The organism is Mucilaginibacter humi, from assembly GCF_013087555.1.
Window position 1 is genome coordinate 1 of record NZ_JABFCR010000007.1, and the last position, 55,352, is coordinate 55,352.

The window sequence follows — 55,352 nt, forward strand, 5'->3', positions numbered from 1 at the left end:
AAAAATATTGCCGAGCAGGCTGCTATTGTTAAGCAGGAATTCCTGTCGACCATGAGCCATGAGATCAGGACCCCATTAAATGCGATTATAACTATTGCCGGATTATTGGGCGACAAAGTTGATCTGGAAGAACAAGAACTGGTAACTGCTTTAAGATTTGCATCAAACAGCTTATTGCTGTTAATAAATGATATCCTTGATTTTACCAAGCTCGAGGCAGGGAAGACGAATTTAGAAATGAGGCCCACAAACTTTAAACAACTTCTTAATAACATAAAGAAAACCTATGATAGCCTTGCCCGTGAAAAAGGGATACAGCTTACTCTTACTTTAGACGATGCAATTGCAGAGTCGTACGAAATGGATGAGAATAAAATAGCGCAGATACTGGGTAACCGGTAACTAACGCTATTAAGTTCACCTATTTTGGGGAGGTAAATATTATAGTTGAGAAGTTAAGTTCGACGGGGTTTGAGGATGTGCTCCTGTTTAAGGTCCACGATACCGGTATCGGTATAGCGGCAAGTCATTTGATCGATATTTTTGAAAGCTTTTCGCAGCCTCAATCTATCACTACCCGCAAACAAGGCGGCTCAGGGCTTGGGCTTGCCATTGTTAAAAAGTTAGTGAACCTGCATGACAGCGATATTGAGGTGAAAAGCACCGAGGGGATTGGTTCTACATTTTATTTCGAGTTGAAATTTAACCGTGCCGATAAGTCTTCTGAAGTAATTGCAAAATATTCCGACAATCTGCAGGGCCGAATCGTTTTATTAGCCGAGGATAATGTAATTAATGCCATGGTTATAAGTAAGCTACTATCTAACTGGAAAATAACGGTCGAGCCCGCTAAAAACGGGTTGGAGGCGCTTGAAAAATCTAGGCAAAAAGCATTTGATTTTATTTTGATGGATATTCACATGCCCGAAATGGATGGTTTTGAAGCTGCTAAACTAATTGTTTCGGAAACTGATAACCCTAACCGCAAAACGCCTATATATGCACTCACCGCCGATGTAACGGCCGAGTACCGGGATGAACATCATTCTTACTTCAACGGGTTTTTAAGGAAACCTATCGAGCTTAGTAAATTATACGATGCTTTAATGAGTATTATACCGGCTTAAGCGGTCGCTTTAGCCCGACTGCCTTCTGGTTAAATATAAATAAGCCCAAAACAAATTTATATTTAACCAAATACTTTACAAGTTAGAGGGGTTAAAAAAGGAGAAGTCCGCTAAAACTTCTCCTCTAAAATTAACTGATCTCATTATTCTCATAAAGAACGAATTGGTTTAGTCCGATTGTAACAAGTGTTGCAAAGGTATAAAATTCTATATACTTAGTAGAATAAATTTAAAAATAATTTTTTTTTACTTTTCCCAAATGTTATTCTGTTATAATAACTTACGGCAAATTTATCAGTTGTATACACAACATTAGGATGTTTTGTTAAAAACAAAAAAGCATATGTAGAGGGCAATTGCCTCCACATATGCTTTCCACAAAATATTATTTTGAACAGCTTATTTCAGGCCGTCATGAATTGCATTTATATGTTCTAAATGCGCCTTGATGGTGGGTAATGTTTTATCTGCAAAACCCTTCAAATCTGCATCTTTTGAATTTTTTGATTCGCTTTCAAACAGATCTACAGTTGATTTATGGTCTGATACCATTTTATCCACATAAGCTTTATCAAAATCGGCACCCTTTTTAGCAGATAAATCGGCCATAGCTTTTTTGAATCCTCATTAATCTCGGCAGGCAGTGTGATGTTTTTAGTTGTAGCGATGCCTTTTAGTTCTTCGCCGGCTTTGCTATGGTCCATAACCATCATGTTGGCAAATTCTTTCACTTTAGCATTTGTGGCTTTTTCTAAAGCCAGTTTACTCAGCGCTATTTCAGTCATGCCACCATTGGCTGCGTCAACCGCAAATTTAGCATCATCGGCAACTACTGCAATGCCTGTTTGGCCCGTAGTAGTGGTGTCTTTTACACTGTTTACACTATCAGCAGCGGCGGTGCTGTCTTTCGGAGTGCTGTTACAAGCCTGGAACAATAGTCCGGCTGTAGCGATCATTAAAATTGAACTTAACTTTTTCATAGGTTTACTTTGTTTATTTCTAAGTAAACCACTTGGCTTTAAATAAGTTTCAGGAAATTTATTTAATTATAGCATTAATGGGTTTACCTGCTATAAACGCTTCCAAATTACTCACTACGGTAGCCATCAGTCGGGCGCGGGCCTCTTTAGCTGCCCGGGCAATATGCGGGGTTATAATGCAATTCTTTGCCGTAAAAATCGGGTTATCAGCCGGCGGTGGTTCTTTTGATAATACATCAATGCCCGCCCCGGCAATAATGTCGTTGTTTAACGCCCGGGCCAGGTCGGCATCATTAATAATTGGCCCGCGGGATGTATTGATCAAAAAGGCCGATGGTTTCATCTTCCTCAAATTTTCCGCATTGATCAAGCCACGGGTTTCGGGCGTTAGCGGGCAATGGATACTCACTACGTCCGATTGTTGCAGCAATTCATCCAAACTCACCCATTTAAAGTTTTTACGGTGCGATTGGTCGGTTTGCCGCCTGCCGGTAGCAATAATATTCATATCGAAAGCTGTTGCTATATCCGCTACTTTTTGGCCTATGGTTCCAAATCCAATAATACCCAAAGTCTTGCCGGCAAGTTCAATCAGCGGGTAATCCCAAAAACAAAAATCAACCGATTTAGCCCATCTACCCTCGAAAACCGCATCGCTATGTTTTTGTATGTGCAGGCAAAGTTCAAGCAGTAAAGCAAATACAAACTGTGCTACCGCGCCGGTTCCATAGCCTGGCACATTGGTTACCACTATCCCCTTTTGTTTGCATACATCGGTGTTAATTATGTTATAACCGGTGGCTAATACGCCAATGTATTTAAGATCAGGAAGCTGGTTAAGTATCGCCTCGTCAAGCGGCGCCTTGTTGGTTAGCACTACCTGTGCGTCATTGCAACGGGCAACGGTCTCGGCGTATGGGGTGCGATCATGAATCGTTACGCCGCCTAATTTATTTAGCGCGTCCCAGTTCAGGTCGCCAGGGTTAAGTGTATATCCGTCAAGTACTACTATTTTCATTATTTAAGCTGCTTTTTTGTGCGGTTAATTTAAGTGCCGCTACAAATATAGCTATAACAACAGCAGTTAATATTAGCCAGCTATAGCCCGGCAAACCGGCATCAGCCACACTTAAAGTATGCACCAGCGGCGCACTTTTTGGAATTATACCCGTAAACCAATAGGCCTGCCCCAAAACAAAAAAGCATAAAAACAACAGGATAAAAAAGCTATGCTTTAAAGTAAACCTAAACAGTGCCGCTTCTTTACCTACCAATCCACCCGCCGCGGCAGCTACCGCGATAGATTGCGGCGAGATCATTTTACCAACTACCCCGCCAGAGCAATTTGCAGCAACCGTAACCACCGGCGCAACGCCTATTTGGGTGGCTGTTACATATTGCAGTTTGGCAAATAAGGCTGTTGAAGCCGTGTCCGACCCGGTAATAAATACACCCAGCCAGCCCAGAACCGGCGCAAAAACGGGAACAGCGGGCCGGTATTAGCCAGTAATAAAGCAATAGTTGTAGTAATGCCCGAATCATTAAGCACATAGGCAAAGCTCAAAACCGACATGATGGTAATTATTGGGAACTTAAGCTGTTTCATAGTTTCGCCAAATACAGTTAACGCTTGTCGGTAGCTTAATCCAATTACCGGTGCCGCTATTAAAGCGGATATTAATACAGCCGTCCCTGCTGCTGACAGGTAGTTAAATTTAAAGGTATGCGCAAGGGGCTTGCCAGATAAATCCACAATAGCATTATGTAAGCCGGGGAAGTTAAATTGCAACTGGGTTTTAGCGTTCAAAAACTCCTTTACCGGCGGCAGGCCCCAGGTTAGGATAATTATCGTCAGTAATAAAAACGGCGACCAAGCAGTAATCACCTCGTTACGTGTATAATCTTCCTTTACTACTTTTAGCGGCGATTTTTCATTAGCAAAACGCCAGATGCTTTTGGGCTTCCAGAATTTTAAGAATACAACCAGGCATATTATAGACCCAATGCCCGCTACAATATCCGGTAATGCCGGGCCGAGGAAATTAGAAGTTACAAATTGTAGCAATGCAAACGATCCGCCTGAAACCAATATTGCAGGCAGCACCTCCATCGATTTTTTAAAGCCCGACATGATCATGACCAGGTAAAGCGGTGTGATTAAGGAGAGGACAGGCAGCGTTCGGCCTATCATTTGCGAGATCTCCATCTCAGGTAATCCCGAAACCTGCGAAGCCACCGCAACCGGGATACCTACCGAACCAAAAGCTACCGGAACAGTATTAGCCAATAAACATAATCCGGTGGCATACATGGCATCAAACTCCAACCCTACAAGCATTGCTGCCGATATAGCTACCGGTGCGCCAAATCCCGCAGTACCCTCTAAAAATGCGCCAAATGAAAACGCGATGAGTATGGCCTGTAAACGCCTGTCGGCGGTGATAGATGCCATAGAATGTTTAATAACCTCGAACTGTCCGGCCTTAACAGTAAGGTTAAATAAAAACACGGCACTTATCACAATCCAGCAGATGGGGAAGAAGCCATACAGAGCGCCGTTGGCCACGGATAAAACCGCCAGTTTTACCGGCATTTTATAAATAGTTAAGGCCAAAATAATGGCCACTACGCAAGCCATTAAACTGGCTTTATAGCCCTTGGTTTTTTTAATGATAAGCGCCCAGAAAATAACTAAAACAGGCGCAAGCGCAACAAGTGCAGACAGCGCATGGTTATTAAGGGGATCAACAGGCTGAATCCGGTCATGGTTAATTGGTGAGTTAAATTTAACAATTATTTTAAATTATCACCTATTAACCAAAAGATTACGAATGACCCTATCACCTAACCGGAAGTTTAAACGAAGACTGTTACAAGCGTTACAGGTGGTACACGTGTTTCTGTAACAAGAACACTGCCCCGCGGTGTCCCAGCTGTACCCAGTGGTGTCACCCGTCCCCGGGACAGTACAGAAGTTTAATGTGTATTAAGCAAAAGTTCTTGCCCCAGCGGGGGCTACCTGTTTATAGCCCTAAGTTCCAGAAAGAAATTGCTCCGTAGGTGCAACCCAAATTAGACAGGTTAAAGCCTATCTGGTCAGGGTTGCACCTACGGAGCAAAATGTATGTTGGTTAATATTCTACAAGCAGGTAGCCCCGCTGGGCGAACCGTGATTGTTAATTCGTTTTTATTGACGGATCGGCCGCAACAGACTTTGCCGGGGTGCCCAACTCATCCATAGTAAACACCTTTTGGCGCGATGCCAGTTTGGCACGCAAAGTTTTTACGTCGGACGCGTTAACCTTATCACCTTTATTTTGCCATGAGCGGCGTACAAAGTTCATTACCTGCGCCAGGTCGTCGTCAGTAAAGTCTTTATTATCGGCAAAGCCCGGCATTTCGCCGCTTATCTCTGGTGCTTTGTATACATGGCCGGCAATTTTAACCGGGCCACTTAACCCTTTTAATACTATCGAGATCATGGTGGTCTTATTCCCATTTACAATCTCTGACTTATTGAGCGGAGGTGCCAGCGCGGTTATGCCATTACCATCCTCGCCATGGCAGGTTTTACAAACGGTAGCATAAATAGCCACGCCCCTTGGATAATATTTAGCCATCAGCTTAGGGTCGCTGTTTAATTTGGCGTCTTCAATAGCCACTACCACCTTATTTATCCGTTTATTGACAGCAAGGCCGGTATCGGGCAGGTAAGCCAGCATTTGTTTCTCAAAAGCCTGTTCGCGGCCCTGTAAAGCCGCAACAATAGCATCGCCTACATAATTATTTTTGGGGTGACGTTTTGCAAGGGTGAACAGGATGTTATCAGCCGCTTGTTGATCATACGTTTTTATTGAATTGGTTACAAAGCCCACATAAGGCGCGGCAGTAGTATCATTAACCATAGCCGTTAGCACAGGAACAAACGCTTTATAATTATTTTGTGCAATAACCGTTGGCGATGCCGTTAAAGCCTGCATACGGATATTCCATTGCGGCGATTGCAATAATGCCAAAACCTCATCAGCCTGTAACTCGCCAAAACCTTCCAACGTCCACAAAGCATGGGTAACAAAAAGCGGGTTAGTTGATTTTAACGCCTCTTTTAAGGCCGGGATAGCTTGCTGCGGTTTGCTGTCGACCAAAATCTGCTGGGCTTTATCGCGCACATAACCATTAACGTTACCTAAAAGCGCAACCAGTTTAACCGGATCTTCGGGGAAAGTAACCGGTGTTAACTTTTTACCTGCCGGATATACTTTATATAACCTGCCGCATGATAGTGGCTTGATCAGGCTGCGTTTACCTATCTCGTTTGCCAGGTAAGGCGTTAAATAGGTTTTATGCTGAATAATGCCACGGTACATATCCACAATATACAGCGCTCCATCGGGCCCGTCATATAAACTCACCGGGCGGAAACGTTCATCAACACTTGCCAAAAATTCGCGGCCATGGTAAGCCTCGCGGCCCCTTACAATGTTACCCCTTTCGGTTAGGATGTCCCGCTTAATTAAGTTGGCAGATGGCTCGGCAACAAAAGCGTTAAACTGGTAGGCCGGGCCAAACAATCCACCCCGATAGATGATTGGGCCGCAAGCCGCCGTCATGTTTACCAGGCGCAGACTGTCATCCAAAACACCTTTCATATACCCGCGGTTAACCCCGGTGTTGGCCTAATCGGGAATACCCGATTATCAGACACGGTACGCTCATTAAAGCCGGCCATGCCTTTTTGGTTCTTGTTGGTTAAACCCCAGGCTGGGCGGGAAGAAGTCGCCATATAAATTGGCCGAATTATCGTTAGCATACATCCGGCCCTGGTCGTCCTGACTTATGCCCCACTGGCCCTTTTCATGCGCGGTTTCTATCAACCATTTATCGCCTTTTTACGGTAACGTTTGGCCGAGTTTGCGTTATAGATCCAGTTATCCAACCCACGGTAAAGGCCGTTTGGCTGGTGTTCAACGTTGCCCCCTACGGTATATTTATCATCAATTAACGTACGGTTTACGGGTTTATCGTTAACCAGGTCGTAATAATACAGGCGGGGTGGCTCAGCAACCAATATGCCGTTCTCTATTAAACAAAGCGCGCGCGGCATTACCAGCGAATCAATAACCACTTTGCGCTCATCCATTACGCCGTCATTGTTTTTATCAGTTAGTATAGCGACTTTACCTAATGGCTCATTCTCGCCCTTGCCGGTGGTATCTGGCATGTAGTCTTCCATTTCCAGCACCCATATGCGTCCTTTTTTATCAAATGTCATAGCTACAGGCGTGCTTACCAACGGCTCCGAAGCTATAAGTGATATTGTCATGCCCGGCTCCAGTTTCATTTTGCCTATCGACTCATTAGCCGGCACAACCGGCGATGAATTAATATCAGCCTTAGGCGGATTATTTGTCAGCGGCGATACCAGCAGTTTATGCGTTGTACATTGGTATAAACCAGCGGCTGCCAGTAAAAACAGAAATATATAACCGTACTTTTTCATTCGTATTACTAATTGGGTGTTGTTGTGTGTATCAGTTAATTATACGTGAGTGTTAATCAAGCAAATAAACCCTAATTTTTTAATAAATACTTATCTATTTTACTTATCAGGCAGAAATATAGCCAAGAAAACGACTTCGTAATAATTATTTTACTTAATAGCCTGCTGCTAATGTTAAGAACGCTTATTAATCAGGTAATTTAAAATAATTGATACCTTGCCTTTTATATTACATTCGTTTGGCAATAAACCGCCAATTCGATAAACCAGTTACAATGAAAAGATTAGTCTTGTTTGCTATTGCATCGATATGCGCGGTGCAGGTATCGGCACAAACAAAAACCCCGGCCGATTATGTTGACCCTTTTATTGGTGGCAGTACCAGTGCGGCAAAGGCCGGTGTTTTGCATGGCCTGGGCAAAACCTTCCCGGGGGCAGCTACACCTTTCGGCCTGGTACAGGTAAGCCCCAATACCATAACAGGTGGCGATAACGGCCCGGGCTATAGCTATGAAATGGAATATATGGAAGGCTTTGCATTTACGCAAATGAGCGGCATTGGCTGGTATGGTGATCTGGGCAATTTATTAACCACCCCAACAACCGGCCCCTTACATGTGGTTGCCGGCAGACATAAACAATTACCGGGTTATCGCTCTAAATACAGCAAGGATGATGAAGTTGCTAAAGCTGGTTATTATGCTGCCACGTTAACCGATTATAAGATCCGCGCAGAGGTTACCGCAGCGCCGCATAGCGGGATAATGAAGTTTACCTTTCCACAAAATAAGCAATCGCGTATTCAAATAGACTTGGCGCGCAGGGTTGGCGGCACATCAACCGAGCAGTACGTAGAGATTGTTGACGACCATACCATACAAGGCTGGATGAAATGCCCGCCCGAAGGCGGTGGCTGGGGCAACGGGGACGGCAAAGCAAACTATACCGTTTATTTTTACGCGCAATTTAGCAAGCCGCTAAAAAACTATGGTGTTTGGAGCGCAGAGATCCCTAACGGGATGTCGCGAAAGAGCGAAAGTGTTACCAGTTTAAAGTATGATTCGCTGATAGCAAAAGCGGTTATCACACTAAACATTAAACAGCAACAAGGCAAGCACCTTGGCTTTTATACCGAGTTTGCCACGGGCGATAGAGAGGTGGTAATGATGAAATCGGGTATCTCGTTCTCAAGCATGGCCGGAGCCAAATTGAATTTAACTACCGAAATACCGGCCTGGGATTTTAACAAAACCCGGGCGCAAGCTAAAGCTTTGTGGAACAAAAGCCTGTCGCAAATTAGCGTAGCCGGCGGTACCGAGGACCAAAAAACAGTATTCTACACCGCGCTATACCATACCATGATTGACCCGCGTGCTACCAGCGATGTAGATGGCACCTACATGGGTGCTGATATGCAACCGCACCATACCAACAAGTTTACTAAACGCTCAGTATTTAGTGGTTGGGATGTTTTCAGGAGCCAGTTCCCGCTGCAAACTATTATTAACCCGGCGGTTGTCAGCGACATGGTAAACTCGCTGGTTGAGATGGCCGATCAAAGTGGCAATCATTATTTAGAACGATGGGAACTGCTAAACGCCTATTCGGGTTGTATGGTGGGTAATCCTGCTATCCCGGTAATTGCCGATGCTTACAGTAAAGGCATCCGTAATTTTGATGCGCAGAAGGCTTACAAATATGCGCGCAATACCGTCGAAAAATTTGGCAACCTGCCCGGAGCGCATGAAATGGACATCTCCAAAACATTAGAATATGGCTTTGACGAATGGTGCCAATCACAATTAGCCAAATGGCTGGGGCACCCCGGGGATGTAAAACTTTATGCCGACAGAGGCCAAACCTACAAACAGATCTTCGACCCGGAGAAAGGCTGGTTCCGCCCTAAAAATGCTGACGGTACCGGAAGCCATGGCCAAAGAAAGGCCGCTTACAACAGGATTATTATACCGTAGAGAGCAACCCGTATCAGCAGGGCTGGTTCGTTCCGCATGATATTGATGGCTTGGCAACCTTGATGGGCGGCCGCGAAAAACCATTGCCGACTTAAATTCCTTCTTCGAAAATACACCAGATAATTTTACCGGAACGACTATTATAACCAGGCTAACGAGCCGGTGCATTTAGTACCATTTATGTTTAACCGACTGAGTACTCCATGGCTCACCCAAAAATGGGTTCGTAAAATTTGCGCCAATGCTTACACCACAGGTGTTGAAGGGTTGGTTGGTAATGAGGATGTTGGCCAGATGTCGGCGTGGTATGTGCTGGCGGCAAGCGGCTTGCATCAGGCAACGCCCGGCGACCCGAGGTATGAGCTGTTCAGCCCCACGTTCAACAAAGTGGCTATCCGGGCCGGTGCTACAGGTAAGGTGTTTACTATTGTTGCCAAAGGTAACTCACCCACTAACGTTTATATACAGTCGGCTAAGTTAAATGGTAAGCCTTATAATAAATGTTATATCAGCCATCAGCAAATTTTGGCAGGTGGTACGTTGGAGCTTTTGATGGGAAGTGAACCTAATAAGAAGTGGGGGATATAAATAACCCTCGTGAATGTCATTTCGAAACGAAGTGAGAAATCTTAAACTGCGGACAGGTCGCGCGTATAAGATTTCTCCTCGTACCTCGTTCGAAATGACAAATTGCTTTCGATCTATAATTTAAATATTTGTATATGAAAACTTTAGCCGGGCTATTCATCGTTCTCTGTTTCGCTAGCGCGATAAATGCGCATGTCACCCCTTCCGCAAAAAAACTAAACTACAAATTCAAAAAAACTATCTCGCGCGAAGTGTTGGAAAACTACCTCGATCGCTCCATAACCATGCAAAGCCTGTTAATAGGCCGGGGTAATTTTGACGATAACCTGCGGATGATAAAAAACATTGGCCCCAAGCTGATTGGCAGGGCCGTTTGCCAATGGGGGCAGGAGGCGGATATCCCCAATAATTTAATTAAAGAAAAAGAGTTAGCGGCCAGAGTGCATGCTGTGGACCCGGAAATTATTTTACAGGCTTGCATATTTGAAATTGTAACCCCGCAGGTTAACCAGCTGGACATCCCCGGTTGGGCATTTAAGGCGCTTAACCTGCCTCTTGAACAGCGTAAGTTTAACTATGAAGCCATGCTTTATCCCGATGGTAAATTTAAAGGGCAATGGGGACGCGGCTCGGTGCCCGATGTGAGCCAGAATGAAACCAAGCTGTTCTTTTATTTTCTCGGCGTATCTTATATTGATGCCGGGATAGAGGGGCTGCATTTTGGACAGGTTGAACTGATGAATAAAAACGATAAGAACCACGGATCATTATGCACAAATTTTAACCCTGATCCGTGACTATGCGCATAAACATGCGCGCCGTAAAATGGTTATCTGCGACTCGCATGTGCCAAGCGGGGGTTTGTAAAGGATGGTAAATTATTGATGGACGTACATGCTTTCCCACTGCGGATAAAGGAGATCCCGGACAAACCCGAAGAGGCTGAATTAAAGGTAGGCCATACCGATGCCTTATTTCTGCGCAGTAAAGGCGGTATAACCCCAAGCGGCTGGAGTTGCGAACATCTGCCTTATATTGTTGAATTTGATAATTATGGTGTAAGCAAACAACCCAGCCAACCGCATGCTGCAGGCTTAAGTATCTGGGTTTGGGGTTATGATGAGATCAGCTGGTACGCTCATCAGCCTGCGGCCTATCGCCAAAACTGGTTGCACTATGCTTATGATTGGGTAAAGCAAACCGACCCTAATGGCCATGTGGAGATGCCGGGCTTCCGCCAAACCACATCACCTTTGGATAAAAAACGCTGGTATTATGCCAACAATAAAAGTGATGCTGTCCCGGATGGGCATGGCGATGAAGATACCATCCGTGATATCTGGGCGGCAGGCGAAGGGAAATAATAAATTAAGCCAGTTGATCGCCTATTTCTTTAGCAGTGCTGATCAGGTTTTCCCCGGTGTTTTTTAATGCCGTAGCTAAATCAACAGGATCGCTATTAATAGATAATAGCTGATCAAAATACTGACTAAGCGCCTCACTATGCTTTGCAGGCACTTTTCCGGCTACACCTATCACTTTAAGGTTTTTCTTTTTGGCTGCGGCCGCAACTGCTGCCGGGGCTTTTCCCTGCAGGGTTTGCTCGTCAATACTGCCTTCGCCGGTAATAACTATATCAGCATTTTCTAATATCCTATTAAAATCAGTGAGTTCTAAAAGTGGTTTGCGCCGCTTACCAGCTTCGCATTTAAAAAAGCATACAGCCCGGCTGCTGCTCCACCGGCTGTGCCACTATGCTTAATAACGGTCATATCCCGGCCCGTTTGCTGCAAAGCTATCGCTGCAAACCTGGTAAGCATCTCATTAAGCTGAATAACATTTGCCGTGGTAGCCCCTTTCTGCGGACCAAATACTGCAGCCGCGCCTTCGGCACCCAGTAGCTTATTATCTACATCACAAAGGATAATTATTTCGCAGCCGGATACGCGTTTATCTAAGTTGCTTGTGTTTATGGCAACGATATTAATTAGTTCTGCCGGGGTTGGTTCTAAGGCTTTTCCATCCTCATCCAAAAACTCAATGCCCGGGGCATGCAGTATTCCCATGCCCCCATCAACCGTAGCCGAGCCACCCATACCAATTATAATTTTGGTTACGCCTTTATCAAGGGCAGCTTTCATCAGTTCACCGGTACCAAAGGTATTGGTCAGCATTGGGTTTAGTTCGGTTGTTTTTAATAAGCGAATGCCTGACGCATCAGCCATTTCAATAACAGCGGTACGGCCATCGTCAATCAGCCCGAAAACAGCGGTAATTGGGCGGCCCAGCGCATCATGGATAGGGGTGTTTATTAACGTGCCGTTTAGGTGTTTTATAATCAGGCTTCCTGTCCCGTCGCCGCCATCAGCAACGGGAAAAAGCTGGCACCGGCAATCCAGCTTACTTTGCTGCAGGCCCAATGCAATAGCTTCGGCTACGCTTTGCGCGTCGAGGCTGTTTTTAAAAGCGTTGGGAGCAATCAAAATATTCATAGCACCAAATTAACAGTATTTCTTTGCAATATTTTTTTACCTTTATTTTAACCCATGCCGAATTTGAAAGGAGCGCAGCAAGCCGAATTTAAGGTAAATAATTTTGACCTGTTACGATTAATAGCTGCTACCCGGGTTGTGTTTGATCATTTCTATGAACATATCAGGCCCACAACATTCAGCTCTTATTTAAACGAAACCCTTTATCTTTTTCCTGGCGTACCTGTGTTTTTATAATAAGCGGGTATTTGATCTCGGCTTCGCTTGAGCGTAGTCATAACACGGGCATCTATTTTAAAAACCGCGCGTTAAGGATCTTTCCGGGTTTATGGGGGTGCCTTTTTATTACCGTAATTATATTTTCAATTACCGGTGTAAGCTTTTTAAACCTTGAAGCGCTTAAATGGCTCCCGGCCCAAATGGTGGGTATAATTTACACACACGGTTTTTTACATACCTATGGATTTGGATCGTACAATGGCGCATTATGGTCAATAACTGTCGAACTACAGTTTTACGTGGTATTACCTATATTGTATTTGCTGGTGCCTAAAAGGTCAGCTATATACTGGTTCTCAGGTTTAATAGTTGTATTTGCTGTTGGTTATTACTTGTTTTATACGCAAAACTACCCCTTTAAAAACTTGCTGGGCTTTACATTTGTGCCGCATATCTACCTGTTTTTAGTGGGTGTGGTTTTTCAAAAACTACAGATCTATAAATCGAAATTCATTTTTAACAAAGCGCATTATTGGATCATTGCTTACCTGACGATTGTTTATCTTGTATCGCCTGTATTGGTGCCTGTATCGCCCATTGCTTATATTTTTATTAAACATGGTTTATTAGGATTCACCGTTATTTCCATGGCTTATACCTTGCCGGGCATAGCTAAAAAATTTTTGCGTACCAACGATATCTCTTACGGCATATACATTTATCATGGATTGATAATGACCGTTATTGTGCAGTTAAAGCTTGCGGGGGCTGTAAATTTATTTATGATACTGGTTGCAACATATGCAGCCGCGACATTATCATGGTTATTTATTGAGCGCCCATTCATCAGGCGAAAAAAAAACGATAAAGGAGGTTTTATAGCCGGTTACTTTTTAATGGAGGTAATCTCTCCGTTTCGTTCCATATATATTTTGTCAATAACGCTCATATCCTCGGTTAACACCGATTTACGGACGCCCTGCATAGTGTCCTCTTCGCATAGCAGCGCTCTTTTCATATTTTCACTTATAAAGTGCCCGTCCTTATATATTAAAATTTTATCGCCTTCAATAAAACGCCCGAATGCCTTGTTATTTACCACTAACCAGCTAAACCCACGATGAAGTATAACTATTAAAAAGCAGCAAACTATAATAGGTACAAATGGCGATGCTCCCACAATTGCCCTGCTTAATACTGCGCCTAATGATATACTGATAATATTATCCGGGGGTGCGGATGCCGAACGACCGCCGGCCTGATAAACGAATGAGGGCTAACGCAATTATAAAAACAACAATTCCCCTGCAACTCATTTGCAGGGCACTTAGGTCCTTACCCTCGCCAAAAATCTTCAGTAGTATTTCCATGGTCAGATCGCTATATCAATAGCAATAACAACAAATTGTTAATTTATGTTTAACCTGCAGGTGCAAACCTGATACACATGGGGGCATCAATATTAATTACGCTGGGGGTTAGCGTTAATTTGCCGGTACGTTTATTAATTTTATATACGGCAACATTATTTGAGAATTGGTTTGATACAAATAAATAGTTGCCTGTAGGGTCGATCACAAAATTGCGGGGCGATCTGCCCATGCTGCTGTAGCGCTTTACAAACGTTAGCAGGCCGGTTGCCTTATTCACCGCGAACTGTATAATTTCATTGGCCGATCCGCGATTAGAGGTGTATAAAAACCTGCCATCCGGCGATAAATGAATATCTGCCGCCGGATGTTCCCTCTGAAATTATCAACTACCATCGACTTGATCTGCAGCTCAACAGGCCGCCCCCGGTTAAACCGGTATACCGTAACGGTGCCGGTTAATTCCTGCAGCATGTAGATAAATTTCCCATCTGCCGATATATCAATATGCCGCGGACCATAACCCGGGTTGCCGCTTACAAATGGCACCGGGCCGGGAGTTAATACGGGCGACCCTGCCGGGTTGTACCTGTAAATATTGAGTTTGTCCGTTCCCAGATCGGTAGATAACAGGTACTTTTCATCAGGCGATAAAAATGTGGTATGCACATGCGGGCCTTCCTGTCTTAGCCGGTTTATGCTGCTGCCTATATCCTGGATCACTTGCGAAGCTGTTCCTAAAGATCCATCCGTATTAATAGGATAAACCGATAGCACCCCGCCCCGGTAATTAGCTACAAACAAGTTTTTCTGTGCCTTATCTACCGATACATACAACGGCCCGCCAAAAGCAGGTTGATTATTGATAGAATCCAGCTGGCCGGTAGCGGCGTCAAATTTATAGGCATACACCCCGCCCGATCCGGTGGCTTTATCGCTTACCGCGTAAACAAATTTTTTGTTGTTTGAGATACAGAGAAAAGTAGGGTCGGCTATTCCGCCAACATGATTAAGGTAGATGATCTTGCCGGTTGCTGCATCAAAGCGATAAACGTAGATGCCATCGCTTGCGCCATGGGTGCGTGTGCCGATAACTAAGTCATATAGCTTAGCTGTTTTGTCTTGTGCAAGGCAAAATAGGGGTAGTAACAACAGGGCTATTAGTAGCCGTCTTCTCATGGAACAGATCAGTTAACAGATATTGCTGGATAAACCAATCAATACACCAAATGTTTGCTATCCTACGGGAGAAACGTGGGTATATTGAGGCAATTTACATTATCGCAAATGTAAACACAATGCCTTAAAGCATAATCAACCTTATGTTAGCTAATTGTTACAGTTTTACTGTGTTATTATTGTTTAAACTTAAGCGCATAAAACGCTACCATAGCGGCATCATCTTTCAGCAGACCATTTAAGTGCTCCCGGGTATCTGTTAAATAAAACACATATGAATCGGCCACGCTATTTTTATGAAGCACCAGCATAAGGCACCATTTATAATCAGTACCGAATGACGTGTTTTTAACCGGTATGATAGACGTGCCGCCCCAATCGGCTCCAAATTCGGCCTTAACGTCTTGTGGAGGAAAAGCGTTAAAACCAATAGATTTATCCATTGCGCCGCCGCCAACATTTAACGCAACTACATAAGCCATGCTTTTGGCCAATGTATTTGGATCGGTACGGATCTCGCCCGGCTTTGGGTTCTTTTTCCACTCGTTATATTCGTCAACCCGATCTTTTAGCGATGCTATGGCATATCTTATTTCCAGCGGTTTATCGGCATATTTAACCGCGTATTCGTAATGCATTTGCATATTTTTAACTATCGGGATCTGAATAGTTCCTTCGGGTTTTTTAAACACCATGCCTGTTTCGTCAAGAAGCGCAGAAAACTTTTGTAAAGTACTGTCGGCCGCTGATTGTGCATTTGCTGATGAAACAATAAAGATGGTCAGCAATAAAAGACTTACTTTTTTCATAACAAGGTATTTAGGTTAATGTGAATATACACATTAAATTAATCTAACCAAACCGTTTGTGTAAATGCCCCATTAACTGCCGCATCCCAAACTTCCGGGCGGATCCATTTTTTCCCTTTTAAGTTTACCGGTACATGGAAACTCTTGTCGCCAAAAGCTGTAGTATTGTTCAGGTTGATACGCTGATGATAAACATTTTTGCCATCACCGGTTATTAGTTCGGCAAAATTCAGGGGATAGGTCCATTTCACCGAGAAATCAACCATCGCTTTAGCCGGGTCTTTTACTTTTATTGTCGATCCGGCTTCGGCACCGTTAACTTTAAACGTTGGTAACAACACCTCGCCGCTGGTAGCGAAGAAATTACCGCTTTTTAACACGTCCAATACCGGTTGCCAGCCATTTTTAAACTCGGGCAGCTTATCCATTTTAAGGTAATTAACGTTTACGTGGGCATACATTTCGTTTTCCCGGGTGATGGTAAATATGTCCGACTCGGCCAGCACCTTTTTCTTCAAACCCCAGTTGTTCATATCGTCCATCAACTCAAAAATCCTGCGGCCCATTCTTTCTGTTGACAGATCGCCGGGGATGTTTTTCCGAGCCGCGCCGTTAAAATGAGCTGATTTATAAAACGCCTCATCTTTATACTTATCAGGGTAACCGGTCGATCCTTTAGTACGGGCATGTGCGGTCCAGGCCAGGGCCGTTCTCTGTTTCCAGCAACTTCAGCATATCATCCTTATCGCGGATATGGTATACTTTGCCGTAATGCGCATCATCAGCCACAAAGGGCACACCATCTTTACGTGACATGACCCAATAAACCGGTTTCGGAAAAAACTCCAGCCAGTGGCCGCCAAAAAACTCGTTAGGTTCTTCTCCCGGTAATAGCAGGAAGTTTCCTTTTGACTCTTTTTCGCATTCTTTAAACAGGGTGTTTAGTTCTTTTAACCGCAATTCGTCCGGTCCTTTGGATGGCCCGCGCCATGAAACTCAGCCAGTGCACTATGTTGACGCCTAAGTTTTTAAACACACGCACATACTCCGGCTCATCTTCTACCGGTTTACCTTTTAATAAAACAGCCGTGGTATATTCATTATGAAAATGGCTCGACATGGTTTTATAACCCGGCAAAGGCTGGTATTTATCACTACGGGTAAATTTCTTTACTTCTGATAAAACACCTTCACCATCAGCTACGCTTACCATGCAGAAAAAATTCATCCGTTGTTTAGTTCCCGGCGGCGCGTTGAACCAGGGCACGTATCTACGATCACCATACAGGTCCTGGCGGATACCGATGCCATAACCCGGTATCAGTTTACGGTAATTGTTGCCGTACCGGGTAAATTTTAAATTAAAGGCTTCATCCAGCGGGTAAAAATACTGGTGAGGTGCGGGGAAAACCGCGAGGCTGCCGTTGGTTGTTTGGCCTATTATGGTGCGATATTTTACCATTACGTTTCTGCTGGTATCACTGGCGTTAGCTACGGTATTATTAAACGTATCATCTGTTTTTGCCCAGCCGATTTTGCTCCAGTTGGGATTTTTACTTATCAGGCCGGCATCGTAAACAACAGCGGTAGAATCTATCCCTGTTGACATAACCGCAGCCACATTAAACAACGGGCTGCCGTTGTAGAATGTCATTTCAATATGCCCGCTAAATCTATCGGCCTGAATATTTCCTAAACTGACAATGGTACGCGAGCCCTCTGTTTTCACCGAAGCGTTTTGTTTATCTATCATTTCGGCATGATAGGCCTTAAACGGTTTTGTAGGCACGCGGTCGAAAAAGATGTTCCAGCCGTTTTGCGATACCAGGTCGCGTTTGCCTATGGTAAGGATAAACTCGGGGTTAAGATTAGCTGCTACCTCTTTATAAATGCCCTTATTAGTAGCCTGGATGCTTTTAAATAACGGCGTATTTTTATCAAGATCTAAAACCACGCGGCCATGCTGGTTTGCGCCAGTCGGCCAGCTCAGGTCTATTTTTGATCCGGTAGCTTTTACAATTACGCCGCTGGTTTTATTAAATCCTTTTAGGTTAACAGCGGTTTGGGCAGAGGCGTTATCTACATTTAAAATTGTAGCCGACACTATTAATAAAAAGCTTAGGGCTCTTAGTTTATGGGGAACAGGCATAATAAAATGGTTTAACTTGGTTCATAAAAGTAAAAATTAATTTTAATTAACCCCGTTAAACTCCCCTTATTTCATCCCCCCAAAAATGAAAATAAATTTGCGCAACTGATTGATTGCACATACATTTGCAATCAATCAGTTGCAAATAAAAATGAGAAGAGACATTTATCAGGCCATTGCCGACCCTACCCGCAGAGCGATATTAACCTTACTGGCCATACAGGCCATGACTCCCAACGCCCTTGCCGAGCACTTTAATAGCACCCGTCAGGCGGTATCCAAACATATCCAGATACTGGCCGAATGTGAAGCAGTATCGCAAAAGCAAAGCGGCCGCGAAATATATTACCATGTAAACGCCAATAAAATGAAAGAAATAGACAAATGGCTGGATACCTTCCGCAAGATGTGGGAGGACCGCTTTAACCAATTAGATGACCTATTAGCAGACATTTAAAAACTAAAACAATGACACACGAAACCAAAATTGAAAAAGATGCAAACAACAGGCAATTAAACATAACCCGCGAGTTTAGCGCGCCAGTTGAAAAAGTATGGAAAGCCCGGACATCCGCAGAACAATTAGATAAATGGTGGGCACCAAGGCCCCGGAAAGCGGTAACAAAAAAGTATGGACTTTAAGGTTGGTGGTACCTGGCTCTATTATATGGCCGGCCCGGAAGGCGATAAGCATTATTGCCGTGTAGACTTTACCGAAATAACCCCGGGCAAAAGTTTTAGTGCAACCGCAAGCTTTTGCGATGAAGAGGGTAATATAAATAAAGACTTCGCGCTGATGTATTGGGAGAACAATTTTAGCGCAACTGCTACCGGATCAAAAGCAGATATAAAACTGTCGTTTGATAGCGAAGCTAATATGGCTCAAATAGTTGGCATGGGCTTCAAAGAAGGCTTTACCATGGGCTTGGGCAATTTGGACGAATTGCTTGCCAGTCAATAACCCTATTTTATCCAAATAATTTTCAAGGCCGCTTAAAAGCGGCCTTTTTGTTTACCAGAAGGGCCTGAAGCCCGGCCGGCTAATTAATGGCGAAAACGACCGGGGTATGGAGCTTAGTATAATGAGCAATGCTATGGTATACCAAATAGCCAGATACTTAAACTTCTGCAGGTCGGTAGGTTTCTTTTTGGCTTTCGCCGATACCGTGCTGATAATGCCAATACCTATCAACATCATGGTAACGTGTTCCATCCCGAAGAACCTGATGGACCGCTCGTGCACCGCAGTACTAAAATTATGCAGGAAATAATTTACAATCGGGCTGATAAAATATAAAGTCACCCCCAGCAAAAACTGGATATGCGCCATAGTAGCCGCGAAATGCCGGGCGGTATCATCAAACTTTAACCGGGGCTTTTTTAATAGCCAGCCGCGGTAAGCACGAAAGATGGCAAATAGCAAGCTGCCCAATACCAGCCAGCGGGTTAACGAGTGTAAAGCTAATAACGTTGAGTACATACCTTAACAGACGATTGGCCGCCCAAAATATTTTAAACTTTTTTAAATCAATCTACCACAACCCATTTTAAACAGGTAACCTGCGCCAGATCAATTTTTGTGTCGGTTTTGGTTAGCTTGCCCGTAGGTTTATCTATCTTAAAAAAGTCGATGGTGTTACCATCCCGGCCCGCGCTGATTAAAAAGCTGCCGGTTGGGTCGATAGTGAAGCCGCGCGGCGCTTTACTTACGCTATACTGATCGACATAAGTTAGTTTGCCGTTTTGTTTGTTTATAGCATATAGTATCACCTTATCAGCATCGCCACGTACGGAGGCGTACAGGAAATTACCGTCAGGCGATATATGCAGATCCGCGGCGCCATTTTTATCATAACCTTCGGGCATCATGTTAGTCATTTGCACAAAGGCCAGTTTTCCTTTATCGTATTTATAAACTCTTAAACTGGCGCTTAGTTCCTGTATCACATATAGGAATTTTTCATTGGGCGAGAATTCCATATGGCGCGGCCCATCCGCAGGCGACATCAGTTCAACAGCCGGATCGGCCGGGGTTAAGGGTTGGGCCTTTGTGTTATCGTAATTGTATAGCAAAACTCTGTCAGTCCCTAAATCGGCAACCAACACGGTCTTGCCATCGTCTGAAAATTTTGTCATGTGCACATGCGGGCCTTTCTGGTTACGATGCGGACCAGCGCCGGTATATACTATCCTTTGTGAAATTGTATCCAGCGATCCATCCGCTTTTATAGGAAAAACAGACACGCTACCGCTTGAATAGTAGGATACCAGTACATTTTTGTTCTCCTTGTCTATGCTGATATGCACCGGGTTATTGCCTCGGCCGGGCACCTTGTTTATCAGGGTTAGTTTACCGGTGGCTTTATCAAACTTAAACGCGCTTACCTCGCCTTCAACACTTGTTTTAACGCCTACATTACAGGCATAAACAAACTTATTATCATTGCTTAAAGCTAAAAAGTCGGGGTTTAAAGAGCCTTCTACCTGGCTTAACAATGTTACTTTGCCCGTTTCAGAATCAAAGCGATAAACCGAGATCCCTTTGTCCTGGCCAGCGGGTGTGTACCCCCAAGTAACAGATCATATGTTTTAGACTGTTGTGCAACGCCAAGCAACGGTAATAGCAGCGATACTACAAGTACATATTTCTTCATTGATATAAGCCGGCTAAATTGGTTTATAACTGCAAGATAGCAAAATCAGTTAAACCCCTGCTGTAAATAATGTGATACCTTAACGCGCCCCGTCATCATTATTAATACCTCTTTTTGTTTTCCTGATAGATTCCTTCAGCTTGCCAAAATTATAGTTAAGGCTGAAGTTGAACGTCCTGAAATAGTTTTGATTGGTTATGGTTTGTGTGAAGTTAGCTCCCTTTGTTTCGGTAATAGCATCGCGGTATTTAGTGAACGGATTGCTCACAGATGCTGACAGGGACAGTTTGTTTTTTATCAATTGCTTACTTGCATAAACTGACGGGCTTGCAAAACCGTTGGATGATCCCTGCAAACCGGTAGGATTACGGCCATTAATTGCAACTGATGCACCAACCCGCCAGCTATCATTAATAGTATAGTTAGTAGTCGTCATGCTACTTAATGTCCAGAAGTTGCGCTTGCTTAACGCGCCGTCAACCTGGCCTTCCAGTTCAAAATACATCACGTTGGTGTTAATGCTGATATCCCAGTGTTTAGCTATCGGGTAATTGAAGCTGATCGCGTTGCCTATCCCAAAAACCGACCCGGTGTTTTTATAGGTAGTGTAGGTTATGTTGGTAGCCGGGTCAAGCGTTGCTACCGGCAGATCAAGGTTTTTACCGAAATCATAGAAAACGCTTACGTTTAAATTGGCTTTTTCGACATGCTATAGCCCAGCCGCACGTCGCTTACTACAGATCGGCTTAATTCGGGGTTACCTGACGAGTAAAAGTTAGGGTTAGAGCGATCAACAAACGGATTTAATTTATTGATCCCCGGGCGCTTTAAACGCTGACTGAAACCCGGGTTAAGCCCGCTGGTAACATCCAAAGGCATATTAATGGCGATAGATGGCATAAGGTTCAAATACCGTTGATGCGCAGCCGTTGTTGTCGAAATAAAATCAGCATCGGTAGTGGTATGCTCTAAACGGATACCCGCTTTAACCTCCAGTTTTTTTGAGGAGTACCGCCAGGTATTATAAGCCGCCAATATGTTCTGGGTGCTGCTGTATTGATTAGATAAGCCGGAAATGCGGTCAAAGTTGCCGGTACCGGCGTTAAATACATTCGACTGAAAATCGCTGGAGTTATTCCTGAAAATGCTTTTTATGCCTGCTTCAACGGTCCATTTTTTAAACCCTTGCACCAGGTCTACCTGTCCGGTTTGTTCGGAAGCGCTACCGGCGTTATCCTGGTTATAATCCGGGTCTGTATAGTTAACGCGGTTGCTAAATGCAATGTCATTATGGCTGCTGTTGGTATATTTAAAGTACCGGTAAGAGAATGTCAGCAATCTCGTCTTATCATTTTTAAACCCTAACTGGTAGTTTACGCCGGCATCCAAACCTTTGCCGCGGCCATTATTGTCGTTATCGATATTGTAGGCAATTGGGCCCGCAGTTTGGTTTAATACAGACCGCTGATCGCTAAAACCATTATTGCGGCTGCCGTTTAAATTAAACTGCGCCGATACCAGGTTATAAGGATCTATCTCATAGCTCAGCTCCGTACCCATGTAAGCACTTTTGCTATCAGAGCGGGTACTACCCAGCTGGTTAAGATCTGTTGAGTTAGCGCCTGTTGTTGAGCGGGTGTTTAATGTTGTGGTAGCTGGATTATCGTTTAGATTACCCCCGCCAAATACCGACAGGCCAAGCTTACCAGCCTTTGCCGTAAACGATGTACCTGCACCCGGTCCGCTTGGGGTGCGCTCGCTGATGTTTAGCGTGCCGTTATAACCATCAACCAGTTTTTTATTGGTGATGATATTAATGATGCCGCCCAATCCCTCCGCATCATACTTAGCCGGCGGGGTGGTGTAAACCTCTATTCTTTGAATGGTTGATGCCGGCATGCTGCGCAGTATGGCCTTTGCATCGCGCTCCATCAGGCTTGATGGCTTACCGTTTATCAGTATCTTATAACTGGCGTTGCCTTTAAGCATAATGTTCTCGTTGCCGTCTACCGTAACAAAGGGCACTTTGCGCATCATCTCTAACACGTTGCTAAATTTACTTTGCGGGTCGGCCTGCAGGTCGTAGGTAATGCGGTCAACTTCCTGTTTAATTATGGGCTTGTCGGCCTTTATGGTAACTTCTTTTAAGTCGTTAACCTTAGGTTTGGCCGTGGTGTCGGCGGTTTTGGTTTGCGCAAACAACCTTTGTCCTGACAGAACTAACAGGGCAATTACGGCGGTTTTAAATTTTTGTATAATGTGTTTCATGGTCAAATTTTAGGCAAAGGGCACCCGGTAAGCAGCCAGGGGCGCGCCTTTACTCTTCTTAAGTAAGTATGTTGTTAATTACTCGTTCTGCCGGATTACAGGCGGGTATTGGATTAATTTATCTGTTGATCTTTTTTCTTTTGAACGATAAGATAGCTGGCTATAAGGCTAAGCCCGCCAAATAAGCACACCATTGATACGGAGATAAGGTCGCTGTAAACGCCACATTCCTGTAATATAAATATTATTAAAAATCCAATGGCCAGGCCAACCAGCAGCATCCCGGTTTTTAAGGTCAGATTATTAAAGTTAGTTATCGGGAATGGCGGTACAGTAAGGTTTCGCTCTAACATACTCATCCGCTCGCGGTGGCGGGTTATTAAAAATACGTACACCATGCCAAACACGGCGGCGAATAAAGTTATTGATACGATGGCATCTCGGGTTACTTCTTGCATGATCTTTATTTATTTAAATGTTGTTATCTTAATTACTTACCCCCATATGACAGCAAAACGATTCAACCGGATACAAAATAATTAAAATTTCTTTTTGTAACCACGCCTTGGTTTTTCAAGTCAAATGGGTAATGGCGCATACCGATGACCTGTATTATATAGAGAAAACCCAAAGTGGCGATGCTGCTTCGTTTGCGTTTTTGGTTAACAGGTATAAGGATATGGTTTACAGCATCGCCATAAAAATTTTGCGCGATGCCGATGAAGCAAATGATATTGCCGGGATAGTTTTATAAAAGCTTACCGGCAAATTGATAAATTTGAGGGCAAATCAAAGTTCTCTACCCGGCTGTATACTATAACCTACCGCACGGCAGTAACGCGTTTAAATGATAAACGGGTGGAAACGGTGAATATGGACCAGGAGGTTGATGAGATTGCTAACGGTCTGCCTGATCAGTTTGACCAACTGCAGGCAAAACAGGTAAAACATTATGTTAAAAAGGCGATAGAAAAACTACCGCCAATTGATGCTACGCTGGTTACATTATATTATATAAACGACCTGCCGATTAAAGAGATAGAAGAAATCACGGGGATGTCGAACCCTAATATCAAGATCAAACTTTTTAGGGCACGTAAGGTTTTAGAAAATAAGTTAAAGTTTTTGTTGGATAGAGAACCGGGGGATCAATCATGAACACTGATAAAAAAGATCGCTTTAAAAAAATAATAAAGCTGGGTGGCGACGAAAACCCGGTTGTAGACTTTACCGCCTCGGTAATGAAAACCATTGAGGCCGACCTGCAGCGTGAAACGGCCTTGAAAGTTTTGTTACAACAGGAAGATGCAGTTGGACCGGCATTTAGCTTTACGGCTAATGTTATGGCGCAAATAACAGCACACAAACCAGCCGCTATTTACAAGCCAATAATTCCCCGCAAGGCCTGGTATGGTATTGCGGCAATGATGGCTGTTTTCTTTCTGCTGATATTTGCAGCTAACACATCAACACACAACACTGCCCAAAAAAACTGGCTGGTTGATACCATTAATTATACCTACGCTATACCACCCATATATTTAATGGCACTGGTTATAGCTGTTGTGTTACTACTTGCCGATTATTTAATTATACAGTTAAAAGGGAAAGCGCATGCGGTATAGCCAATTATTCTACCGGTATCATTTTTAAACAAACTGCCTGGTCGATATTAATAGCACTATTTATTTGGGTTAACTTACCCGTGGCCTTATTCACCTTAAACACATTAATTCGGTTAGAGCTGCCCACCAGTATGTAATTACCTGTTGGGTCTATTACAAAATTACGCGGGTTGCTACCTGTGGGATAATGATCAACAGCAGTTAATTTGCCCGTTACCTGGTCTATAGCATAAACAAAGATCTCGTTAACTGTACCCCGGTTGGTAGCGTATAGAAATAGCCCGTCTGGCGATACATGGATATCGGCAGCACCATTTGTTCCTTTAAAATCACCGGGCATCATTTTAATGGTTTGCAGCTCTTTTAGTTCGCCGTCATTATAGCTAAATGCGCTTATGGTAGCTGTAATTTCCTGTATATTATACATAAACTTACCATTTGGTGCAAACTCACTGTGGCGCGGGCCTGATCCGCCTTCTGTTTTAAAGAAAGGTATAGCTGCCGGCGTAAGCGGTGGGGTTTTTGATGCCTTATAACGGAAGATGTCTATTTTATCGGTACCCAGATCTGATGCCATTAAGTATTTATCGTCCGGCGACAATACGGCCGAGTGTACATGCGGTTGTAGTTGCTGGCCGTATTAGGCCCCGAGCCTGCATTCTGGATAGTTTGTGATGAGGGTGCCAAGGAGCCATCTTTATTAACCGGGTATACCTGCAGACTGCCACCGCCATAATTTGCGATAAATACGTTTTTCTGAGCCTTATCAACCGAGATATAAGCCGGCGAACCAATGGAAGGTTGGGTGTTTAATAATTCTAATTTACCAGTTGATTTTGTGAATTTAAACGCGCTTACCGAACTTGGGGTGGCGCCATTGTTTTCATTAACCGCATATATAAACTGCTGATTGGCACTTACGGCTAAAAAAGAAGGGTTTTGTGTCTCAATCTCGCTTAAATAAGCAACTTTAGCGCTTTCTTCATAAAACCGGTACACGTATATGCCTTTGCTTGCTGTTGGCGCATCGCCGGTAAAGGTGCCTATTACCAGGTCAAACACTTTAGGCGCAACACCTTTTTTTTGCGCGACAGTAAGGATAGGCGATATCAGCATAATTATTTGCAATAAAATTTTCATGACTTAACGGAACATATTGGTTTATAGGTGCAAGTTAAGAATAATATATAAAAGAAACGCCCCGTGGTTGCGGGGCGTTTTTGGCCTCACCTAAATCCTCTCCAAAGGAGAGGACTTGGAAAAAGCAAATTTGTCAATTTTTTAAAAGCCCCTCTCCTTTGGATAGGGGTTGGGGAGAGGTATTTATTTAATCAGATGCTTCAGCTGTATCACTTCCTTCTCATCCAGAATCTCCAGCGACCGCGTGGTAAATCTTTCTTGGTTAAGTTTGCATAAACTACACGGTCAAGTTTCACAACTTCATAACCCAAATGCTCAAACATACGGCGCACAATGCGGTTTTTGCCACTATGGATCTGTACGCCAACTTCTCTTTTGTGCCACCCGTTACATAGGATACCGAATCCGGCTTTATCGGGCCGTCTTCCAGCTCCGGCCAAACAATAATTTATTCAGATCGCCCTGCGCCAGGCTTTTGCTTAACTCTACATGGTACAGTTTAGTAATGTTGCTGCGCGGATGTGAAAGTTTATCAGCCAGGTCACCATCATTGGTCATTAATAACAAACCGGTAGTGTTACGGTCCAAACGACCGATGGGGTAGATGCGCTCACGGCTGGCTTTTTCAACCAGGTGCATTACTGTGCGGCGCTCCTGTGGGTCGTCGGTAGTAGTAATATAATCCTTTGGTTTGTTTAATAACACGTAAACGTTCTTTTCGCGTTTCAGGGTTTCGCCGTTGTAACGGATCTCGTCTTTCATCGGGTCAACCTTCAAACCAAGCTCGTTAACTACCACACCGTTTACAGATACAACACCTGCGGTAATCAGTTCATCAGCCTTACGGCGAGAGCAGATCCCTGCGTTAGCTATATAACGGTTCAAACGGATCAATCCGTCATCTTCGGCTTTTTTGGTTGGTTTTTTCGCACGTAATGTTTTTATAGGTGCATCACGGTCGCGGGTTATTTTGTCGTAAGTTGGCTTACGCGCTGGTCTATCGTCTGATTTAAATTCGCCCCTTACCGGTTTTGAGCTGGTAAACTTGCGCTCGCCCGCCGGTCTGTCAGTGCTGCCGAAACTTGCAGGGTTTCTTTTTGGCTTATCACCAAAATCAGCGCCTTTGGGTTTCCGGTTGAATGTGCCTTCGCTTCCAAAATTCTTCTTCGGGCGGTCATCACCACCCTCACGGCTGCCGTAGGGCTTGCTCCGCGGTGCGAAATCCTTCTTATCGGTACCAAAGCTTTTTCTTGGGCGCTCATTGTCTCCACCTTCTGATGGGCGGCCGGTATATGGTTTACTGCGTGGTGTAAAGCTTTTTTTGTCGCTACCGGCTTCGCTGCCATAGCTTCTTTTTGGCCTGTCTTCATCACTACCGGTTGGGCGACCGGAGTAAGGTTTTTTAGGACCGAAACTTTTTTATCGGCTGCGCCGGGTGAAAACGAACTCCGCTCGGCAGCAGGGCCGCTTGAGTATCTTTTTTAGTTCCGTCATTACCGGGTTTATCCGCGCCTTTTGGAGACTTTGCACGGGGGAAGAAGATCGTTTATTATCGCCACCTTTTGAGGGTCCGTTTGATCTGCCATTCCTGTCGTCGCGACTGTTTGTTGGTCTTTTAAATACCATAGTTTTTTTGTTTGCGCTTTCGCAGCGTGAGGGTCAAAAGTACGGTTTTTGGGGCGATTTTTATCGATTTTTTCATTTTTTTTTCAGCGGTCTAAAAACCGCGTTTAAACCACTTTAAAGCTCGATTTTTCGCCTATTTTAAAAACTCAAAACACTAAGGGGGTCATAAGTGTTTGACAATCTGCTTCGTATAACTTACCTTTGCACAGCATTTACCAAAATGAATCGTTCTATGAATACAAAAAAAATGATTAACAAACACTTAATTACGTGCTCCGTAATCCTTGTGCTGGCTATCATTTTCAAGCTTAACATTTGCAGCACTTCGGTTCCAAAAACCGGGGCAAAAATAAGCCCCCGCATCTCTAATTATATCGCTTACCATACCGATAATGCAAATGATTACAGCTTCGCTAATGAGGCAATTCCTGTTAACAATGCAGTGTACCGAAAAGTCAATAATTCTATAAAACGGCACTCTTACAAGCATGTTCAATCACACATCCTGCAACGCAAAGCCGATAAATTATTTCCAATTATCGAGCCAATTCTGAAACTTTACGGCATTCCAGAAGATTTTAAGTATTTGCCGTTGGTAGAGTCGGGCTTAAATGAGGGAACCTCGCCAAAAGGCGCCCGTGGATTATGGCAGTTTATGCCGGGTACCGCGCGTACTTACGGATTAAAAGTTGGACACGGGGTTGATGAACGCCTTAATATACGCAAGGCAACTATTGCTGCCTGCCGTTACATTAAAGAACTACACGGCGAGTTTAAAAGCTGGACCTTAGCCGCAGCGGCTTACAACAATGGCTCTATTAAATTAGCCAAAGCCATCCGTACGCAAAGCGAAGACAATTATTTTAGGATGAAACTAAACCGCGAAACCGGAAGTTATGTTTACAATTTAATTGCCATGAAGGCAATTATTGATAACCCTGAAAAATATGGCTACAACAATTACTACAGCTATTTACAGCCTAAAAGTTTATTAACATACAATAACACATTGCTGTAAATTTTTATTACGGAGCACTAAACAGCCCGGCTTGTCCAGATGACAGGTCGGGCTTTTTTATTTATATTTGCAAAAATTTTTAGCATTTTAACATTGCTGAAAACCAACCCCATTTGTTGGGGTTTAAATAGCACTATTAAATACATGAGCGAAAAACATATAGACCTGGGCGAGCAAAGCGAAGTTGAAGTTTACGGCGCGCGGGTACATAATTTAAAAACATTGACGTTTCTTTCCCGCGCAACCAACTGGTTGTTATTACCGGTTTAAGCGGCAGTGGTAAATCATCTTTAGCGTTTGATACTATCTATGCCGAGGGACAGCGACGTTACATGGAAACATTTTCGGCCTACTCGCGCCAGTTTATGGGCGGTATGGAGCGGCCGGATGTTGATAAGGTATCAGGCCTTAGCCCGGTTATCGCTATCGAACAAAAAACCACCAGTAAAAACCCTCGGTCGACCGTTGGTACCATTACCGAGATCTATGACTTTATGCGTTTGCTTTTTGCCCGCACCGGCGAAGCTTATAGCTATGTAAGTGGCGAAAAATGGAGCGCATGAGCGAGGACCAGATCCTGAAAACCATCTTGGAGCGGTTTGACGGCCAACCGGTAAATATCCTTGCACCCGTTGTTAAGGCGCGTAAAGGTCATTACCGCGAGTTGTTTGAGCAGATTCGCAAGCAAGGCTATTTAAAAGTTTGGATTGATGGCGCCATTGCTGATGTGGAGCCTAAAATGCAGCTGGATCGTTATAAAATTCACGATATTGATATTGTTGTTGACAGATTGGTTGTAGATGCAAAAGACACCAAAAGATTATACACTTCTATACAAGCGGCGTTAAAGATCGCCAAAGGCATTATCCGCATAGGCGATAAAGATAATAACGTAGCTTATTTTAGTAAATATTTAATGGACCCTGTTTCGGGCATCTCTTACGATGAGCCGCAGCCAAATACATTTTCATTTAACTCGCCCTACGGCGCCTGCGAAAAATGTAACGGCCACGGGTTATATTTTTGAGGTCGATGAGGCATCGGTTATTCCTAATCCAAAACTAAGCATCCTTGCTGGCGGCCTTGCACCTTTGGGCGAGTTTCGCGAAACGTGGATCTTCCGGTGTTAAAAGCCCCGGCTAAAAAGTTTGATTTCTCGCTATCAACCCCGATAGAAAAATTGGAGAAAGATAAGCTGGATATTATTTTGAACGGGACCAACGAAATGGTAACAGTTTCTGTTGAGTATAATAAATGGAATGTTCAAAGCTACCAGATAACGTTCGATGGTATCATTCGGATGCTGGAAGAGCAGCAGGAACGCCGCGGCGACGAAGGTATGGACGATATGGAAAACTATCGCGTGCTTAAAACCTGCCCAACCTGCGATGGCGCAAGGTTGAAAAAGAATCACTCCATTTTAAGGTCGACGGTAAAAATATTTTCGAGCTGGCCATAATGGATATCAATACCCTGCAGGACTGGTTCGAAAACCGGAGGATAGGCTATCCGAGCGCCAGAACGTCATCGCCAAAGAGATTTTAAAAGAGATCCGCGCCCGTATTGTGTTTTTGATGGATGTGGGCCTGAGCTATTTAACGCTTGATCGTACTGCCAAAACATTATCAGGCGGCGAGGCGCAACGCATCCGCTTAGCTACGCAGATTGGTTCGCAATTAATGAATGTAATGTACATCCTGGATGAGCCAAGCATCGGCCTGCACCAACGCGATAATGAGCGCCTGATAAATGCCTTAAAAACCTGCGCGACCTGGGCAATACCGTGTTGGTTGTGGAGCATGATAAGGACATGATCCGGAAGCCGACCACGTTATTGATATGGGCCCGGCAGCCGGTGTACACGGCGGCACTATCGTTGCGCAGGGCACACCAAAGGAGTTGATGGGTAGCGAAACGCTTACTACATCATATATCAACGGTAAAAAAGAAATTGCTATCCCTAAAAAGCGCCGTGAGGGTAACGGCAAAGTGCTCTCGCTAAAGAAAGCAACCGGCCATAATTTAAAGAAAGTAAGTGTTGATTTCCCGTTAGGTAAGCTGATAGGCATTACCGGAGTATCCGGCAGTGGTAAATCAAGTTTGATAACCGAGACATTATACCCTATATTAAACCATCACTTCTTCAGGGCGAAGAAACACCCCTTGCCTTATGAGAAGATTGAGGGGTTAGAAAACATTGACAAGGTAATTGAGATAGACCAAACCGCTATTGGCCGTACGCCACGTTCAAACCCGGCTACCTATACCGGCGTGTTTTCTGATATTCGCAATCTTTATGTGGCTTTGCCTGAGTCGCGCATACGGGGTTATAAACCGGGGCGCTTCTCGTTTAACGTAAAGGGTGGCCGTTGCGAAACCTGCCGGGGCGCGGGCATGAAGGTTATTGAAATGAACTTTTTGCCGGATGTACAAGTGCCTTGTGAAGAATGCGGTGGCCGCAGATATAACCGCGAGACTTTAGAGGTGCGCTACAAAGGTAAATCAATAAGCGATGTGTTGGACATGAGTATTGAAGATGCCGTGCCGTTTTTGAACACATTCCATCCATCTACCGTAAAGTAAAAACCTTGCTGGATGTTGGTTTGGGCTACATCACCCTTGGGCAATCTTCGACTACGTTATCAGGCGGCGAGGCCCAGCGGGTTAAATTGGCTACTGAGCTTTCTAAAAAAGATACCGGCAATACCTTCTATATATTGGATGAGCCGACAACCGGTTTACATTTCGAAGATATTAATGTATTATTAGGCGTATTATACCAATTAGTCGATAAAGGCAATACCGTTTTAGTTATAGAGCATAACCTCGGATGTTATCAAGGTAGTTGACCATGTGATTGATCTTGGGCCTGAAGGAGGCTCAGGTGGTGGGAATATCCTGTTCTCTGGCACACCTGAAGGTTTATGTAAAGTGAAGAGCAGCTTTACCGGTCAGTTTTTGAAGAAGGAAATGGGATTGTAAACAGACTTCATCAAAACAAAACCACTTAAAATTTGTACCCTATACCGGGCAAGCTAATAGCTTGCCCGCTTTTTTGTAACATTGCACAAAAAATATTCACCGTTTGACCGCTGTCGCTAAGAAATTATTCTCATACTTTTTAAAAGCCGCCCTTTTGGTTTTGGCTTTTGTGTTTATTTACCACCAGTATTTAACCAAAGGCGATAATTTAAAACAGTTTCAAATCGCGGTTAACCGGCTAAGTCACCAACATGTTATTGTTATCATGTCTGTGGTGGTGTTTTTAATGCTTGCCAATTGGCTGGTAGAGTGTTTAAAATGGCAGCACCTAACCCGCCGCCTTGCCCCCATTAGTTTATGGAAAGCTATAGAAGGGGTTTTTTGCGGTCTTACCGGGCCGTATTCACCCCCAACCGCATTGGCGAATATGGTGGCCGCGTAATGTTTTTGCCGCCGCGTAAACGCATCCATGGTGTATTTGCAATGGCCGTTGGCTCGTTTGGGCAAAACGTAATTACCAATGTGCTGGGTGCCGGTGCTTTATTATGGTTTTGCTACTCGTTTTTAAATCTTAGTGTTTGGGTATTAAGCGTAATAACCATCTTCGGGGTGATATTTATGGGCCTTTTCCTGGTGCTATATTTTAATATCAAATGGCTGGTAAAACTACTAAACGGCATATCGTTTCTTAAAAAGTATCACCGGTTCTTTGATATTATGGGTACATATACCTTTGCAGAACTTAGAGACATTATGTGCTTTTGCTTAACCGGGTTCTTTATTTTCTCTTTTCAATATTATCTGGTCATACATTTGCTGGTGCCCGAAATACCTTTTTATGATGTAGTACTAATGGTGTTTATTGTATTCTTTGTACAATCGGCATTGCCCTCGCTTGATCTGTTAGACGTACCGGTGCGCGCAACCGCGGCAGCTACCGTTTTTGCCTATGCAACAGGGCAACAAATAGCTATAATTGCTGCATTTAGTTCTATTTGGCTTATAAACTTAATTATTCCCGCTATTTTAGGGTCGGTGTTTATATTTAAACTTAAATTCTTTGATCGTAACGTATAGTATAATTTGTTCGGTTTTTACAGCAGGTTACTTATTGCTGGTGCTATACTTTATAAAAGGATGGACCAATCTTAAGCAGCCCGAAATTAAAGCCGATGGCTATGTCACCAAAGTAACGGTAATGGTAGCCGCCCGTAATGAACAGGAGCGGATACGTTATACTATCGAAGATATCCTGGCGCAGGATTACCCCAAACACCTCACCGAAATTATTATTGTCGACGACCACTCCACTGACCGAACCTCCGAGATTATTAGCAGTTATGCCGACCGCGGGGTCAAGCTATTACAACTTAACGAAGCGCAACCCTTAAACTCCTATAAGAAAAAGCTATTGCCAAAGCCATCAGTATTTCAACCGGCGACTTAATGGTAGCTACTGATGCCGATTGCCGTATGGGCACAAAATGGCTGTCATCCATTGTCGGGTATTATGAGGTTAATGATGTGGTGATGATCTCATCGCCGGTAAATTTCTTTGAAGAAAAAGTTTGTTCGAGCGCATGCAAACGCTTGAGTTTTCCTTCCTGATAGGCGTTGGCGCGGCATTTATTGGGAACGGGCGGGCATCAACCTGCAACGGCGCCAACTTTGCCTATCGCAAAGATACGTTTTACGAAGTAGGCGGCTTTACCGGCATTGATGAGCTGGCATCGGGCGATGACGAGCTGCTGCTGCAAAAAGTAGCCGAGCGCTTCCCGGGCAAAATTGGCTTTTTGAAATTCCGCGATGCTATTGTTTACACTCATGCCAAATACAATTTAAAAGAGTTTTTGCAGCAACGCAGGCGCTGGGCATCAAAATCAACTAAATACAAAGACAAAAAGGTAATAGCGGTGGCAATATTTATGTGGATGTTTAACATGACCATGCTGGTAAACGTGGCGCTGGGCTTTTTAATATCGCCTTCTTTAAGATCTTTCTTTTCCAGTTCGGGTTAAAATATTTGGTAGAGTTGGTGTACCTTGCGTTGATCTGCTCGTTTTTTAAACGTACAGGGCTGTTGTTGCTGCTGATAATAGTAGCGCCTGTGCATATGATCTACTGGCCTACCCGGCCCTAATGGGCACTACCCGCAAATACCATTGGAAAGGCAGGATGGTTAAATAAGCCGTTGTTTGTACTATAATACCCATCATTTAAATCTCATAATCATTATAATCTACGGGGCCAACATTGTCAATCCACCCATTTTACACGATATTTAACCAACGGAACTTAAACAGCAGAATTAACACCCACACAGCGCACATGGAAAGCTTTTAAACGCAATAAGTTTGCTGTTGCGGGGTTGCTGTTCATTATATTTTCGGTAGTGGTGGCTATACTGGGCTACTTGATAATGCCAGATTCCACCCCGTTGGCCAATAACCAAACCATCCAGCTCAGCATTAAAAAACCCGGCACCCGGTTTATGATGCTCCGCTTAAAAAAGACCGAACCTGTTGATACGGTAAACCTGTTTACCAAAATGCTTTATGGCCAGCCCGATTTTTACCGCGAAATACCTATTAACGGCTATAAATTAACCAACAACACCGTCACGGTGGATGAATATATAGGAGATGAGGACAGGCCCGAAAAAAAAACTTACACACTACCTGCCAATGTAATCGCTCAAGGTCCGTCAGCTTACATCACCCACCGTACGTACTTATTGGGTAGCGATGTATATGGCCGCGATATGCTGAGCCGGTTGATGTTAGGTGCCCGCATTTCGTTATCGGTAGGGTTAATGGCGGTTATCATCAGTTTGTTAACAGGCGTTACCATTGGCGCCATTGCAGGCTATTTTGGCGGCTGGATAGACGCCGCTTTAAGCTGGTTAATGAATATCCTTTGGGCGCTGCCGTCTTTATTGTTGGTTATTGCCATCTCGTTCGCATTAGGTAAAGGTTTATGGCAGATCTTTATTGCCGTTGGTATATCTATGTGGGTTGAAGTGGCCCGTTTGGTACGCGGCCGGTGCTCAGCATTAAACAAACCGAATATATTGAAGCCGCCCGATCATTAGGCTATAATAATCTCCGCATCATCCGCAGGCATATCTTGCCTAACATTGCCGGGCCAATTTTGGTTATGGCATCATCAAATTTTGCCGCCGCGATACTGTTAGAAGCAGGGTTGAGTTTCCTTGGATTTGGCGCCCAGCCACCAATGCCTACGGGGCAGTATGATCAAGGAACATTACGGTTATATCATCATGGATTCGGCCTATTTATCTATCATACCGGGCCTGGCTATAATGCTGATTGTCTATGCATTTAACCCGGTGACAGTAGGCTTAAGAGACGCTTTTGATATTAAATCGGCAAATACACGCATTTAAATTATATTTTTTACATAATTTAGTCACTCTGAGAACCAATATGCAAAATACTGGCCCGTCGTCTGGTGAGGACGAATTAATCAGGTTACTGCTAAAAAGACAGTCCGAGTTAAACTCTTTATTAGAGGTAACCCGTGCTATTAACAAAAATGCTGCAACAGCGGTGTTGATCCAGATGCTTGAGGTAATTTTGCAGAATTATCTGCAGGTGGGCACTTTCCGGTTTTTAATTGAGAAGGATGGCACTTATGCCTGTATCTCAAAATACGGCGGCGAGATAGAGACGATAGGCGTATTAAATAAGGCTTGTGCTACATTAAGCAAGGTTAAATCGCCCGAATCGTTAGCCGGAAATACTAACCCCACTCTTAAAAATTACGATTACTTTATCCCCATATATCATAAAAGTAAGGCGCTGGCTTTTGCGCTGATAGGCAACTTCAACACCTCGGGCGAGATGCTGAACAACGACCTTAACTTTATCCAAACCATGATAAACGTGGTTGTGGTGGCTTTGGAGAATAAAAAGCTTTTCCGCGAAAGGCTGCAAACCGAGCGTTTGCAGCGCGAAATGGAGCTGGCTGCCGAGGTGCAGAATATGCTGATACCCTTGCGGATGCACAAGGACGAAAGCGTGGAGATTGGCGCCAAATACCTGCCCCACCAAAATATCGGCGGCGATTATTATGATTTTATCCGCCTGAATGATCACGAGTTTTTATGGTGCATTGCCGATGTATCCGGCAAGGGCGTATCGGCAGCGTTACTGATGGCCAATTTCAGGCAAGCCTTCACGCGTGGTCGGCAGTGGAAGATGATTTGACCAACATTATTGATCGCCTTAATCAAAAAGTAGTATCAAACACCCGGGGCGAGCGGTTTATCACCCTGTTTATTGCCAAATACAACGAACGAACACGCAAGCTTAACTATATAAACGCGGGGCATAATGCCACGATCTTATACTCGGAAGGTGAAGCCATACCTCTTAAGCTGGGCACCACCATGATAGGCGCGTTTGAAGAATTACCCTTTTTAAATGAGGGCGAAATAGATATTGAGCCCGGCAGCCTATTGGTTAATTATACCGATGGCCTGCTTGATTTTGAGGCTAATGGTGATAAGGTTTGGAACGAAGAGGGCTTGATGGACTTTGTTTTAGAAAATGGTGAGCTGCCGCCCGATGCCTTTAACCAGCTGCTGATGGACCACTTAAACGTGGGCATAAAAGGCCGGCCCATTGATGATATTACCATATTGACGTTGCGGATATTTTAAAGTTTCCCCTAAAAACACGGAAGCCTGATCTGAAAGAAACCGCCGGCGGGCTATATAGCTTTGAGGGCCGGTAAGTTTGTTGTAACATTATAGTTTTTGTCTTGTCTTGTAATAAACTACCCAATATAACCATGTTTTATCTGAGAGCAGGATTGCTTTTAAGCTTTATTATCAGTTTAACCACCCTTAAGGCACAACCCGTAAAACCCGCCGATCATGGGTTAAAAGAATTTACTTTGAAAGATGTAAAACTTGGGGTTATACGGTTTTATGTAGATACTGTAAATATTAAAAAGAAAAAGCCCTTTTTTATTGAAATTAACGGAAGCGGCGGCTTACCGTTGTGTATCTTTATCAAAGGCAAAGGGTTCGGGAGCATTTACAATACGTCGAACGAGCAACTCCGGGCGGCCACACAAAAAGACTTTCATTATATCATCCTGGGCAAACCAGGCACCCTATTTTGTGATACAATAAAAACCAATGACGATGCAACACACTTTGACGCGCACCGGCTTATTGCCAACTATAAATTTTCGGCCGAATACACAAAACAACTTAGTTTAAACTGGCGTGTAGCCGCAACAAAAAAGGTGATAACTTACCTAATTAATAAAGGATATTGGGACGGAACAAAAATTGCTGCCTATGGGTATTCAGAAGGTGGACAGGTGGTGCCATCGCTGGCTGTTGCCGATAAACGGATAACCCATGTTATTGATGTGGTTGGAAGCGGCTTAAACCAGTTTTATGACGGCATAATGGCCTGGCGTGTAAAAGCGGCAAAAGGCGAAATTACCCAGCAACAAGCTCAGGACAGTATTGCTATTGAATTAAAAAGGATCAAAGACATCTACGCAAACCCCAATAATACACGGCTTGAATATTTGGGGCATAGTTATAAAAGATGGGCCAGTTTTGGGCTTAATCCCCCGTTTGAGAAGTTGCGCATGCTCAATATCCCTATTTATATGATCGTTGCCACCGCGGATGAAAGTTCGCCTATATATGGCCTTGATTATGTACAACTGGATTTTATCCGGCTGGGAAAGAAAAATTTAACTTACGAACCCTGTGTTGGGTGTGATCATTATCTTAATAACCCCGATGCCGATAAATCGAAAGCTCACACAGATTACAACGCTAAAGTATTGAAATGGTTGAGTAGATAACCCCTGTTGATAACTCCCTAAAAACACCTCGCTTTAAAATAATAATTTTGTGTTACACGTTTAAGGTCAAATGTTATTAGCCAGATATCAGCACGAATTTATTGAAGCAGGCTGCGACGAAGCCGGTCGTGGTTGCTGGCGGGGCCCGTATTTGCCGCCGCGGTTATTTTGCCGCCTGATTTTGAACACGAGCTGTTAAACGATTCAAAACTTATCCCGGAAGAATTGCGCTATACCCTGCGTACCGAGATCGAACAAAAAGCCATTGCCTATGCCGTTGCATCATGCGATAGCCTGGAGATAGACGATATCAATATCCTGAATGCATCGTTTTTGGCTATGCACCGCGCTATCGAAAAACTACACCTTACTCCGCAGTTTTTAATTATCGACGGTAACCGCTTTAATAAACATCCCACCATACCCCATGCCTGCGTTGTAAAAGGCGACAGCAAATATTTAAGCATTGCCGCGGCATCTATCTTAGCCAAAACCTACCGCGACGATTATATGAAGCAGATAGCTGCCGAGCATCCCGAGTACGACTGGCACAGCAATAAAGGGTACGCCACTTTAAAACACCGGCAAACTATTATGCAGCATGGCTACACCCCTTATCACCGCCGCTCGTTCACCGTCAGTTTTGAAAGTGATGGGGTAATGATAGAGGTGATTGAATAATCTTTTTTAACCATTTCACGCGATGTGAGACCTGTTATAGCTAATACTTGTCGATAGTTTAAGCTTTAGCAAAGACAACCAAGCGACTGGTAATGCAAACATTGGCTTACTCCGCCATTCCAACAATAATCTTATCCAGATTATGCAGGTACCTGCGGCCCGTTTTCAGATCCATCATGGATGTCATTTGCAGGCTTTCCTTCATAGCGGAGGTTTTAACACCATTCTTCTCCATCAGGATATATACATGGTTACCCACCTCGGTATTGTATAACTCGTTCGAGGAGTAAACAACTTTGTAACCGTCGGCAGCAACAAATACAAAATATAGCGTACTTAATAATTTGGGGCTGCCTACATCAAATTGGGTATGGCTTAAAACATCTTTTATTAATATGCCCTTTAGCTTATCGTCCTCATGCTTAAAAACGCCGGTATGGTCGGTAATTTTAATATCGCCAATAGTTTGTATGGTGTATTGTTTCAGGCTGTCCATGGTTATAACAGAACCTTTTTTAACCTTCCCGCCAATACTAAACTGATTAGTCGGTTTAACGGTTTCCTGCGCGAAGGCTACAGATGTGCAAAAACTCAGGAGCAATAAAATCTTTTTCATTATTGGATGTTTACTGCTCCTAAGTTAAATATTTGACCGCTTTTACAGCACGTTTAATATAGATTGTATAGACGCTCGGTTGCGGTAGTCCTTATCAAAATGTACAAATATCAGCTTGCCGTCTTTCCCAATAACATAAGTTGCAGGCACAGGCAGCATATGGTCGGTGTTGCCGTTATTAGCCTCCAGGTCTATCCCGTAGCCTTTGTATTTGGTAACCATACCGGGGTCCATTACATAATTAACATCGTAGGCTTTCATAATGGCATATCCTTTATCAGACACCATTGAGAACGACGCATGGGTTTTGCCTACCGTTTTATCAAGGTTTTCTTTCGTTTCGGGCGTTACGCCAACTACATAAGCACCCTTGCCGGTTAACAGTTGTAAAGAGTCCTGTAATTGCTGGATTTGTTTATTGCAATACGGGCACCATTGGCCACGGTAAAAGAAAAGCACTACCGCTTTATTAGTTTTTAACAGCTTTTTTAAATTAAGCTTTTTGCCGTGATTATCTGTAGCGGTAAATGCCGGGGCAACATCACCTTTTTTAAGGCCGGCCTGTGCAAATATCGCATTAGTGCTTAATAGAAATAAAGCTACCAGTATTATCTTTTTCATGTTGTGAGTTATAAATAGTTAAGCAAAGCGGGAGGTGCGCTCCCGCTTATCAGTTTACATTTTTTTCATTTTACCGGCATCCTTCTTCATCATCTTGCCGTCTTTCATCTTCATTTTGGAATCCATCTTATCCATCTTTTTGTCCATTTTCTTATCCATTTTAGACATCTTATCCATTTTGCCGGTGTCTTTTTTTGTTTGATATGGAACTGCCGCCCGCGCTGATAAAGAAACGCCAATAATGATTGTACCCGCTACCGGGATTTTTGAAATGATTGCTTTCATGTTTTTTGTGTTTGGTTTTTATGTGTTGTTTTGGGCTTAGTCGCAGGCAAACCACAAACCTTACAGCAAAATCAATTTTTATTTAATTCTACATCAATGCGCTGTTGCAGTTCCTGTTTAAAGCTATCTTCAAGATGCGCTTCAGCATTGGTACTGCTCCTGAAAAGCTGCTGAACCATTTTATTAATTATAGTGCTTTGCTTCTCAAATATGCGACAAACCGAGCAGCCATACAGGTGGATCCGCAGTTCTATCTTTTCGCGCAGGGTAAGGCGGTCTATCAGCTTTTTTCAATTAAAAAAGTGGCGCGCTTACAGTTGTATCTGATTTTTTTATCGGGCCCATTTTAAATCCATGTTTTTTGAAGGCAAGCCCTCAGGTTAAGTTTTGTACGGTGAATAATTACCCAAAAATTGGAGTCGCTAACTTTAAGTTCGGCACATATGGTGTTTGTTGGCTGGTCTTCCATATGTTTCATGGTAAAAACAGCCAGCCATAATGCCGGTAGTTTTTGCATACAGTGCTGCAGTACTTTGTTAAACTCTTTATTATACAGCGGGTCATTATCTTCAACACCAAATTGCCGCGGATAAGTTTCTTCTTTCCAATGGCCCACATCATCAAAAAATCCAGGTCGGGCTGGCGCTCAATTTTAGCATCGATGTTTGCAAGGCCCGATGATCGCTTACGATATACATCCACGATCTTATTTTTCAGGATGGCGGTTAACCATGTTCGCTCGGTGCTTTTGCCTTCAAACTTGCCGGCCCTTTCTAACGCGGCTAAAAACACTTCCTGCACCAGGTCGCGCGCCTGCTCCTCGTCGCTTATGCGGCTTATCGCGTAAGCATATAAATAATCGGCATGGTTGTCTACCCATTTATGCGGGTTTAGTACAGGTTGGGCTAACATTTTATTATTACGTTGTTGTTTATAGCATTAGTCGCAGATACGGGCGAAACCTTACAGGAAAAGTTATATCAAATAAAAATATTAAATTTATTGTAAGGAATGCACTACCGGCCCGACCAATTGCGTATATAAACTATCAATCAGGTAAAAATGAGATCGCTCAAAATATTCATAGTATCCGTCATTTGTGTTATGGCTTTTGCTGCCGCAGCATTTATTAATGCCAAGCCCTATAAAACCGGCCATACCATAGCAGGTAAGGGGTTTGCGGTTGTGGAGTTGTTTACTTCCGAGGGTTGCTCAAGCTGCCCGCCAGCCGATGCACTGGTTGCTCAAATTCAAAAAGAATACCGGGATCAGCCGGTTTATATCTGGCATACCATGTTGATTATTGGAACCGTTTGGGCTGGCGCGATGTTTTTAGCAATGCCGCATACAGTTCCCGCCAATATGAATATGCCAAATATTTAAAAATACCGCAGGTGTACACCCCACAAATTGTAGTAAATGGCAAAAAAGAGTTTGTAGGATCAGAGGAAGGCACCTTGCGCAATGCCATTAAAAGCAGCCTTAAACAGGATGCGCCGGCGCAGATAACGTTAACAGATTTAAAAGTTAATGGCAGTAAAGCCACACTGCATTACCAAACCGAAGCAAACGGAAACAACAGCGTTTTGCTTTTGGCATTAGTCCAAAAAAACGCCGTAAGCAATGTAAAAGCCGGCGAGAACAGGGGCCGCAAATTAGCGCATGTACAGATAATCCACGAGTTACATAGCCTAGTTTTAACCAATGGCCGCGGCGGGATTGAAAGCATTGCCTTACCGAAAGAGTTTAACCCGCCGGGCTGGGAAGTGATAGCGCTGATACAAAACACCAATACCGGCGAAATTATTGGGGCGGCAAAAGCTGGTTTTGTGCCAAATACTTAACAAATTTGTCATTTCGAACGAGGTACGAGGAGAAATCTTTTACGCCATGCTAACCAAGCACTGTATAAGATTTTTTCGCTACGCTCAAGAGAGAAGTTCTCACTTCGTTTCGAAATGACAAAACGTATAATTAATATCCAGTGAAACAAATAAAAGAAAAACACTCCTTAGCGATGCGCTGGACCCACTGGGTAAACTTCCCGGTGCTTACCATCATGATATGGAGTGGTATGCTGATCTATTGGGGCGATGATGAATATAAGTTCAGCCTGTTTGGTCATACCTTCTTTAAATTCTTCCCAGACTGGTTCAACACCTTTTTTAATATCCCCAGGCGGTTGTCAGAAGGCATGGCCTGGCATTTCCTGTTTATGTGGTTCTTTATCCTTAACGGGATCTTTTACGTGGCTTATACGCTGATATCGGGCGAATGGCGCGAACTTGTCCCGCAAAAAAATCATTTAAAGAGGCCTGGCAGGTTTTACTGCATGATCTGCATATCCGCAAAATGGCGCCGCCGCAAAACAAATATAACGCCGCGCAGCGCATTGCTTATACCGCCATTATCGTAATGGGTGTCGGTTCGGCAATTACGGGTGTGGCAATTTATAAACCGGTGCAATTTTATTACCTGGTATGGTTATGCGGGGGCTATCATTTTGCCCGCATCATCCATTTTGTGCTAACGCTGGGCTATGTGTTCTTCTTTATTATTCATATCGTACAGGTTTTCTGGCGGGATGGAAAAACTTTAGTTCGGTTATTACGGGCTTTGAAGTGCTTGAGACCAAACCGGCGCCAATAATTGAAAAAAAAACATGACGAAGAAAAAAGTTAAAAAGCCGCTTACTATCGAGCAAAAGATAAACCGGCGGACGTTTCTCTCGTTCGGGGTATTTGGCGCACTGGCTACAGGCGCGGCTTTGGGGTATAAGTGGTTGTATAACTCGCCTGTTGAAGCAACCGGCATAACCGGCGGCGAACGCATTCCGTTACGCCGCGCATTAAATAAAACAGAACTGGCGGTGCGCCGCCTGCTTTACAGCGAAAAACACCTGGTTAAGACCTATCCAAAATCAAGGGCCGCCAAAAACGTCAGGCAAAACAGCGATATTGGTTTAGAGAGCGCAATCGATCTGGCTGCCTGGAAACTGGAGGTGTGCAAAAGCAACGGAGAGCAGCTTTTAATAACCATGGACCAAATAAAGGCCCTCCCTAAAACAGAGATAGTTTTTGATTTTAAATGCGTTGAGGGCTGGGACCAGATCCAGCACTGGGGTGGCTTGTCCTTCACCGATTTCATCAAACACTTTAACCGGATGCCGAAACCAAACTGGAATATGTAGGCATGGAAACCCCCGACAAAAAATACTATGTTGGCCTTGACATGGATAGCGCCCTGCACCCGCAAACGCTGTTGGCCTATGAGATGAATGATAAGCCTGTTCCGCTTAACCATGGCGCGCCGTTACGGTTAATCATCCCGGTTAAATATGGGGTGAAAAATTTAAAGCGGATTGGCTCCATCACTTTCAGCAACACCCGCCCGCGCGATTATTGGGCCGAGGTGGGATATGACTATTATTTGGGTTTGTAACCCGTCAGTCCCTTTTCATCTTAAATTCATTATCTTATTTTAATATTAGCATATTGCAATAAGATGCCCGTTGTAAAGTTTCCGTTCAGAAAACAATTGGCTTATACCTGCGGGATGATAGGCTGGAGTATGATGACCAATACCATCATTGTTATGCTGCCGTACTTTTATTTACCGCCATCAAACTCGGGTCTTAAACCTTTTGTGCCGCAATTACTTTTGTTTGGCGTCGTTAATATCTTATCGCTGATCGCGGCCTCTGGCAGGTTTGTTGATGCGGTATATGATCCGCTCATCGCTTCGTTTAGCGACAAAAGCACCAATAAACAGGGGCGGCGCATTCCGTTTATGAAATGGGCAATTTTACCAGCCATATTTTTCTTTTGTTTAACATTTTATCCGCTGGTTAAAGGCGAAAGCATGTATAACGCCTATTGGCTTACTGTTAACATGATCTGCTTTTTTATGAGCGCCACTACCTATATCATTCCTTACAACGCGCTGCTTCCCGAGCTTACAGAAACCGCTGCCGAAAAGGTTAAGCTGTCCTCCTTTCAACAAGTAGGGTTTATTATAGGTATCATATTCTCGGCGCTGATAAATAACTTTGCAGACCTGGTACAAAAATTATTTACCGTAACCGACCGTGATGCTGCCGTACAATATACTATCTGGAGTATGAGCCTGCTGGCTGGCTTATGTATGCTGGTACCAGTGCTATTTATTAACGAAAAAAAAAATATTCAAACGGGAAACCATCTCATTTGCCCTTCCTGCCGGCTATCCGCGCAACTTTTAGTAACCGCAACTTTAAATATTACCTGGTTTCTGATTTTTCGTATTACATGGCCCTCAGCATCATATCAAGCGGGTTGCTTTATTTTGTTACCGTGTTGTTGCACCTGCCCGAGTCGAAGGGCGGGGTGCTAATGGGGACGATGGTGCTGTTCTCGCTGGTGTTTTACCCCCTTATAAACTACCTTTCAAAAAGATCGGAAAGAAACCTATTGTAATGTTTTCCTTTAGTTTATTGAGTTTGATCTTTATCGCGATATATTTCTGGGTAAGTTCCCCTTCTCGTCAAATGCACAGGTTTACACCCGGTATTATGCGCCGCATTTCCGTTAGCATCCCGGGGATTTTGCCCAACGCTATCCTTGCTGAAATTGCAGAGCGCGATGCCGAAAACACCGGCGAGAACCGCGAAGGGATGTTTTTGCAGTAAAATATCTGTTTGTAAAATTGGGGCAGACCTTGGGCATAGCCCTGTTTGCCTTCTTAACCATTTATGGCAAAGACCCCGGTAATGATTACGGGCTGCGCTTAAACGGAATTTGCGGCTGTGTGCTTTGCCTTTTAGCAATGTTAGTATTCAGCCGGTTTAAAGAAGTACGTACAAGATAGCAACCCTCACGCCATTCCCCCCTTCAGGGGGCCGGGGGCTCACCGCCTTCAAAAACCGTTCAACTGCATACGTTGACAACTGCCCGCCAGGTCCGTTCAATATAAAATCAAACCCATGCGTAGCCCGGGGTAGTTTTAACCAATAGTGTTTAATACCGTTTTTAGCCAGCTTTTCATTTAACCTGCGACTATGCTCATAAGCTACCAGCACATCACTATGGCCATGGATAATAAGTGTTGGTACTGAGGCCTGATCCACAAACTCAATGGGCGAACTTGCCGCATACTGTTCAGGTACTTTATCATACGATCCACCCGGGTAAGCTTCCATCACACCGCGCGAGTCCATTACCCAGGGGTTAGCCGGGAGCGAATAGCCCCAAACCATGTCGGCAGGGCCATAAAAATCAATTACACCTTTAATTCCTTTATCATGCAGGGTGTAGGCCGCCAGCAGGGCTATCTGCGCACCGGCCGACCGGCCCAGTAAAACGAAGTTGTTAGTATCAATGCTTAACCGGCTGCTTTCCTTCCGAAGGTATTTTAGGGCTTCTTTAATATCCATAACCGGGGCCGGGTTTTTATATTTGGGCGCCATCCGGTAATCTATCGAAACTACATTATAACCCTTGCGGGCAAGGTAGCTGTTTAATTCCGGCAGCTGTGTCTTATCGCCCTTAGCCCATGAGCCGCCATGTACAACTATAATACACGGCCTTTTACCGGCAACCTGGCTTGGGTAATAATTTAGCGTTAACGCGGTATCTGTGTAGTTGACATAGATTAAGGTTTTATAGGCTATATCCTCGGGTTGGGATAAACATTTTACCCAAACTAAATGGCGATCGGTCATCAACTTCAGGCAGGTTAAATGCTCTGTTAAACTCACGTTTTAAAGTGCCGGCAACCCTGTACGCCTTTACGATGGGCGAGAGGTACAGGATGATGGATAACAATCCAATTATAGTACCCGCCAATTGATATTTCTGGGCCCAAACTCCGGATGCAATCAATACGGCGCTTATCGATATAAAAACCAAGGGGAACTCGGTTACTACGATGGACAATAACCAGATATAATAAGCCGGGGCTTTAAATACAGCAAGGAGCGAGATGAGAAAAAGATAAGGATCAACAATAACCGGGTCATAAAATTAGTCGGTTATAAGTTCAACTTCGGCAACCGGGCTAAATAAATAAACCCGTTTGGTTTTGATCTCAGTACATTTATAACGCTTACGCAATTTTTCTTCCTTACGGAAAACGCGCCCATCCTTTAGCTTAAAAACGGCGTGCATAGGTAGCTTTTCAACTGTATGGATATCTTCTTTAGGTGCATCGTATTTGCGGAGCGAACGGTACAGCGTCAGATCAGAACAGCTGGATGCTGCCGGATTGTTCAGATAGCTTACAATGGCGTGCTTAACATCAGGCGGGAAAACATCTTTCTCAAAAAAGGGCTGCATCATTTTTTTGAAATTGTTCTTCCATTCAGTGCCATGGGGTTTGGCTTTTTGCTTATGCTCGTTCGGTATGCAGGTGCGCAAACTCATGTACGGTAGTTACTAAAAAGCATAGGGATTAAGGTCGTAATTGACAGAGATACGGTGCCCCTTGCCATCAAACGGTGCGCGATAATCGCCAAACTTGCTACCGCGATTGCGCGATATTTTAAACTCGCATTTAAAGTAATCTATCCAGCGGCCAATTAAGGGTGCTGCGTCAGGCGGAAGATACTTTTCTAAAACTTTTACTTTATCCAATTCTTACCTCAAATCAAAGATAGTTGTTTAAGGTTAAAGGCAAAAGCTTCTTAACAGCTAATTTTAAGCTTATATCCTTTGCCCCGGATAACAACAATGTTAATGTTCGGGTCAGCTTCCAGTTTTTTCCTCAGCTTTGATATAAACATATCCAGGCTACGGCCTACAATAACGCCTTCATCCTCCCAGATCTCTTTCTGTAGCCGGCTTCTTTCTATCATCTCATCAGGCTTCGACGCAAAAATGCGCAGTACACGGCTTTCAGTTCCGGTTAAGTCTATGGTGTTGCCATTATTTACGAGCTTGCGGTTCTTCGCATCAAACAATAGCGAGCCCAAACTGAACACATCTGCATGCTGGCTGTCCGGCAAGACTTTCCGCGACCTGGCGGATCTTAAAAATATAAAACCAACAAACGCTAAAAAGGGCAACCCGCCCAGCAGGAGTCCATTCCTTGCTTTATTTATGCCGGCCGGTTTAAATTTAATGTTGATCAGGTAAGGTGCGAAGGGTTGCTTTCTCCCTTTACATGCTATAATATCATTTTTTTATTTTTAGATATCGCATATCCATAGGTTACACCGGCGTTACCATTCATCAGAACGTTAACAACATAGTCACTTCCGAGCGGGTCGTCTCCTAACAAACGCCTGGTAGTATTCACCAGGAGTCTGGCTGGAAAGTAAGATTCTTTTCAAAACTGATCTGGTATTCATTTTCTGCGATCTTTTTTACCGGAAGAACTCTCGATGTGCTATCGCCCGATTGTAATAGTACCTCATGTCCTATCCTGCGGAGCAAAATCTCCCCCTCGGCGATAGCGAAATCGTCATTATCCCCCATACCGAAAGCCACGCCGACTACTGCGGTAAACAAGAGTAATATCAATCCGAACAGGTATTTGCCCTTTCCGGTGAGCAGGTTTTGACTATCCAGCATAATGTCAATATTTTATTTACAAAGTTTACATTTTTATTTACAATCCTGATTATCAGGACAGAAAAATATCAAAGTAATTTTACTTCATCAAACTCAAAAGGACATGAAAAATAACAAAATGAAAAGATTACTTGTATTTATTCCGGCCATCGCGCTGGTATTATTTCTACTAAATTCTTTTGTGCTAAAAGAAAAGGAAGCAAAAAAGAAACCTATAAAAGAAGACAAATCCTCGGCAGCCGTCAACATCATTTTTAAATCTGCTGATGGCGGACACACATGGCAGGACATCAGCGAAGGACTGCCTGAAAAGTTGCAGAAAACAGGTGTGTGGAGTGGCGGCTTATTTGCAAATGACCGCGGCATCTATTTACGTGCCGGCAATGGGGTTTATCACAGTGAACCAAATTCGACGACCCATTTCTGGACGAAAGAGATTTTCCTGGTAGCCAACGCAACATTGCTCCCGGCAAGAATGGGATATTTGCGTATGATTTCAGGGGTCAATTTTTACAAAAAATAAACGGGACGAATAATTGGTCGCCCGGTACACAGATTTCCGGGAGCAAGCCGTACGCCTGGACAAAACGGTAGATTGGATGTACACACATTATAAGGAGAGAGACGTACGCTCCGTTTTTGAAACTGCCGGAGGCACAGTTTTTATCAGTTCCAACAACAACCTTTTTAGATCCACTAACGGTGGAAAAACACGGGAACAAGTTTATGTTGGAGACGGCAGCATGAGATTGGTAGAGTCGAACGGTGTACTGCTGACGACCAGCAACAATGGCATATTAAGATCGACCGATGATGGTCAAACCACGGGATCGTGTGATTAGTGAAGGGGGTGCAGGCATCGCTGTGGAACGTATAGAAGGAGGGTTTGCAGCTATAGTTCACAATCCCATCAACCAAACAAACACCATACACCTATCACTGGATAGCGGAAAAACACGGAATGCTATAGGTGGAGAACTTCAGCCTTCATGGTTTAGTTTATTAATGCGAAAAACGGGCTTAATAAAATCATCAGATATTTTATCAATTAAACAAATGGGTAAATATTTAATATGTGGCCGCTCTGATGGGATATTCCGGTCAGCTGACGGGGGAAAAACGTGGACAAAACTGGTACTTCCTGCTATAGAAAACTATGGCTTCAATTTATCTGTTTCGGGCAACGTGATCTATGTCATACCCAATAAAGGATGTTAAAATTATCCAACTCAGGAATAATGTGTATTGCTGTTTTTGAAGATTAAAAACAGCAATACACATATTTATATTTCTTTTACAGCGCCTACTTCAATAACTGGTACACCACAAAACTTACCACATAAGCCAGCACGGTCATGTAAGCAAATTGTATAGCCGGCCAGCGCCAGCTTTTGGTTTCGCGGTAAACCACGGCCACGGTACTGGCGCATTGCATGGCAAAGGCATAAAACATCATTAACGAAAATGCTACCGCGAAGGTAAAAACCGGCTGCCCGGTTTGTGTATTCTTAGCCTGGCGCATTTTTTCCTGTACCGACTGGATATCGTCTGCACTGCCGTTTACACTATAAATAGTGGCCATGGTGCCCACAAATACCTCGCGGGCGGCAAATGAGGTTATTAACGCGATGCCTATCTTCCAGTCATATCCTAACGGACGGATTACCGGTTCAATAACATGTCCCAGCACACCGGCGTACGAGCTTTCCAGTTTCTCCGTAGCGATATCACGGCTTAGCTGATCGGCGCTGATATTTTGGGTATATTGCGGCTGTTTGTATTTGGCGTCTATCTTTTCAAAACGATCTCCGGGGCCGTAAGATGCCATTACCCATAATATTATAGATACAGCGATGATAACCTTGCCCGCCTGCACAACAAACGATTTAGAGCGCTCATACATCGAGTAGGCAACGTTTTTCCACCGGGGCATCCGGTACACCGGGAGCTCCATTATAAAATATCCGCGCTCGCGGCTTTTTAATATCAGCTTAAACACCCAGGCCACCACCACAGCCGATACCAAGCTGAATACATACATCCCCGTGAGCGCCAAGCCCTGCATATTAAAAACCCACCAAACGTTTTTATTAGGTACCACCAGCGCTATCAACAAAGTATAAACAGGTAAACGGGCCGAACAGGTAACCAGCGGCGTAACCATGATGGTGATCATACGGTCTTTCCAGTTTTCTATGGTACGGGTACTCATGATAGACGGTACCGCGCAGGCAAAGCCACCAATCAGTGGCACTACCGATTTTCCGTTCAAACCAACCTTTCGCATCAGCTTATCCATCATAAATGTAACCCGCGACATATAGCCCGTGTCTTCCAGTATGGATATAAAAGCAAATAATATAGCTATCTGCGGTATAAACACCATTACGCCGCTTAACCCGGCAACAATACCATCGACCAATAAATTAACCAGCGGCCCGTCGGGCAGGGTTTTATGCAGCGTGTTTTGGATCCATACAAAAGCGCCATCTATCAACTCCATCGGGTAGGCCGCCCATGAGAATATGGCACGGAACATAAACATCAGTATGGCAAAAAATATAATAAAGCCAAATACTTTATGGGTTAATATCTTATCTATCTTATTGCTTAGCGTTTCGTCATGTGCCGTATCGGGCACCTTAACTGTATCATACAGCAATTCGTTAATGGCGCTGTAACGTGCAATGGTTTCGCTGCCCTGTGCTTTTTGCGAATGGAAAGAATATTCCTTCTCCAACGCCTCGATACGTTCTGATTGTTCGGCCGTCAGGAATTTTAAATTTTCATGCTGGTGCGCAAGCTGTAAAGCAAAATAAGGGTTATCAATATTTAGCTCGCGGCTTATGCTTTCTATCAGTTGCGGGGCTATGGATTTTACGTCAATACTATCTTGCTGTAAGGCTATATTGTTGGCATAGGTTACAGCCGTCTTAAGTTCATCTATCCCTTGCTGTTTACGGGCAGATATTGGCACAACCTGTACCCCCGGGTTTTTGCAAACAGGTTAATATCGATATCGATACCCGACTTTTTAGCCAGGTCCATCATATTTAAAGCGATGATAACCGGGATCTTCAGGTCGGCAACCTGGCTGTAAAGCAGTAAATTTCTTTTAAGGTTTGAAGCGTCAAGGATAACAATAACCAGATCAGGACTTAGCGCGTTCGCCTTGTCAGCCAATACAGAAAAAACGATGGATTCATCCCGGCTCTTTGGATAAAGGCTATAAGTACCCGGCAAGTCGACAATTTCGGCAAGCCGGCCATCGGGCAGTTTGGTATAACCTACTTTTTTATCAACCGTAACCCCGGAAAATTTCCTATTTTTTGATTTAACCCGGTAAGTACGTTAAAGAGCGTAGATTTACCGGTGTTCGGGTTCCCTACAAGTGCAACTCTTATATCGGCTTTCAACTACGTATACTATTGCAAAATTATGGTTGATGCTTCGCGTTTACGGAGGCTCAACTGGTATCCTGATACTTTTATAGCTATGGGGTCGCCCATAGGGGCAATCCTGTCAACTCTTATCTCTTCACCGGGCAGGCATCCCATCTCCATTAATTTAACCGACATCTCCAGATCAGTAAACTCCTTTACGATACCTTTTTCTCCTACTTCAAGTTGCGAAAGTCTCATATTATTAAACGTTACGCGCAAATGTATCTCTTATTTAAATTAAATCCAAATAAGAACAGTTGATTTTATGTGAATACCCCCTTATTGTAAAAATAACACTACCAAAGCAAAAAAAAATTGGATGTATATACAACCTTATGATAAAAAAATCCCGATATTTGTCGGATTATCTGTAGGCTCAAGCCTACAATGTGATAAGGTTTAGGTTGAAAGTCCCCAAGCAGCGAGTGTGCGGGGACTTTTATTTTGCGCCATATTTTTACATTTACACCGTGAGCAAATTAAAAGAAGCCTTATATCAGCAATGTATTGACTATGTGCAAATGCGCATGGCAGCGGCACAGCAGGGTATTGATGAGGCACAACAAGCAGCAAAAGACGATACAAAAAGCAGCGCCGGCGATAAATATGAAACCGGGCGCGAAATGGCACAGCAGGAAACTAACCGCAATATGGCCCAGTTAACAGAGGCCAATAAACTAAAAATAGCTTTAAACTCCATTCCTACATCGGGCGTTACCCACTGGGTTGAAAACGGCAGCGTGGTAAAAACCAATAACGGTAATTTTTATCTCGCTATAAGCGCAGGCTTGTTAACTGTTAGTGGGGATAATTACTTTGCGATATCGCCGGCATCGCCAATTGGTTTAAAAATGAAAGGCTTGCAGGTAAATGATGAATTTAATTTAAACGGTAAATTGTATAAAGTAGAAAGTATTTTATAAGTTCACCCCAACCAATTAATTTTTATTATGGATACGCCACAAACCCTGCCTGTGCTTGATGCTGCCGAAATACGTGTTTTAGGCGCGTTGATGGAAAAAGCACGCACCACGCCCGACTATTACCCCATGACACTTAACGGCCTGTCAGCCGCCTGTAATCAAAAAACATCGCGTAAACCCGTAGTGCAATATGATGATGAGACGGTAATGAACGCTTTAAATACGTTAAAGCGCCGCGGGTTGATCTCGACAGCCACGGGAGGTTCTATCCGGTCGGTTAAATACAAGCATAATTTTGCTATTGTTTTTCCGCTGATACCGGCAGAACTTGCCATTATTTGCCTGCTAATGTTGCGCGGCCCGCTAACCCCGGGGAGTTAAACACCAATGCCGGCAGGTTATGGGAGTTTGAGTCGATTGAGGAGGTGCAGGAGGTATTGGATAAGCTCTCCGGCGGGGATACGCCATACGTTGTACAACTACCCAAACGCCCGGGCCAAAAAGAAGCCCGCTATGCCCATTTATTAGCCGGAACGCCCGAAATAAGCGACGATGATTTTGATGACGATGCGCCAATAGCCGGCAGGGGCAATAGCGCACTTGAAACCCGCCTTGCCAAAGTTGAGCTGGAGCTTGCCGAGCTCAAAGAAGCGTTTGATAAGTTAATGAAAGAGTTGACGTAACGGGATGGACCACCCCGATTGATTTTATAAAAAAGCGCCCCGGTGTTCGGGACGCTTTTTATTTTGATTTGAGAGCTGTTAATTATAAATGAAGCTGCCATCGCCGCGGCGTTGCATCCGTTGGCCATTACGTTGTGGTGTACCGCTCCATTTTTGCAAGTTAAGGCGCAGGCCGACCATAAAGTAACGGCTTAAGGCGTTTGATATGGTATTGGTTTCCCCATTGCCATCTACCGTTTTTTGCAGATAGTTGTTTTGATGCAACAGATCATACACATTAAATGTTAGCACCAGGGTTTTCCTCGCCAGAAACTCCTTTTCGAAACCCGCATTGAGGATTAATGGCGTAATATTAGCACCGGTAATGCCGGTAACATATTTCTTGGTAGCATCATAGTTAACCTGCCGGGTTTTAAAGAAATAGGCACGACCAGTTAAACCAAACGAGGCTGTTTTAATGTCGGTTGAATTAATGCCCGGTAACGTGGTAAAGAAACGTGAGATATCATAACCAATAAAGGGATTGATCTCTAAATTTTCGTTAGGGGTAATGCGCGGACCAAAGCGTTCGTCAAATCTCCAGTTGGTTTGCTGATATAAAACATTATCGCGCATTGCAGGAGTATAAGTATAACCCACGTTTCCGTTTAACTGCAGATTAACAGCCCTTTCATTGCTTTGCTTTGAAATAGAGTAGCGGCCTACAATTGACTTTGTACCATCAATATTAATATAGTGGGTTTCGGATATCGAACGTTTTTGGGTTGATGAACCCGATACCGGAACTGTTTTGTTAAGCGTATTTGAAGTTATGGCATTGTCAACACTACTGGCAACCACGCCAAACGATATATTAAATTTAGAGTTTGCAAAGTAGTTATTGTACTGAGCGTTGATTGAGTTTGTAAAAGACGGTTTCAGATCCGGGTTACCTACAATTAACCTGCCCGGGTTAGATATATCTGTAAAAGGCTGGATCTGTGTAAAATCAGGTTCTCTGTTACGTCCGTTATAAGTTAAAGTAAATCTTTCTGTACGAGACCATGAGTACGCAAACCTGAAAGCCGGAATAATCCTGAAGTTTGATATACTTGTAGATGCATTTTCGCCAATAGCTGCATTAAGCTTTGTTCCCTGCATATTAAATGGCACCGCTGCCGCACCTATAGATAAGTTAACTTTAGTGCCATTATAGCGGTAATCTAATGTTGCACGTGTATCGGTTACATTGTAATCATAAACACTGCTATAGCCCGGTGCTGCAACAAGGTTTCCGGATACACGGTCAACTGTATCCTGTAATGATACCGCGCTGTTGTTTCTCCTGCTCCAATTAGCGCTTAATTCCAATAACGATACCTTGCCCGGGGTTCAACATAGGTCATCGTAGCCGAGTAGTTGGTATTCGCGTTAGTGCGGGTAGTTGTACTATGTGCTATCGAGTCGAGTGCTGTAATGTGGGTATTTAAGGTTTCGTCGGCATAATACTTGTATTTGGTGTTTTGTTCGCCATTAGCATCAGAGGTTGAATGATTAATACTTAAGCTTAAAGAGAAGTTTCTTTTGGGTTTTTTAAACACATGCAGGTAAAACGCACTAAGCCCGTAGCTACTGCTGGTATTTGTACTTGAATTTGTACCATCATCAACCCTGTGCTCAAAATAAGCCTGACGAAATGCCGTTGCCGGGTAGTTATTTACCGCGTCACTAAATGACGTGTTCATGGATGATGAGCTGCTGTAGCTATAAGTTGGTGTTAACTGTAAATAATTGGCGCTATCAAGGTTAATATCCATCTCATAACGTAAATTGTGCGATTTGCTGTCATTTTCAGAATTGCTTTTCCTCACAAAGGTACCATTGGTAATATAGTTGGTTCCGTAGCTATCATTTAAAGCGTTGTTATTCCTGAAATTGTAGGCGTAACTTCCTATTACCTGCACATTTTTACTCCATTGATCGCGATAGTTAAATGACGGCGAACCTGATTTAGTGGTACCACCACTTGCGCCGTTTCCGCCACCGCCATTACCACCACCGCCGCGGGCGTTTGCACCTACTCCACTACCGCCGCCACCATCATTGGTAGCGCCACCCTGCAAGCCGTTGGATGATACCCCCAGCACGGTATTACGTAAGTTTCCTATTATACCCAATTGCTGATTAGCGTTAATGCGTTGTGCAAAAAGCTGTGCGTTATATCTTCCTGCACTACCATATTGGGTAGTAAGGCGCGCCGTATTACCTACCGATCTATCGGCCCGGGTGGTGATATTCAATACCTTTTGCGGGTCGCCTTCTTTAACGCCGGTGCGTGCCGCCCGGTCGCCATAATCATCAACAATCTGTATTTTTTCAACGATGTCTGCAGGCAGATTTTGTATGGCCCGGGCCACACTGCCACCTGAGTATTCTTTACCGTTTAATTTAGCTTTTACTACTTCCTGTCCCCGGTGGGTTAATGATCCGTCTGTACCAACTTCCATGCCCTCCATTTTTTTCAGCAACTCATCCACGGTCGCGTTTTCACGCACCTTGTAGTCGGCGGCGCGATACTCAACCGTATCTGTTTTATACGTTACGCTTGGGGTGCCATTAATGGTTACCAGCGCCAGTTCTTTAGCATCCGTTTTAAGCGTAATCGGATCTAAAACAACGTTCTTTTTGGTATCGCTAAAGGCATATTTCTGTACAAATGGCAGTGCACCTACGTATTTTATGGTAATATTAAAGGTGTTTTGTTTTACACCCTTAATAATAAACACGCCATCTTCATTAGTAGCAACACTTATAGTATCCTTTGTTGATTTTAATATAACAGTAGCGCCAACAACGGTTTGCCCGCTCGCATCCTTTACAATACCACTTACATCCCTTACAGGTAACGGCGGAGGTAGCGGGGTAGTGGCCGGTCGCGCAGGGATGTTGGGCCTGTTTTCGCGTTCCTGCTGGGCAAATACCGATGCCGATAACAAGATCACGAAGACTATAGTGAGTA

General features: G+C 43.9%; 66 protein-coding genes and 13 pseudogenes (1 of these 79 running past the window's edge). 40 read left to right on the forward strand and 39 right to left on the reverse strand.

Annotation, left to right across the window (positions count from 1 at the left end; translation table 11 throughout):
- Window positions 1–402, forward strand: a 402-nt coding sequence (locus tag HK413_RS02250; protein ID WP_317169208.1) for a sensor histidine kinase, incomplete at its 5' end; no start/stop codon positions are given.
- Window positions 403–443: 41 nt separating this feature from the next.
- Entirely contained in the window at window positions 444–1,127 is a 684-nt protein-coding gene (locus tag HK413_RS20515; protein WP_317169218.1) for an ATP-binding response regulator, read from the forward strand.
- 399 nt (window positions 1,128–1,526) lie between these two features.
- Here the strand turns inward: HK413_RS20515 and HK413_RS02260 are convergent.
- The 6 genes and pseudogenes from HK413_RS02260 to HK413_RS02285 all read right to left on the reverse strand — a co-directional run bounded on the left by HK413_RS02260 (window position 1,527) and on the right by HK413_RS02285 (window position 7,607).
- Window positions 1,527–2,107, reverse strand: a pseudogene (locus HK413_RS02260) (DUF4142 domain-containing protein).
- Window positions 2,108–2,165: 58 nt separating this feature from the next.
- The gene (locus tag HK413_RS02265) at window positions 2,166–3,125 is read right to left on the reverse strand and encodes a D-2-hydroxyacid dehydrogenase (protein ID WP_175268992.1); all 960 of its coding nucleotides are present in this window, start codon (window positions 3,123–3,125) and stop codon (window positions 2,166–2,168) included.
- A pseudogene (locus HK413_RS02270) lies at window positions 3,106–4,904 on the reverse strand (L-lactate permease). Before HK413_RS02270 ends, HK413_RS02265 begins: the two are co-directional and overlap by 20 nt.
- A gap of 379 nt (window positions 4,905–5,283) precedes the next feature.
- Window positions 5,284–6,756 carry a DUF7133 domain-containing protein gene (locus HK413_RS02275; RefSeq protein ID WP_175268993.1) on the reverse strand — a complete coding sequence of 491 codons (1,473 nt, stop codon included), beginning with the start codon at window positions 6,754–6,756 and terminating at the stop codon, window positions 5,284–5,286.
- 66 nt (window positions 6,757–6,822) lie between these two features.
- Window positions 6,823–6,981 carry a hypothetical protein gene (locus HK413_RS02280; protein WP_175268994.1) on the reverse strand — a complete coding sequence of 53 codons (159 nt, stop codon included), beginning with the start codon at window positions 6,979–6,981 and terminating at the stop codon, window positions 6,823–6,825.
- Window positions 6,978–7,607, reverse strand: a complete 630-nt coding sequence (locus HK413_RS02285) for a DUF7133 domain-containing protein (protein ID WP_175268995.1) — start codon at window positions 7,605–7,607, stop codon at window positions 6,978–6,980. The genes HK413_RS02280 and HK413_RS02285 overlap by 4 nt, the downstream gene beginning before the upstream one ends.
- A 275-nt stretch (window positions 7,608–7,882) precedes the next feature.
- On the opposite strand from HK413_RS02285, the gene HK413_RS02290 reads away from it, so the two are divergent.
- The 5 genes and pseudogenes from HK413_RS02290 to HK413_RS14470 all read left to right on the forward strand — a co-directional run bounded on the left by HK413_RS02290 (window position 7,883) and on the right by HK413_RS14470 (window position 11,532).
- Window positions 7,883–9,580, forward strand: coding sequence for a GH92 family glycosyl hydrolase (locus tag HK413_RS02290; protein ID WP_262886740.1), 1,698 nt, complete (start codon window positions 7,883–7,885; stop codon window positions 9,578–9,580).
- A 20-nt stretch (window positions 9,581–9,600) separates the two neighbouring features.
- Window positions 9,601–9,675 (forward strand): annotated as a pseudogene (locus HK413_RS19055) (hypothetical protein); the annotation flags it as partial.
- Window positions 9,676–9,721: 46 nt separating this feature from the next.
- A pseudogene (locus tag HK413_RS19060) lies at window positions 9,722–10,168 on the forward strand (glycoside hydrolase domain-containing protein); the annotation flags it as partial.
- A gap of 134 nt (window positions 10,169–10,302) precedes the next feature.
- On the forward strand, window positions 10,303–10,965 hold the full coding sequence (locus HK413_RS14465; protein WP_217451968.1) for a hypothetical protein: 663 nt from the start codon (window positions 10,303–10,305) through the stop codon (window positions 10,963–10,965).
- Between the two features lie 87 nt (window positions 10,966–11,052).
- Complete coding sequence (locus tag HK413_RS14470; RefSeq protein ID WP_217451969.1) at window positions 11,053–11,532, forward strand: hypothetical protein; 480 nt, start codon at window positions 11,053–11,055, stop codon at window positions 11,530–11,532.
- Window positions 11,533–11,536: 4 nt separating this feature from the next.
- Here the strand turns inward: HK413_RS14470 and HK413_RS02300 are convergent.
- A pseudogene (locus HK413_RS02300) lies at window positions 11,537–12,660 on the reverse strand (glycerate kinase).
- Between the two features lie 54 nt (window positions 12,661–12,714).
- Between HK413_RS02300 and HK413_RS14475 the strand changes: the two are divergent.
- Together HK413_RS14475 and HK413_RS02305 are read left to right on the forward strand one after the other, a co-directional pair.
- On the forward strand, window positions 12,715–12,897 hold the full coding sequence (locus tag HK413_RS14475) for a hypothetical protein (protein ID WP_217451970.1): 183 nt from the start codon (window positions 12,715–12,717) through the stop codon (window positions 12,895–12,897).
- A gap of 11 nt (window positions 12,898–12,908) precedes the next feature.
- A pseudogene (locus tag HK413_RS02305) lies at window positions 12,909–13,649 on the forward strand (acyltransferase family protein); the annotation flags it as partial.
- A 116-nt stretch (window positions 13,650–13,765) separates the two neighbouring features.
- Here the strand turns inward: HK413_RS02305 and HK413_RS21840 are convergent.
- From HK413_RS21840 to HK413_RS14490, 7 genes and pseudogenes are all read right to left on the reverse strand, one after another.
- Window positions 13,766–14,059 carry a YetF domain-containing protein gene (locus HK413_RS21840; protein WP_394353112.1) on the reverse strand — a complete coding sequence of 98 codons (294 nt, stop codon included), beginning with the start codon at window positions 14,057–14,059 and terminating at the stop codon, window positions 13,766–13,768.
- 43 nt (window positions 14,060–14,102) lie between these two features.
- On the reverse strand, window positions 14,103–14,249 hold the full coding sequence (locus HK413_RS02310; protein WP_175268997.1) for a hypothetical protein: 147 nt from the start codon (window positions 14,247–14,249) through the stop codon (window positions 14,103–14,105).
- A gap of 49 nt (window positions 14,250–14,298) precedes the next feature.
- Window positions 14,299–15,428: pseudogene (locus HK413_RS02320) on the reverse strand (lactonase family protein).
- A 176-nt stretch (window positions 15,429–15,604) separates the two neighbouring features.
- Window positions 15,605–16,237, reverse strand: coding sequence for a hypothetical protein (locus HK413_RS02325; RefSeq protein ID WP_175268999.1), 633 nt, complete (start codon window positions 16,235–16,237; stop codon window positions 15,605–15,607).
- 38 nt (window positions 16,238–16,275) lie between these two features.
- Window positions 16,276–16,803, reverse strand: a complete 528-nt coding sequence (locus HK413_RS14480) for a CehA/McbA family metallohydrolase domain-containing protein (protein ID WP_217451971.1) — start codon at window positions 16,801–16,803, stop codon at window positions 16,276–16,278.
- A 109-nt stretch (window positions 16,804–16,912) separates the two neighbouring features.
- A complete protein-coding gene (locus HK413_RS14485) occupies window positions 16,913–17,197 on the reverse strand; it encodes a hypothetical protein (RefSeq protein ID WP_217451972.1) in 285 nt (94 codons plus the stop codon).
- On the reverse strand, window positions 17,166–18,386 hold the full coding sequence (locus tag HK413_RS14490) for a hypothetical protein (RefSeq protein ID WP_217451973.1): 1,221 nt from the start codon (window positions 18,384–18,386) through the stop codon (window positions 17,166–17,168). The genes HK413_RS14485 and HK413_RS14490 overlap by 32 nt, the downstream gene beginning before the upstream one ends.
- Window positions 18,387–18,537: 151 nt before the next feature.
- Between HK413_RS14490 and HK413_RS02335 the strand changes: the two genes are divergently transcribed.
- The 3 genes from HK413_RS02335 to HK413_RS02340 are packed head-to-tail and all read left to right on the forward strand — an operon-like array spanning window position 18,538 to window position 19,347.
- Window positions 18,538–18,843, forward strand: a complete 306-nt coding sequence (locus HK413_RS02335; RefSeq protein WP_175269000.1) for an ArsR/SmtB family transcription factor — start codon at window positions 18,538–18,540, stop codon at window positions 18,841–18,843.
- A gap of 11 nt (window positions 18,844–18,854) precedes the next feature.
- Window positions 18,855–19,028, forward strand: coding sequence for an SRPBCC family protein (locus tag HK413_RS14495; protein WP_217451974.1), 174 nt, complete (start codon window positions 18,855–18,857; stop codon window positions 19,026–19,028).
- Window positions 19,018–19,347, forward strand: a complete 330-nt coding sequence (locus tag HK413_RS02340; protein ID WP_217451975.1) for an SRPBCC family protein — start codon at window positions 19,018–19,020, stop codon at window positions 19,345–19,347. The genes HK413_RS14495 and HK413_RS02340 overlap by 11 nt, the downstream gene beginning before the upstream one ends.
- Window positions 19,348–19,398: 51 nt before the next feature.
- Here HK413_RS02340 and HK413_RS02345 read toward each other — a convergent pair whose 3' ends face one another.
- From HK413_RS02345 to HK413_RS02365, 5 genes and pseudogenes are all read right to left on the reverse strand, one after another.
- On the reverse strand, window positions 19,399–19,866 hold the full coding sequence (locus HK413_RS02345; protein WP_175269001.1) for a hypothetical protein: 468 nt from the start codon (window positions 19,864–19,866) through the stop codon (window positions 19,399–19,401).
- 47 nt (window positions 19,867–19,913) lie between these two features.
- Window positions 19,914–20,939, reverse strand: a pseudogene (locus tag HK413_RS02350) (lactonase family protein); the annotation flags it as partial.
- Window positions 20,940–21,119: 180 nt separating this feature from the next.
- Window positions 21,120–21,689 (reverse strand): outer membrane beta-barrel protein, encoded by a 570-nt coding sequence (locus HK413_RS02355; protein ID WP_246229559.1) that lies wholly within the window; start codon window positions 21,687–21,689, stop codon window positions 21,120–21,122.
- A gap of 38 nt (window positions 21,690–21,727) precedes the next feature.
- Window positions 21,728–23,308: an outer membrane beta-barrel protein gene (locus HK413_RS02360; RefSeq protein WP_175269002.1), complete on the reverse strand. Its 1,581-nt coding sequence runs from the start codon at window positions 23,306–23,308 to the stop codon at window positions 21,728–21,730.
- Between the two features lie 113 nt (window positions 23,309–23,421).
- Window positions 23,422–23,766, reverse strand: a complete 345-nt coding sequence (locus tag HK413_RS02365) for a DUF6249 domain-containing protein (protein WP_175269003.1) — start codon at window positions 23,764–23,766, stop codon at window positions 23,422–23,424.
- Window positions 23,767–23,873: 107 nt separating this feature from the next.
- Here HK413_RS02365 and HK413_RS14500 point away from each other — a divergent pair, with 107 nt between their 5' ends.
- The 3 genes from HK413_RS14500 to HK413_RS02375 are packed head-to-tail and all read left to right on the forward strand — an operon-like array spanning window position 23,874 to window position 24,933.
- The gene (locus tag HK413_RS14500; RefSeq protein ID WP_217451976.1) at window positions 23,874–24,062 is read left to right on the forward strand and encodes an RNA polymerase sigma factor; all 189 of its coding nucleotides are present in this window, start codon (window positions 23,874–23,876) and stop codon (window positions 24,060–24,062) included.
- 14 nt (window positions 24,063–24,076) lie between these two features.
- Window positions 24,077–24,466, forward strand: a complete 390-nt coding sequence (locus tag HK413_RS02370; RefSeq protein WP_317169221.1) for an RNA polymerase sigma factor — start codon at window positions 24,077–24,079, stop codon at window positions 24,464–24,466.
- Window positions 24,463–24,933, forward strand: coding sequence for a hypothetical protein (locus HK413_RS02375; protein ID WP_175269004.1), 471 nt, complete (start codon window positions 24,463–24,465; stop codon window positions 24,931–24,933). The genes HK413_RS02370 and HK413_RS02375 overlap by 4 nt, the downstream gene beginning before the upstream one ends.
- Before the next feature lie 4 nt (window positions 24,934–24,937).
- On the opposite strand, the gene HK413_RS19070 is transcribed toward HK413_RS02375, so the two are convergent.
- From HK413_RS19070 to HK413_RS20530, 4 genes are all read right to left on the reverse strand, one after another.
- Window positions 24,938–25,510, reverse strand: coding sequence for a lactonase family protein (locus HK413_RS19070; RefSeq protein ID WP_262886741.1), 573 nt, complete (start codon window positions 25,508–25,510; stop codon window positions 24,938–24,940).
- Window positions 25,510–26,073 carry a lactonase family protein gene (locus tag HK413_RS19075; RefSeq protein ID WP_175269006.1) on the reverse strand — a complete coding sequence of 188 codons (564 nt, stop codon included), beginning with the start codon at window positions 26,071–26,073 and terminating at the stop codon, window positions 25,510–25,512. The genes HK413_RS19070 and HK413_RS19075 overlap by 1 nt, the downstream gene beginning before the upstream one ends.
- A gap of 411 nt (window positions 26,074–26,484) precedes the next feature.
- Window positions 26,485–26,967 (reverse strand): pseudouridine synthase, encoded by a 483-nt coding sequence (locus HK413_RS20525; protein WP_317169209.1) that lies wholly within the window; start codon window positions 26,965–26,967, stop codon window positions 26,485–26,487.
- A 128-nt stretch (window positions 26,968–27,095) separates the two neighbouring features.
- Entirely contained in the window at window positions 27,096–27,443 is a 348-nt protein-coding gene (locus HK413_RS20530) for a hypothetical protein (RefSeq protein ID WP_317169210.1), read from the reverse strand.
- A 542-nt stretch (window positions 27,444–27,985) separates the two neighbouring features.
- On the opposite strand from HK413_RS20530, the gene HK413_RS02395 reads away from it, so the two are divergent.
- The 13 genes and pseudogenes from HK413_RS02395 (at window position 27,986) to HK413_RS02430 (ending at window position 38,236) form a co-directional block, all read left to right on the forward strand.
- Window positions 27,986–28,717 (forward strand): lytic transglycosylase domain-containing protein, encoded by a 732-nt coding sequence (locus HK413_RS02395; protein ID WP_317169211.1) that lies wholly within the window; start codon window positions 27,986–27,988, stop codon window positions 28,715–28,717.
- 144 nt (window positions 28,718–28,861) lie between these two features.
- A pseudogene (gene uvrA, locus HK413_RS02400) lies at window positions 28,862–31,699 on the forward strand (excinuclease ABC subunit UvrA).
- 160 nt (window positions 31,700–31,859) lie between these two features.
- Entirely contained in the window at window positions 31,860–32,141 is a 282-nt protein-coding gene (locus HK413_RS16210) for a hypothetical protein (protein WP_246229548.1), read from the forward strand.
- The gene (locus HK413_RS02405) at window positions 32,141–32,776 is read left to right on the forward strand and encodes a transient-receptor-potential channel family protein (RefSeq protein ID WP_246229549.1); all 636 of its coding nucleotides are present in this window, start codon (window positions 32,141–32,143) and stop codon (window positions 32,774–32,776) included. Before HK413_RS16210 ends, HK413_RS02405 begins: the two co-directional genes overlap by 1 nt.
- A 40-nt stretch (window positions 32,777–32,816) precedes the next feature.
- The gene (locus tag HK413_RS19080; RefSeq protein WP_317169222.1) at window positions 32,817–33,146 is read left to right on the forward strand and encodes a glycosyltransferase; all 330 of its coding nucleotides are present in this window, start codon (window positions 32,817–32,819) and stop codon (window positions 33,144–33,146) included.
- The gene (locus HK413_RS19085; RefSeq protein ID WP_262886743.1) at window positions 33,146–33,307 is read left to right on the forward strand and encodes a hypothetical protein; all 162 of its coding nucleotides are present in this window, start codon (window positions 33,146–33,148) and stop codon (window positions 33,305–33,307) included. The genes HK413_RS19080 and HK413_RS19085 overlap by 1 nt, the downstream gene beginning before the upstream one ends.
- Window positions 33,280–33,717, forward strand: coding sequence for a glycosyltransferase family 2 protein (locus tag HK413_RS16220; protein WP_246229550.1), 438 nt, complete (start codon window positions 33,280–33,282; stop codon window positions 33,715–33,717). Before HK413_RS19085 ends, HK413_RS16220 begins: the two co-directional genes overlap by 28 nt.
- Window positions 33,718–34,022: 305 nt before the next feature.
- A pseudogene (locus tag HK413_RS02415) lies at window positions 34,023–34,894 on the forward strand (ABC transporter permease); the annotation flags it as partial.
- A gap of 55 nt (window positions 34,895–34,949) precedes the next feature.
- Complete coding sequence (locus HK413_RS16230) at window positions 34,950–35,105, forward strand: hypothetical protein (RefSeq protein ID WP_246229563.1); 156 nt, start codon at window positions 34,950–34,952, stop codon at window positions 35,103–35,105.
- 40 nt (window positions 35,106–35,145) lie between these two features.
- On the forward strand, window positions 35,146–35,928 hold the full coding sequence (locus tag HK413_RS20535) for a PP2C family protein-serine/threonine phosphatase (RefSeq protein WP_317169212.1): 783 nt from the start codon (window positions 35,146–35,148) through the stop codon (window positions 35,926–35,928).
- Complete coding sequence (locus tag HK413_RS16235) at window positions 35,913–36,383, forward strand: PP2C family protein-serine/threonine phosphatase (protein ID WP_317169213.1); 471 nt, start codon at window positions 35,913–35,915, stop codon at window positions 36,381–36,383. Before HK413_RS20535 ends, HK413_RS16235 begins: the two co-directional genes overlap by 16 nt.
- A gap of 131 nt (window positions 36,384–36,514) precedes the next feature.
- On the forward strand, window positions 36,515–37,555 hold the full coding sequence (locus HK413_RS02425) for an alpha/beta hydrolase family protein (protein WP_175269007.1): 1,041 nt from the start codon (window positions 36,515–36,517) through the stop codon (window positions 37,553–37,555).
- Window positions 37,556–37,625: 70 nt separating this feature from the next.
- Window positions 37,626–38,236 (forward strand): annotated as a pseudogene (locus tag HK413_RS02430) (ribonuclease HII).
- Between the two features lie 106 nt (window positions 38,237–38,342).
- On the opposite strand, the gene HK413_RS02435 reads toward HK413_RS02430, so the two are convergent.
- The 4 genes from HK413_RS02435 to HK413_RS02455 form a co-directional block, all read right to left on the reverse strand.
- On the reverse strand, window positions 38,343–38,852 hold the full coding sequence (locus HK413_RS02435) for a molybdopterin-binding protein (protein WP_175269008.1): 510 nt from the start codon (window positions 38,850–38,852) through the stop codon (window positions 38,343–38,345).
- A 42-nt stretch (window positions 38,853–38,894) separates the two neighbouring features.
- Window positions 38,895–39,473: a redoxin domain-containing protein gene (locus HK413_RS02440; protein WP_175269009.1), complete on the reverse strand. Its 579-nt coding sequence runs from the start codon at window positions 39,471–39,473 to the stop codon at window positions 38,895–38,897.
- A 54-nt stretch (window positions 39,474–39,527) separates the two neighbouring features.
- On the reverse strand, window positions 39,528–39,758 hold the full coding sequence (locus tag HK413_RS02445; protein WP_175269010.1) for a hypothetical protein: 231 nt from the start codon (window positions 39,756–39,758) through the stop codon (window positions 39,528–39,530).
- A 474-nt stretch (window positions 39,759–40,232) separates the two neighbouring features.
- Window positions 40,233–40,670, reverse strand: coding sequence for an RNA polymerase sigma factor (locus HK413_RS02455; protein WP_246229552.1), 438 nt, complete (start codon window positions 40,668–40,670; stop codon window positions 40,233–40,235).
- A gap of 192 nt (window positions 40,671–40,862) precedes the next feature.
- On the opposite strand from HK413_RS02455, the gene HK413_RS19090 reads away from it, so the two are divergent.
- The 7 genes from HK413_RS19090 to HK413_RS02475 all read left to right on the forward strand — a co-directional run bounded on the left by HK413_RS19090 (window position 40,863) and on the right by HK413_RS02475 (window position 44,129).
- Window positions 40,863–41,141 (forward strand): DUF1223 domain-containing protein, encoded by a 279-nt coding sequence (locus HK413_RS19090; protein WP_217451977.1) that lies wholly within the window; start codon window positions 40,863–40,865, stop codon window positions 41,139–41,141.
- On the forward strand, window positions 41,072–41,602 hold the full coding sequence (locus tag HK413_RS02460; protein WP_217451978.1) for a DUF1223 domain-containing protein: 531 nt from the start codon (window positions 41,072–41,074) through the stop codon (window positions 41,600–41,602). Before HK413_RS19090 ends, HK413_RS02460 begins: the two co-directional genes overlap by 70 nt.
- Before the next feature lie 140 nt (window positions 41,603–41,742).
- Window positions 41,743–42,174 carry a cytochrome b/b6 domain-containing protein gene (locus HK413_RS19095; protein WP_317169214.1) on the forward strand — a complete coding sequence of 144 codons (432 nt, stop codon included), beginning with the start codon at window positions 41,743–41,745 and terminating at the stop codon, window positions 42,172–42,174.
- On the forward strand, window positions 42,111–42,407 hold the full coding sequence (locus tag HK413_RS19100; protein ID WP_262886744.1) for a cytochrome b/b6 domain-containing protein: 297 nt from the start codon (window positions 42,111–42,113) through the stop codon (window positions 42,405–42,407). Before HK413_RS19095 ends, HK413_RS19100 begins: the two co-directional genes overlap by 64 nt.
- Before the next feature lie 13 nt (window positions 42,408–42,420).
- Window positions 42,421–42,948, forward strand: a complete 528-nt coding sequence (locus tag HK413_RS19105; protein ID WP_262886745.1) for a molybdopterin-dependent oxidoreductase — start codon at window positions 42,421–42,423, stop codon at window positions 42,946–42,948.
- 2 nt (window positions 42,949–42,950) lie between these two features.
- Window positions 42,951–43,199 (forward strand): molybdopterin-dependent oxidoreductase, encoded by a 249-nt coding sequence (locus tag HK413_RS19110; protein WP_262886746.1) that lies wholly within the window; start codon window positions 42,951–42,953, stop codon window positions 43,197–43,199.
- A 63-nt stretch (window positions 43,200–43,262) separates the two neighbouring features.
- The gene (locus HK413_RS02475) at window positions 43,263–44,129 is read left to right on the forward strand and encodes an MFS transporter (RefSeq protein WP_394353113.1); all 867 of its coding nucleotides are present in this window, start codon (window positions 43,263–43,265) and stop codon (window positions 44,127–44,129) included.
- 451 nt (window positions 44,130–44,580) lie between these two features.
- Here the strand turns inward: HK413_RS02475 and HK413_RS02480 are convergent, their stop codons facing one another.
- The 7 genes from HK413_RS02480 to HK413_RS16255 form a co-directional block, all read right to left on the reverse strand.
- Window positions 44,581–45,456 carry an alpha/beta hydrolase gene (locus HK413_RS02480; protein WP_246229553.1) on the reverse strand — a complete coding sequence of 292 codons (876 nt, stop codon included), beginning with the start codon at window positions 45,454–45,456 and terminating at the stop codon, window positions 44,581–44,583.
- Window positions 45,395–45,643, reverse strand: coding sequence for a hypothetical protein (locus HK413_RS16245; RefSeq protein WP_246229554.1), 249 nt, complete (start codon window positions 45,641–45,643; stop codon window positions 45,395–45,397). Before HK413_RS16245 ends, HK413_RS02480 begins: the two co-directional genes overlap by 62 nt.
- A 114-nt stretch (window positions 45,644–45,757) precedes the next feature.
- Window positions 45,758–46,156 carry a hypothetical protein gene (locus HK413_RS02485; RefSeq protein WP_317169215.1) on the reverse strand — a complete coding sequence of 133 codons (399 nt, stop codon included), beginning with the start codon at window positions 46,154–46,156 and terminating at the stop codon, window positions 45,758–45,760.
- A 12-nt stretch (window positions 46,157–46,168) separates the two neighbouring features.
- A complete protein-coding gene (locus HK413_RS20540; RefSeq protein ID WP_317169216.1) occupies window positions 46,169–46,366 on the reverse strand; it encodes a hypothetical protein in 198 nt (65 codons plus the stop codon).
- 50 nt (window positions 46,367–46,416) lie between these two features.
- Window positions 46,417–46,737 (reverse strand): winged helix-turn-helix domain-containing protein, encoded by a 321-nt coding sequence (locus HK413_RS16250; protein ID WP_246229555.1) that lies wholly within the window; start codon window positions 46,735–46,737, stop codon window positions 46,417–46,419.
- 161 nt (window positions 46,738–46,898) lie between these two features.
- The gene (locus tag HK413_RS19115) at window positions 46,899–47,030 is read right to left on the reverse strand and encodes a hypothetical protein (protein ID WP_262886747.1); all 132 of its coding nucleotides are present in this window, start codon (window positions 47,028–47,030) and stop codon (window positions 46,899–46,901) included.
- Window positions 47,027–47,305 (reverse strand): hypothetical protein, encoded by a 279-nt coding sequence (locus HK413_RS16255; RefSeq protein WP_246229556.1) that lies wholly within the window; start codon window positions 47,303–47,305, stop codon window positions 47,027–47,029. Before HK413_RS16255 ends, HK413_RS19115 begins: the two co-directional genes overlap by 4 nt.
- 118 nt (window positions 47,306–47,423) lie before the next feature.
- Here HK413_RS16255 and HK413_RS02495 point away from each other — a divergent pair, with 118 nt between their 5' ends.
- The 3 genes from HK413_RS02495 to HK413_RS02505 are packed head-to-tail and all read left to right on the forward strand — an operon-like array spanning window position 47,424 to window position 48,523.
- Window positions 47,424–47,828, forward strand: coding sequence for a beta propeller repeat protein (locus HK413_RS02495; protein ID WP_217451979.1), 405 nt, complete (start codon window positions 47,424–47,426; stop codon window positions 47,826–47,828).
- Window positions 47,829–47,841: 13 nt separating this feature from the next.
- Window positions 47,842–48,147, forward strand: a complete 306-nt coding sequence (locus HK413_RS02500; RefSeq protein WP_175269012.1) for a beta propeller repeat protein — start codon at window positions 47,842–47,844, stop codon at window positions 48,145–48,147.
- A 22-nt stretch (window positions 48,148–48,169) separates the two neighbouring features.
- Window positions 48,170–48,523 carry a beta propeller repeat protein gene (locus HK413_RS02505; RefSeq protein ID WP_175269013.1) on the forward strand — a complete coding sequence of 118 codons (354 nt, stop codon included), beginning with the start codon at window positions 48,170–48,172 and terminating at the stop codon, window positions 48,521–48,523.
- An 85-nt stretch (window positions 48,524–48,608) separates the two neighbouring features.
- Here HK413_RS02505 and feoB read toward each other — a convergent pair whose 3' ends face one another.
- From feoB to HK413_RS02515, 3 genes and pseudogenes are all read right to left on the reverse strand, one after another.
- Entirely contained in the window at window positions 48,609–50,282 is a 1,674-nt protein-coding gene (feoB, locus tag HK413_RS02510) for a ferrous iron transport protein B (protein WP_317169217.1), read from the reverse strand.
- Window positions 50,249–50,721, reverse strand: a pseudogene (locus HK413_RS20545) (FeoB small GTPase domain-containing protein). The gene feoB and the pseudogene HK413_RS20545 overlap by 34 nt, the downstream one beginning before the upstream one ends.
- A gap of 9 nt (window positions 50,722–50,730) precedes the next feature.
- Window positions 50,731–50,946 carry a FeoA family protein gene (locus HK413_RS02515; RefSeq protein WP_175269014.1) on the reverse strand — a complete coding sequence of 72 codons (216 nt, stop codon included), beginning with the start codon at window positions 50,944–50,946 and terminating at the stop codon, window positions 50,731–50,733.
- A gap of 272 nt (window positions 50,947–51,218) precedes the next feature.
- Here HK413_RS02515 and HK413_RS02520 point away from each other — a divergent pair, with 272 nt between their 5' ends.
- Entirely contained in the window at window positions 51,219–51,671 is a 453-nt protein-coding gene (locus HK413_RS02520; RefSeq protein WP_175269015.1) for a 3-oxoacyl-ACP synthase, read from the forward strand.
- A 90-nt stretch (window positions 51,672–51,761) separates the two neighbouring features.
- Window positions 51,762–52,111: pseudogene (locus HK413_RS21845) on the forward strand (YceH family protein); the annotation flags it as partial.
- 321 nt (window positions 52,112–52,432) lie between these two features.
- Here the strand turns inward: HK413_RS21845 and HK413_RS02530 are convergent.
- Window positions 52,433–53,704: an outer membrane beta-barrel protein gene (locus HK413_RS02530; protein ID WP_175269016.1), complete on the reverse strand. Its 1,272-nt coding sequence runs from the start codon at window positions 53,702–53,704 to the stop codon at window positions 52,433–52,435.
- Window positions 53,695–55,352: the 3' portion of a carboxypeptidase regulatory-like domain-containing protein gene (locus HK413_RS02535; RefSeq protein ID WP_175269017.1), read on the reverse strand. Its footprint extends 10 nt past the window's final position; the window shows 1,658 of its 1,668 coding nt (coding positions 11–1,668); the start codon falls outside the window, past its right edge — the gene reads right to left on this strand; the stop codon is at window positions 53,695–53,697. Before HK413_RS02535 ends, HK413_RS02530 begins: the two co-directional genes overlap by 10 nt.

Excerpts from the sequence above, each read along its gene's own strand:
- HK413_RS02265 (WP_175268992.1), bottom strand. The coding sequence starts at position 3,125 with ATGAAAATAGTAGTACTTGACGGATATACACTTAACCCTGGCGACCTG.
- HK413_RS02275 (WP_175268993.1), bottom strand. The coding sequence starts at position 6,756 with ATGAAAGGTGTTTTGGATGACAGTCTGCGCCTGGTAAACATGACGGCG.
- HK413_RS02285 (WP_175268995.1), bottom strand. The coding sequence starts at position 7,607 with ATGAAAAAGTACGGTTATATATTTCTGTTTTTACTGGCAGCCGCTGGT.
- HK413_RS02290 (WP_262886740.1), top strand. The coding sequence starts at position 7,883 with ATGAAAAGATTAGTCTTGTTTGCTATTGCATCGATATGCGCGGTGCAG.
- HK413_RS14465 (WP_217451968.1), top strand. The coding sequence starts at position 10,303 with ATGAAAACTTTAGCCGGGCTATTCATCGTTCTCTGTTTCGCTAGCGCG.
- HK413_RS14470 (WP_217451969.1), top strand. The coding sequence starts at position 11,053 with ATGGACGTACATGCTTTCCCACTGCGGATAAAGGAGATCCCGGACAAA.
- HK413_RS14475 (WP_217451970.1), top strand. The coding sequence starts at position 12,715 with ATGCCGAATTTGAAAGGAGCGCAGCAAGCCGAATTTAAGGTAAATAAT.
- HK413_RS02310 (WP_175268997.1), bottom strand. The coding sequence starts at position 14,249 with ATGGAAATACTACTGAAGATTTTTGGCGAGGGTAAGGACCTAAGTGCC.
- HK413_RS02325 (WP_175268999.1), bottom strand. The coding sequence starts at position 16,237 with ATGAAAAAAGTAAGTCTTTTATTGCTGACCATCTTTATTGTTTCATCA.
- HK413_RS14480 (WP_217451971.1), bottom strand. The coding sequence starts at position 16,803 with ATGGGCCGCAGGATTTTTGAGTTGATGGACGATATGAACAACTGGGGT.
- HK413_RS14490 (WP_217451973.1), bottom strand. The coding sequence starts at position 18,386 with ATGCCTGTTCCCCATAAACTAAGAGCCCTAAGCTTTTTATTAATAGTG.
- HK413_RS02335 (WP_175269000.1), top strand. The coding sequence starts at position 18,538 with ATGAGAAGAGACATTTATCAGGCCATTGCCGACCCTACCCGCAGAGCG.
- HK413_RS14495 (WP_217451974.1), top strand. The coding sequence starts at position 18,855 with ATGACACACGAAACCAAAATTGAAAAAGATGCAAACAACAGGCAATTA.
- HK413_RS02340 (WP_217451975.1), top strand. The coding sequence starts at position 19,018 with ATGGACTTTAAGGTTGGTGGTACCTGGCTCTATTATATGGCCGGCCCG.
- HK413_RS02345 (WP_175269001.1), bottom strand. The coding sequence starts at position 19,866 with ATGTACTCAACGTTATTAGCTTTACACTCGTTAACCCGCTGGCTGGTA.
- HK413_RS02360 (WP_175269002.1), bottom strand. The coding sequence starts at position 23,308 with ATGAAACACATTATACAAAAATTTAAAACCGCCGTAATTGCCCTGTTA.
- HK413_RS02365 (WP_175269003.1), bottom strand. The coding sequence starts at position 23,766 with ATGCAAGAAGTAACCCGAGATGCCATCGTATCAATAACTTTATTCGCC.
- HK413_RS02375 (WP_175269004.1), top strand. The coding sequence starts at position 24,463 with ATGAACACTGATAAAAAAGATCGCTTTAAAAAAATAATAAAGCTGGGT.
- HK413_RS19070 (WP_262886741.1), bottom strand. The coding sequence starts at position 25,510 with ATGGCATCAGATCTGGGTACCGATAAAATAGACATCTTCCGTTATAAG.
- HK413_RS19075 (WP_175269006.1), bottom strand. The coding sequence starts at position 26,073 with ATGAAAATTTTATTGCAAATAATTATGCTGATATCGCCTATCCTTACT.
- HK413_RS20530 (WP_317169210.1), bottom strand. The coding sequence starts at position 27,443 with ATGAAGACAGGCCAAAAAGAAGCTATGGCAGCGAAGCCGGTAGCGACA.
- HK413_RS02405 (WP_246229549.1), top strand. The coding sequence starts at position 32,141 with ATGTTTTTGCCGCCGCGTAAACGCATCCATGGTGTATTTGCAATGGCC.
- HK413_RS19085 (WP_262886743.1), top strand. The coding sequence starts at position 33,146 with ATGGTAGCTACTGATGCCGATTGCCGTATGGGCACAAAATGGCTGTCA.
- HK413_RS16220 (WP_246229550.1), top strand. The coding sequence starts at position 33,280 with ATGCAAACGCTTGAGTTTTCCTTCCTGATAGGCGTTGGCGCGGCATTT.
- HK413_RS16230 (WP_246229563.1), top strand. The coding sequence starts at position 34,950 with ATGATCAAGGAACATTACGGTTATATCATCATGGATTCGGCCTATTTA.
- HK413_RS20535 (WP_317169212.1), top strand. The coding sequence starts at position 35,146 with ATGCAAAATACTGGCCCGTCGTCTGGTGAGGACGAATTAATCAGGTTA.
- HK413_RS02425 (WP_175269007.1), top strand. The coding sequence starts at position 36,515 with ATGTTTTATCTGAGAGCAGGATTGCTTTTAAGCTTTATTATCAGTTTA.
- HK413_RS02435 (WP_175269008.1), bottom strand. The coding sequence starts at position 38,852 with ATGAAAAAGATTTTATTGCTCCTGAGTTTTTGCACATCTGTAGCCTTC.
- HK413_RS02440 (WP_175269009.1), bottom strand. The coding sequence starts at position 39,473 with ATGAAAAAGATAATACTGGTAGCTTTATTTCTATTAAGCACTAATGCG.
- HK413_RS02445 (WP_175269010.1), bottom strand. The coding sequence starts at position 39,758 with ATGAAAGCAATCATTTCAAAAATCCCGGTAGCGGGTACAATCATTATT.
- HK413_RS02455 (WP_246229552.1), bottom strand. The coding sequence starts at position 40,670 with ATGTTAGCCCAACCTGTACTAAACCCGCATAAATGGGTAGACAACCAT.
- HK413_RS19090 (WP_217451977.1), top strand. The coding sequence starts at position 40,863 with ATGGCTTTTGCTGCCGCAGCATTTATTAATGCCAAGCCCTATAAAACC.
- HK413_RS19100 (WP_262886744.1), top strand. The coding sequence starts at position 42,111 with ATGGCGCCGCCGCAAAACAAATATAACGCCGCGCAGCGCATTGCTTAT.
- HK413_RS19105 (WP_262886745.1), top strand. The coding sequence starts at position 42,421 with ATGACGAAGAAAAAAGTTAAAAAGCCGCTTACTATCGAGCAAAAGATA.
- HK413_RS19110 (WP_262886746.1), top strand. The coding sequence starts at position 42,951 with ATGGAAACCCCCGACAAAAAATACTATGTTGGCCTTGACATGGATAGC.
- HK413_RS02475 (WP_394353113.1), top strand. The coding sequence starts at position 43,263 with ATGCCCGTTGTAAAGTTTCCGTTCAGAAAACAATTGGCTTATACCTGC.
- HK413_RS02480 (WP_246229553.1), bottom strand. The coding sequence starts at position 45,456 with ATGACCGATCGCCATTTAGTTTGGGTAAAATGTTTATCCCAACCCGAG.
- HK413_RS02485 (WP_317169215.1), bottom strand. The coding sequence starts at position 46,156 with ATGAGTTTGCGCACCTGCATACCGAACGAGCATAAGCAAAAAGCCAAA.
- HK413_RS16255 (WP_246229556.1), bottom strand. The coding sequence starts at position 47,305 with ATGCTGGATAGTCAAAACCTGCTCACCGGAAAGGGCAAATACCTGTTC.
- HK413_RS02495 (WP_217451979.1), top strand. The coding sequence starts at position 47,424 with ATGAAAAGATTACTTGTATTTATTCCGGCCATCGCGCTGGTATTATTT.
- HK413_RS02515 (WP_175269014.1), bottom strand. The coding sequence starts at position 50,946 with ATGAGACTTTCGCAACTTGAAGTAGGAGAAAAAGGTATCGTAAAGGAG.